Origin of the sequence: Oricola nitratireducens, from assembly GCF_014904745.1 — a bacterium.
GTDB lineage: Bacteria > Pseudomonadota > Alphaproteobacteria > Rhizobiales > Rhizobiaceae > Oricola > Oricola nitratireducens.
Window position 1 is genome coordinate 114,672 of the sequence record NZ_JACZCS010000010.1, and the last position, 55,257, is coordinate 169,928.

Annotated in this window: 49 protein-coding genes (1 of these 49 cut by a window edge); 21 read left to right on the top strand and 28 right to left on the bottom strand. The window is 64.1% G+C overall.

Going from position 1 to position 55,257, the window contains the following annotated elements; all coding sequences use genetic code 11:
* Nucleotides 1-789, top strand: the 3' portion of a protein-coding gene (locus IG169_RS07065) for a putative bifunctional diguanylate cyclase/phosphodiesterase (protein WP_193175473.1). Its footprint begins 633 nt before the window's first position; only the last 789 of its 1,422 coding nucleotides appear in the window; its start codon lies off the left edge, out of view; its stop codon occupies nucleotides 787-789.
* Here the strand turns inward: IG169_RS07065 and galE are convergent.
* Nucleotides 749-1,756: a UDP-glucose 4-epimerase GalE gene (gene galE / locus IG169_RS07070; protein ID WP_193175474.1), complete on the bottom strand. Its 1,008-nt coding sequence runs from the start codon at nucleotides 1,754-1,756 to the stop codon at nucleotides 749-751. The two genes, IG169_RS07065 and galE, sit on opposite strands and share 41 nt — an antisense overlap.
* 113 nt (nucleotides 1,757-1,869) lie before the next feature.
* Here galE and alc point away from each other — a divergent pair, with 113 nt between their 5' ends.
* A complete protein-coding gene (alc, locus tag IG169_RS07075) occupies nucleotides 1,870-2,886 on the top strand; it encodes an allantoicase (RefSeq protein WP_193175475.1) in 1,017 nt (338 codons plus the stop codon).
* Nucleotides 2,887-2,915: 29 nt separating this feature from the next.
* Here the strand turns inward: alc and IG169_RS07080 are convergent, their stop codons facing one another.
* Together IG169_RS07080 and mscL are read right to left on the bottom strand one after the other, a co-directional pair.
* Nucleotides 2,916-4,106, bottom strand: a complete 1,191-nt coding sequence (locus IG169_RS07080) for a pyridoxal phosphate-dependent aminotransferase (protein ID WP_193175476.1) — start codon at nucleotides 4,104-4,106, stop codon at nucleotides 2,916-2,918.
* 77 nt (nucleotides 4,107-4,183) lie between these two features.
* Nucleotides 4,184-4,597, bottom strand: a complete 414-nt coding sequence (mscL, locus tag IG169_RS07085; protein ID WP_193175477.1) for a large conductance mechanosensitive channel protein MscL — start codon at nucleotides 4,595-4,597, stop codon at nucleotides 4,184-4,186.
* A 174-nt stretch (nucleotides 4,598-4,771) separates the two neighbouring features.
* Between mscL and IG169_RS07090 the strand changes: the two genes are divergently transcribed.
* Complete coding sequence (locus IG169_RS07090) at nucleotides 4,772-8,278, top strand: PAS domain-containing hybrid sensor histidine kinase/response regulator (protein WP_193175478.1); 3,507 nt, start codon at nucleotides 4,772-4,774, stop codon at nucleotides 8,276-8,278.
* A gap of 20 nt (nucleotides 8,279-8,298) precedes the next feature.
* Here IG169_RS07090 and IG169_RS07095 read toward each other — a convergent pair whose 3' ends face one another.
* Together IG169_RS07095 and IG169_RS07100 are read right to left on the bottom strand one after the other, a co-directional pair.
* Nucleotides 8,299-8,967: a response regulator transcription factor gene (locus IG169_RS07095; RefSeq protein ID WP_193175479.1), complete on the bottom strand. Its 669-nt coding sequence runs from the start codon at nucleotides 8,965-8,967 to the stop codon at nucleotides 8,299-8,301.
* 91 nt (nucleotides 8,968-9,058) lie between these two features.
* Entirely contained in the window at nucleotides 9,059-9,376 is a 318-nt protein-coding gene (locus IG169_RS07100; protein WP_193175480.1) for a DUF1475 family protein, read from the bottom strand.
* A gap of 131 nt (nucleotides 9,377-9,507) precedes the next feature.
* Here IG169_RS07100 and IG169_RS07105 point away from each other — a divergent pair, with 131 nt between their 5' ends.
* Nucleotides 9,508-10,497 carry an alpha/beta hydrolase gene (locus IG169_RS07105; RefSeq protein WP_193175481.1) on the top strand — a complete coding sequence of 330 codons (990 nt, stop codon included), beginning with the start codon at nucleotides 9,508-9,510 and terminating at the stop codon, nucleotides 10,495-10,497.
* On the opposite strand, the gene IG169_RS07110 is transcribed toward IG169_RS07105, so the two are convergent.
* From IG169_RS07110 to IG169_RS07120, 3 genes are all read right to left on the bottom strand, one after another.
* Nucleotides 10,487-10,981, bottom strand: coding sequence for a lytic transglycosylase domain-containing protein (locus tag IG169_RS07110; RefSeq protein ID WP_246717198.1), 495 nt, complete (start codon nucleotides 10,979-10,981; stop codon nucleotides 10,487-10,489). The genes IG169_RS07105 and IG169_RS07110 overlap by 11 nt on opposite strands.
* 120 nt (nucleotides 10,982-11,101) lie before the next feature.
* Nucleotides 11,102-11,869, bottom strand: coding sequence for an N-acetylmuramoyl-L-alanine amidase (locus tag IG169_RS07115; protein WP_193175483.1), 768 nt, complete (start codon nucleotides 11,867-11,869; stop codon nucleotides 11,102-11,104).
* Nucleotides 11,866-12,639 (bottom strand): J domain-containing protein, encoded by a 774-nt coding sequence (locus tag IG169_RS07120; RefSeq protein ID WP_193175484.1) that lies wholly within the window; start codon nucleotides 12,637-12,639, stop codon nucleotides 11,866-11,868. The genes IG169_RS07115 and IG169_RS07120 overlap by 4 nt, the downstream gene beginning before the upstream one ends.
* Nucleotides 12,640-12,748: 109 nt before the next feature.
* Between IG169_RS07120 and IG169_RS07125 the strand changes: the two genes are divergently transcribed.
* From IG169_RS07125 to IG169_RS07155, 7 genes are all read left to right on the top strand, one after another.
* Nucleotides 12,749-13,633 carry a DMT family transporter gene (locus IG169_RS07125; protein ID WP_193175485.1) on the top strand — a complete coding sequence of 295 codons (885 nt, stop codon included), beginning with the start codon at nucleotides 12,749-12,751 and terminating at the stop codon, nucleotides 13,631-13,633.
* A gap of 7 nt (nucleotides 13,634-13,640) precedes the next feature.
* The gene (locus IG169_RS07130; protein WP_193175486.1) at nucleotides 13,641-14,318 is read left to right on the top strand and encodes a YdcF family protein; all 678 of its coding nucleotides are present in this window, start codon (nucleotides 13,641-13,643) and stop codon (nucleotides 14,316-14,318) included.
* A gap of 84 nt (nucleotides 14,319-14,402) precedes the next feature.
* The gene (locus IG169_RS07135; RefSeq protein ID WP_193175487.1) at nucleotides 14,403-18,041 is read left to right on the top strand and encodes a hydantoinase B/oxoprolinase family protein; all 3,639 of its coding nucleotides are present in this window, start codon (nucleotides 14,403-14,405) and stop codon (nucleotides 18,039-18,041) included.
* A gap of 78 nt (nucleotides 18,042-18,119) precedes the next feature.
* Nucleotides 18,120-18,584 carry a DMP19 family protein gene (locus IG169_RS07140; RefSeq protein WP_193175488.1) on the top strand — a complete coding sequence of 155 codons (465 nt, stop codon included), beginning with the start codon at nucleotides 18,120-18,122 and terminating at the stop codon, nucleotides 18,582-18,584.
* A 56-nt stretch (nucleotides 18,585-18,640) separates the two neighbouring features.
* Nucleotides 18,641-19,318, top strand: coding sequence for a hypothetical protein (locus tag IG169_RS07145; RefSeq protein WP_193175489.1), 678 nt, complete (start codon nucleotides 18,641-18,643; stop codon nucleotides 19,316-19,318).
* 138 nt (nucleotides 19,319-19,456) lie between these two features.
* Nucleotides 19,457-21,748, top strand: coding sequence for an ATP-binding cassette domain-containing protein (locus IG169_RS07150; RefSeq protein WP_193175490.1), 2,292 nt, complete (start codon nucleotides 19,457-19,459; stop codon nucleotides 21,746-21,748).
* Between the two features lie 144 nt (nucleotides 21,749-21,892).
* Nucleotides 21,893-22,393, top strand: coding sequence for a lytic transglycosylase domain-containing protein (locus IG169_RS07155; protein ID WP_193175491.1), 501 nt, complete (start codon nucleotides 21,893-21,895; stop codon nucleotides 22,391-22,393).
* A 3-nt stretch (nucleotides 22,394-22,396) separates the two neighbouring features.
* On the opposite strand, the gene IG169_RS07160 is transcribed toward IG169_RS07155, so the two are convergent.
* On the bottom strand, nucleotides 22,397-23,773 hold the full coding sequence (locus IG169_RS07160) for a serine hydrolase domain-containing protein (protein WP_246717199.1): 1,377 nt from the start codon (nucleotides 23,771-23,773) through the stop codon (nucleotides 22,397-22,399).
* Nucleotides 23,774-23,975: 202 nt separating this feature from the next.
* On the opposite strand from IG169_RS07160, the gene IG169_RS07165 reads away from it, so the two are divergent.
* Together IG169_RS07165 and IG169_RS07170 are read left to right on the top strand one after the other, a co-directional pair.
* Nucleotides 23,976-24,770 (top strand): GH25 family lysozyme, encoded by a 795-nt coding sequence (locus tag IG169_RS07165; protein WP_193175493.1) that lies wholly within the window; start codon nucleotides 23,976-23,978, stop codon nucleotides 24,768-24,770.
* A 40-nt stretch (nucleotides 24,771-24,810) separates the two neighbouring features.
* Entirely contained in the window at nucleotides 24,811-25,995 is a 1,185-nt protein-coding gene (locus IG169_RS07170) for a lytic murein transglycosylase (RefSeq protein ID WP_193175494.1), read from the top strand.
* On the opposite strand, the gene IG169_RS07175 is transcribed toward IG169_RS07170, so the two are convergent.
* The 5 genes from IG169_RS07175 to IG169_RS07195 all read right to left on the bottom strand — a co-directional run bounded on the left by IG169_RS07175 (nucleotide 25,972) and on the right by IG169_RS07195 (nucleotide 31,129).
* Entirely contained in the window at nucleotides 25,972-26,421 is a 450-nt protein-coding gene (locus tag IG169_RS07175; RefSeq protein WP_193175495.1) for a DMT family transporter, read from the bottom strand. The genes IG169_RS07170 and IG169_RS07175 overlap by 24 nt on opposite strands.
* A gap of 94 nt (nucleotides 26,422-26,515) precedes the next feature.
* The gene (locus tag IG169_RS07180; RefSeq protein WP_193175496.1) at nucleotides 26,516-28,282 is read right to left on the bottom strand and encodes a bifunctional helix-turn-helix transcriptional regulator/alpha/beta hydrolase; all 1,767 of its coding nucleotides are present in this window, start codon (nucleotides 28,280-28,282) and stop codon (nucleotides 26,516-26,518) included.
* A gap of 111 nt (nucleotides 28,283-28,393) precedes the next feature.
* Nucleotides 28,394-28,639: a hypothetical protein gene (locus IG169_RS07185; protein ID WP_193175497.1), complete on the bottom strand. Its 246-nt coding sequence runs from the start codon at nucleotides 28,637-28,639 to the stop codon at nucleotides 28,394-28,396.
* 85 nt (nucleotides 28,640-28,724) lie between these two features.
* The gene (locus tag IG169_RS07190) at nucleotides 28,725-29,906 is read right to left on the bottom strand and encodes an MFS transporter (RefSeq protein ID WP_210325904.1); all 1,182 of its coding nucleotides are present in this window, start codon (nucleotides 29,904-29,906) and stop codon (nucleotides 28,725-28,727) included.
* A gap of 2 nt (nucleotides 29,907-29,908) precedes the next feature.
* Nucleotides 29,909-31,129: an alanine racemase gene (locus IG169_RS07195; RefSeq protein ID WP_193175498.1), complete on the bottom strand. Its 1,221-nt coding sequence runs from the start codon at nucleotides 31,127-31,129 to the stop codon at nucleotides 29,909-29,911.
* 77 nt (nucleotides 31,130-31,206) lie between these two features.
* Here IG169_RS07195 and IG169_RS07200 point away from each other — a divergent pair, with 77 nt between their 5' ends.
* Nucleotides 31,207-32,451: an amidase gene (locus IG169_RS07200; protein ID WP_193175499.1), complete on the top strand. Its 1,245-nt coding sequence runs from the start codon at nucleotides 31,207-31,209 to the stop codon at nucleotides 32,449-32,451.
* Between the two features lie 433 nt (nucleotides 32,452-32,884).
* Here IG169_RS07200 and metF read toward each other — a convergent pair whose 3' ends face one another.
* Together metF and IG169_RS07210 are read right to left on the bottom strand one after the other, a co-directional pair.
* Nucleotides 32,885-33,802 carry a methylenetetrahydrofolate reductase [NAD(P)H] gene (gene metF / locus IG169_RS07205; protein WP_193175500.1) on the bottom strand — a complete coding sequence of 306 codons (918 nt, stop codon included), beginning with the start codon at nucleotides 33,800-33,802 and terminating at the stop codon, nucleotides 32,885-32,887.
* A complete protein-coding gene (locus IG169_RS07210; protein ID WP_193175501.1) occupies nucleotides 33,799-34,818 on the bottom strand; it encodes an ArsR/SmtB family transcription factor in 1,020 nt (339 codons plus the stop codon). The genes metF and IG169_RS07210 overlap by 4 nt, the downstream gene beginning before the upstream one ends.
* A gap of 79 nt (nucleotides 34,819-34,897) precedes the next feature.
* Here IG169_RS07210 and IG169_RS07215 point away from each other — a divergent pair, with 79 nt between their 5' ends.
* Entirely contained in the window at nucleotides 34,898-35,236 is a 339-nt protein-coding gene (locus IG169_RS07215; RefSeq protein ID WP_193175502.1) for a DUF2293 domain-containing protein, read from the top strand.
* On the opposite strand, the gene IG169_RS07220 is transcribed toward IG169_RS07215, so the two are convergent.
* Together IG169_RS07220 and IG169_RS07225 are read right to left on the bottom strand one after the other, a co-directional pair.
* The gene (locus IG169_RS07220; protein WP_193175503.1) at nucleotides 35,227-35,817 is read right to left on the bottom strand and encodes an MOSC domain-containing protein; all 591 of its coding nucleotides are present in this window, start codon (nucleotides 35,815-35,817) and stop codon (nucleotides 35,227-35,229) included. The genes IG169_RS07215 and IG169_RS07220 overlap by 10 nt on opposite strands.
* Before the next feature lie 22 nt (nucleotides 35,818-35,839).
* Entirely contained in the window at nucleotides 35,840-36,520 is a 681-nt protein-coding gene (locus tag IG169_RS07225; protein WP_193175504.1) for an SDR family oxidoreductase, read from the bottom strand.
* Nucleotides 36,521-36,749: 229 nt separating this feature from the next.
* Between IG169_RS07225 and IG169_RS07230 the strand changes: the two genes are divergently transcribed.
* A complete protein-coding gene (locus IG169_RS07230; protein ID WP_193175505.1) occupies nucleotides 36,750-37,928 on the top strand; it encodes a hypothetical protein in 1,179 nt (392 codons plus the stop codon).
* A gap of 150 nt (nucleotides 37,929-38,078) precedes the next feature.
* Here the strand turns inward: IG169_RS07230 and IG169_RS07235 are convergent, their stop codons facing one another.
* Both IG169_RS07235 and aspS read right to left on the bottom strand, forming a co-directional pair.
* Nucleotides 38,079-38,714, bottom strand: coding sequence for a pyroglutamyl-peptidase I (locus IG169_RS07235; protein WP_193175506.1), 636 nt, complete (start codon nucleotides 38,712-38,714; stop codon nucleotides 38,079-38,081).
* Nucleotides 38,715-38,742: 28 nt separating this feature from the next.
* Complete coding sequence (gene aspS / locus IG169_RS07240) at nucleotides 38,743-40,530, bottom strand: aspartate--tRNA ligase (RefSeq protein WP_193175507.1); 1,788 nt, start codon at nucleotides 40,528-40,530, stop codon at nucleotides 38,743-38,745.
* Between the two features lie 211 nt (nucleotides 40,531-40,741).
* On the opposite strand from aspS, the gene IG169_RS07245 reads away from it, so the two are divergent.
* Together IG169_RS07245 and rnd are read left to right on the top strand one after the other, a co-directional pair.
* Nucleotides 40,742-42,028, top strand: a complete 1,287-nt coding sequence (locus IG169_RS07245) for an MFS transporter (protein WP_193175508.1) — start codon at nucleotides 40,742-40,744, stop codon at nucleotides 42,026-42,028.
* Nucleotides 42,025-43,179, top strand: a complete 1,155-nt coding sequence (gene rnd, locus IG169_RS07250; RefSeq protein WP_193175509.1) for a ribonuclease D — start codon at nucleotides 42,025-42,027, stop codon at nucleotides 43,177-43,179. The genes IG169_RS07245 and rnd overlap by 4 nt, the downstream gene beginning before the upstream one ends.
* Nucleotides 43,180-43,183: 4 nt before the next feature.
* Here rnd and IG169_RS07255 read toward each other — a convergent pair whose 3' ends face one another.
* The 5 genes from IG169_RS07255 to IG169_RS07275 all read right to left on the bottom strand — a co-directional run bounded on the left by IG169_RS07255 (nucleotide 43,184) and on the right by IG169_RS07275 (nucleotide 49,470).
* Nucleotides 43,184-44,704 carry a Ppx/GppA family phosphatase gene (locus IG169_RS07255; RefSeq protein WP_193175510.1) on the bottom strand — a complete coding sequence of 507 codons (1,521 nt, stop codon included), beginning with the start codon at nucleotides 44,702-44,704 and terminating at the stop codon, nucleotides 43,184-43,186.
* Nucleotides 44,705-44,733: 29 nt separating this feature from the next.
* Complete coding sequence (locus IG169_RS07260) at nucleotides 44,734-46,905, bottom strand: RNA degradosome polyphosphate kinase (RefSeq protein ID WP_246717211.1); 2,172 nt, start codon at nucleotides 46,903-46,905, stop codon at nucleotides 44,734-44,736.
* A gap of 125 nt (nucleotides 46,906-47,030) precedes the next feature.
* A complete protein-coding gene (locus IG169_RS07265) occupies nucleotides 47,031-47,729 on the bottom strand; it encodes an HdaA/DnaA family protein (RefSeq protein ID WP_193175512.1) in 699 nt (232 codons plus the stop codon).
* Nucleotides 47,730-47,765: 36 nt separating this feature from the next.
* Nucleotides 47,766-48,884, bottom strand: coding sequence for an AI-2E family transporter (locus IG169_RS07270; protein WP_193175513.1), 1,119 nt, complete (start codon nucleotides 48,882-48,884; stop codon nucleotides 47,766-47,768).
* A 1-nt stretch (nucleotide 48,885) separates the two neighbouring features.
* Nucleotides 48,886-49,470, bottom strand: a complete 585-nt coding sequence (locus IG169_RS07275; RefSeq protein ID WP_193175514.1) for a CDP-alcohol phosphatidyltransferase family protein — start codon at nucleotides 49,468-49,470, stop codon at nucleotides 48,886-48,888.
* 142 nt (nucleotides 49,471-49,612) lie between these two features.
* On the opposite strand from IG169_RS07275, the gene purM reads away from it, so the two are divergent.
* Both purM and purN read left to right on the top strand, forming a co-directional pair.
* A complete protein-coding gene (purM, locus tag IG169_RS07280) occupies nucleotides 49,613-50,695 on the top strand; it encodes a phosphoribosylformylglycinamidine cyclo-ligase (RefSeq protein ID WP_193175515.1) in 1,083 nt (360 codons plus the stop codon).
* On the top strand, nucleotides 50,692-51,276 hold the full coding sequence (gene purN / locus IG169_RS07285; protein WP_193175516.1) for a phosphoribosylglycinamide formyltransferase: 585 nt from the start codon (nucleotides 50,692-50,694) through the stop codon (nucleotides 51,274-51,276). The genes purM and purN overlap by 4 nt, the downstream gene beginning before the upstream one ends.
* A 29-nt stretch (nucleotides 51,277-51,305) precedes the next feature.
* Here purN and IG169_RS07290 read toward each other — a convergent pair whose 3' ends face one another.
* The 3 genes from IG169_RS07290 to IG169_RS07300 all read right to left on the bottom strand — a co-directional run bounded on the left by IG169_RS07290 (nucleotide 51,306) and on the right by IG169_RS07300 (nucleotide 54,621).
* On the bottom strand, nucleotides 51,306-51,959 hold the full coding sequence (locus tag IG169_RS07290; RefSeq protein WP_193175517.1) for a cytochrome b/b6 domain-containing protein: 654 nt from the start codon (nucleotides 51,957-51,959) through the stop codon (nucleotides 51,306-51,308).
* Nucleotides 51,959-53,599 carry a tetrathionate reductase family octaheme c-type cytochrome gene (locus tag IG169_RS07295; RefSeq protein WP_193175518.1) on the bottom strand — a complete coding sequence of 547 codons (1,641 nt, stop codon included), beginning with the start codon at nucleotides 53,597-53,599 and terminating at the stop codon, nucleotides 51,959-51,961. The genes IG169_RS07290 and IG169_RS07295 overlap by 1 nt, the downstream gene beginning before the upstream one ends.
* 119 nt (nucleotides 53,600-53,718) lie before the next feature.
* Nucleotides 53,719-54,621, bottom strand: a complete 903-nt coding sequence (locus IG169_RS07300; RefSeq protein ID WP_193175519.1) for a hydrogen peroxide-inducible genes activator — start codon at nucleotides 54,619-54,621, stop codon at nucleotides 53,719-53,721.
* Nucleotides 54,622-54,735: 114 nt separating this feature from the next.
* Between IG169_RS07300 and IG169_RS07305 the strand changes: the two genes are divergently transcribed.
* Nucleotides 54,736-55,257: peroxiredoxin (locus IG169_RS07305; RefSeq protein ID WP_193175520.1), on the top strand; the 522-nt coding region annotated here is incomplete at its 3' end.

Genomic DNA, 55,257 nt, shown 5'->3' on the forward strand with positions numbered 1-55,257 from the left:
CGCAAGGCGATCGCGGCCGAGGAGGTCGAGCCGCATTTCCAGCCGATCGTCGAGATCGACACGGGCATCATCACCGGCTTCGAATGCCTTGCCCGCTGGACCGACGCCGAACTCGGCGAAATCTCTCCCGGGGTCTTCATCCCGCTTGCCGAACAGGCCGGCTTCATCGATTCCCTGACCAAACTTCTTTTCGTCAAGGCGATCGAATGCGCCAAGGAATGGCCGGAGCACATCTTCCTGTCGTTCAACCTGTCCTCCGTCCAGCTGATGGACCCGACCACGGGCCTCGCGGTGATGGCGATGCTGAGCAAGACGGAGTTCGATCCGCGCCGCATCGAGATCGAGATCACCGAGACCGCGATGATGTCGGATCCGGAGACCGCCGAGCGGATCATCGACGAGATGCGCGCCATCGGCATCCGGGTGCTGCTGGACGACTTCGGCACCGGACAGTCGAGCCTCGGGCGGTTGCGCGACTTCACCTTCGACAAGCTCAAGATCGACCGCTCCTTCATCGCCGCGCTTGGCGAGGGCGCGCAGCCGGAACATATCGTCAGGGCGATCCTGAACATGTGCGAGGCGCTGGATCTGGGCGTCATCGCCGAAGGCATCGAGACGGCCGAACAGGCGAAAATGCTGGTTCAGCTCGGCTGCACCACAGGCCAAGGCTACTATTTCGGCCGGCCGGCGGACAAGGACAAGACGCTCGCCTATTTCAACGACAGCGAGGTCGCCGCGGACGGGACGCTTACGTGCCGGGTGACGTCGCCAGGCTGTTGCGCCGGCTGAGGCTCTCTTCCCAGGCAAGCGCCGAGGACACGATTTCCACCAGATCGTCATGCGCCGGTTCCCAGCCGAAGGCGCTGCGCGCCGTGTCGGCATTGGCGACGATGGCGACGGCATCGCCGGCACGGCGCGCGCCGTAGCGAACGGGCAGCGGCTTGCCGGTCACCCGCTGGACGCAATCGAGCACCTCAAGCACCGAATAGCCGCGGCCATAGCCGCAATTGGCGATGATGCTGTCGGCGCCGGCGCGAAGCCGCCTGAGGGCGAGCAGATGGGCGTTCACGAGATCGGTGACGTGGATGTAGTCGCGGATGCAGGTGCCGTCGGGCGTCGGATAGTCGGTTCCGAATACCTCGATGCCGGCGCGCTTTCCGAGCGCCGCCTCGCAGGCGACCTTGATCAGATGCGTCGCTCCCCTGGTCGACTGGCCGGTGCGGCCCTTTGGATCGGCTCCGGCGACATTGAAGTAGCGCAGCGCGGTAAAGCGTAAATCATGCGCCTTGGCGACATCGGCCAGGATGATCTCGGTCATCAGCTTGGACATGCCGTAAGGCGAATCCGGATTTCTCGGCTGGTCTTCGGTCACCGGTTCGTCGCCGACCGAGCCGTAGACGGCCGCCGTCGAGGAGAAGATGAAATTGCGCACGCCGGTCTCGACCGCGGCCTCGATGAGCGTACGCGAATTGGACGTGTTGTTGCCGTAGTAGGACAGCGGATCGGCGACCGATTCCGGCACCACGATCGAGCCGGCAAAATGGATGATGGCGTCGACGCCGTTGTCGCGGATGATCCCGGTGACGAACTCCTTGTCGGCGATGTCGCCGACGCAAAGTTTCGCTTCCGGCGCGACGGCCCATTCGAACCCGGTCGACAGCCGGTCGATCACGACGACGTCCTCGCCGGCGTCGAGCAACGCCCAGACCATGTGACTGCCGATGTAACCCGCACCGCCGGTGACCAGAACCGCCATTGCCGCGCACTCCTTCTATGCGTGCATCGCGAGCCGTGATAATGGCTCGCATCGGGCAGCCGGGCCTCTGACCGACTGCCGCGCGAAAACTAATTGCCAAGGCTTAACACTCAATGGATATCTCGCCGGCTTCAACCCCCGAATTCGCCACTCGCTATCCCAATCTCGCATCCGCCGGGCTCGGCGCACGGATCGTTTCCGTCACCGACGACTTCTTCGCCGAGGCGCCGCGCATGCTCGCCGACGACGACGCGGTGTTCATCGCGGATAAATACGACGAAAACGGCAAGTGGATGGACGGATGGGAATCGCGGCGCAAGCGCGGTCCCGGACACGATCACGCGGTCATCGCGCTCGCCGCGCCGGCGGTCATCCACGGATTCGACATCGACACCAGCCATTTCACCGGCAACTACCCGCCGGCTTGCTCGATCGAGGCCTGCAACATGCCGTCCGGCAGCGAACCCGATGCCGACACGTCATGGCAGCTGATCGTGCCGATGACGCCGCTCGGGCCGAACAGCCACCATTTCGTCGCGCATGAAGACGCCAGCGTCTGGACGCATCTGCGCCTGAACATCTTTCCGGACGGCGGCGTCGCGCGGTTGCGCGTCTACGGGCTGGCGCAGCCTTCGGAACACGCCGCCGGCGAGGACTTCGACCTCGCCTCGCTGATCAACGGCGCGCGCATCGTCGGCTTCTCGGACGCCCACTACGGCAATTACCACCGCCTGCTGACCCCGACCGTTCCGAAGGACATGGGCGACGGCTGGGAAACGCGCCGGCGGCGCGAACCGGGCAACGACTGGATCATCATCGCGCTCGCCGCGCCGGGCCATGTCGAGCGGGTCATCGTCGACACGGCCTATTACAAGGGCAATTTCCCCGAAAGCTGCTCGATCGACGCCGCTTTCCTGCCGGACGCGCTCGCCGCCGGGCCGGACGCCGACGCGATGCTGGTGACGGCGTCGATGTTCTGGGAGCCGCTGATGGGACGCCAGCCGCTTCACGCCGACCGCGTGCACGAGTTCACCGACATTCCTGCGCACGGGCCGGTGACGCATGTGCGGCTCAACATCCATCCCGATGGCGGCGTCAGCCGTTTCAAGCTGTTCGGGCGCAAGGCCTGAGGCAAACCCGTCCGGCGCGCGAACGGGGGTCAGTTCCGCGCGCCGATATGGCGTTCGAGCCGCTCGGCCGCGGCCGCGATATGGCCGAGGTCGCGATTGAAGCAGAGCCTGAAAAACCCCTCACCGGACGGACCGAAGGCGCTGCCCGGCGCGAGGCCGACACCGGTCTCGTCGACGAGGCGTTTCGCCGTCGCCATCGAATCCGTAACGCCGTCGATGGCGAAGAACAGATAGAACGCGCCCATCGGCGGTGCGACGCGGACGCGGCCGGTCGCCTGCAAACGCGACATGACCATGTCGAGGGCTTCGGCCGCGCGGGCGCGCTGGGTCGCGATGAAATCGTCGCCACTGTCGAGCGCCGCCGTCGCGCCGCGTTGCAGGAATTGCGGCACGCCCGATGTCGAATATTGCACCAGATTCTCGAACATCGGCATGAGCGCCGGCGGCGCCTTGATCCAGCCGACGCGCCAGCCGGTCATCGCCCAGTTCTTGGAAAAGGAATTGACGTAGAGGATGCGGTCGTCCGGCGCCTGGACGTCGAGGAAGGACGGCGCGCGATGCCCCTCGCCATACCAGAACAGCGCATAGATCTCGTCGGCGATGATCCAGATGCCGTGCTTGCGGGCGATGGCGAGAATGGCGGCCAGCGTCTCGCGCGTCGCCGCCCAGCCGGTCGGATTGGACGGCGTGTTGATGAGCAGCGCCCGCGTGCGCGGGGTGATGGCGGCTTCCAGCCTGGCGAGATCCAGCGTCCAGCCGGTTTCGTGGAAATCGAGACCAACCGGCACGGCCTTGCCGCCGGCGATTTCCAGCGCGGCCGCGAAGTTCGGCCAGGCGGGCGCAAGATAGATGCATTCGTCGCCGGCGCCGGCAACCGCCTGGAGCGACAGCTGGACCGCCTGCATGCCGGACCCGGTGACGACATAATCCTCAGGCCCGGTCTCGACACCGAAATGGCGGGTGAAATAGCGCGCCAGCGCCTCGCGAAGCGGCGGAATTCCCTGTTGATATGTGTAGAAGGTCTCGCCGCCGAGCAGCGCCTCGGCGGCCGGCCGGGCGATGAATTCGGGCGTCGCGAGATCGCCCTCGCCGACCCAGAGCGGTATCAGCCCGTCGCGGCCGCGGGCATGATCGACCAGAGCGACGATGCCGCTCGGCGGCGCGTTCACCGCTTCCTTGCGCAGGGCAAAACCTTCGAGCGATCCGGCGGTCTGATTCATGATGGTTCCCGGGTAGAGAGGACAGAGAAAAACCCCGGCGAAACGGCCGGGGTTTCTCAACGTTCCACGCGCTTGGCCTATTTTTTCAACAGATCGCGGATTTCGGTCAAAAGCGCAACATCGGCGGGCGGCGCCGGCGGCGCTTCGGGGGCCGGTTCTTCCTTGCGGCGCAGGCTGTTCACCGCCTTGACCATCAGGAAGATGATCCAGGCGAGGATCAGGAAATTGATGACCTGGGTGATGAAGCTGCCATAGGCGAGAACGGCGCCCTGCTCCCTGGCCGCATCCAGGGTGCTCGCGGTGACGCCCGAGGCGAGCGGGACGAAGAAGTTGGTGAAATCGAACCCGCCGAATATCGCGCCGACGACCGGCATGATGACATCGTCGGTCAATGATTTGACAATGCCGCCGAACGCCCCGCCAATGATCACGCCAACGGCAAGATCCATGACATTGCCCTTGGCAATAAATTCCTTGAATTCATTGAGCATGGAAATTCCTCCAACTTGCTCGTTGTCGACAGGACCAGCCCCGCATTTGACGCAGATGCGCGGGATATACCAAAGTCGCGATATTGTTAATTCACAATAAATCGCTTTAAACAGAGGGATGTCGGGAAGTGTGCGGCCGTCTTGCCTGAATGACGATGCCGCACTGGAGGATCAATGCAGGGCGGCCTGATCATCGTCGTCGCGCTGGGCTATCTGGCGATCCTGTTCGCTGTCGCCGCCTATGGCGACCGCAGATCGCGCGGTGGCGCGTCCACCGCGCCGCGGCCGAATATCTACGCGTTCAGCCTCGCCGTCTATTGTACTTCCTGGACCTTTTTCGGATCGGTCGGCGTCGCCTCGCAGAGCGGCTTCCAGTTCTTCACGATCTATCTCGGGCCGATCCTGGTCTTCACCTTCGGGTATCGCCTGATCGAGCGCATGGTGCGGCTGTCGAAGGCCGAAAAGATCACCTCAATCGCCGATTTTCTGGCCTCGCGCTACGGCAAGAATGCCTGGGTCGCGGCGCTTGCGGCGGTTATCGCCGTCATCGGAACCGTTCCCTATATCGCCCTGCAATTGAAGGCGATTTCCGATTCGGTCACGCTGATGGTCAGCCATTACGACGTGTTCCTGGCCTACCAGTCGTCCTTCCATGTCGATATCTCGCTTGTCGTCGCGCTGTTCCTCAGCGTCTTCGCGATCCTGTTCGGAACGCGCCACGCCGACGCGACGGAGCACCAGGACGGCCTGATCCTCGCCGTGGCGCTGGAATCGCTGGTCAAGATCGCGGTCTTCATGCTGGTCAGCGTCGCGACCGTGTTCTTCATGTTCGGGGGCGCCGGGCCGATCCTCGACGCCATCCAGAACAACGACCGGGTCGTTTCGGCGATCTCCGCGGGCAGCAACGGCACGACATGGCTGGTGATGACGCTGCTCAGCGCCGCCGCGATCCTCGCCCTGCCGCGCCAGTTCCACGTCACCGTGGTGGAAAACCGCGCCGATGTCGAACTGCGGCGCGCCAGGTGGCTGTTCCCGCTTTACCTGATCGTGATCAACCTCTTGGTGCTGCCGCTCGCCGTCTCGGGCATGCTCAATCTCGACCCGCATGTCGCGCCCGACAATTACGTGCTGGCGCTGCCGCTGGCGGCGGGCCACGAGTTCCTGGCGTTCCTGACCTTCACCGGCGGATTGTCGGCGGCGACCGCGATGGTGATCGTCGCATCGGTCGCGCTGGCGATCATGATCTCCAACGACCTCGTCATGCCGCTCTTGCTGTGGCGGTTCGGCAACCGCTTGCGCACCGCCGCCGGCGACTGGACCAGCGTCATCCTGAACATAAGGCGCGTGTCGATCTTCATCATGCTGATCGCGGCATTCGCCTATTACCGCGCCGCCGCCAACACGACGCAACTGGCCGCTATCGGCCTGCTGTCGTTCGCGGCCGTTGCGCAATTCGCGCCGGCCCTGATCCTCGGCATGTTCTGGCGCGGCGCCAATGCGCGCGGCGCAATCCTCGGCATGGGCGGCGGGTTCGTCGTGTGGGCCTACACGCTGCTGCTGCCGACGCTGCTCGGCCAGGACACGCCGTTCATCCAGAACGGCATTTTCGGCGTCGGCATGTTGAGGCCGCAGGCGCTGTTCGGCATCGAGGCCGAGCCGCTCAACCACGGCGTCTTCTGGAGCCTGCTCGTCAATGTCGTGCTGCTCGTCGCCGGATCGCTGTCGCGCGCGCAATCGCCGCTGGAGCGGCTGCAGGCGATCACCTTCGTGCCGCGCGACGCGCCGCAGGGCGTGAAGATCCGGCGGTTCCGCACGACGATCACCATCGACGACCTGAAGGGCACGCTGGGGCGCTATGTCGGCCAGGCGCGCACCGAGCGCGCCTTCGCCGCCTTCGAGGAGCGCGAGGGTCGCGCGCTCGACGGACGGCAGATGACCGACATCTCAGTAGTGCGCTACGCCGAGCAGATCCTGGCCAGCGCCGTCGGCTCGTCGTCGGCGCGGCTGGTGCTGTCGCTGCTGTTCGAAAAGGACGGCGCGTCGTCACGCGAGACCGTGCAGCTGCTCGACGATGCGTCGGAAGCGCTGCAGCAGAACCGCGACCTCCTGCAAATGGCGCTCAACCAGATGGATCAGGGCATCTCGGTGTTCGACAACAACCTTCGGCTGACCAACTGGAACACCCAGTTCCGCGCCCTGCTCAGCCTGCCGAGCGAGATGGGCCAGTTCGGCTTTCCGATCAAGATGATCATGGAGCGGCTGGTCGACGACAACCAGATCGACGAGGCGATGGCGTTCGAGGCCGTCGACAACATCACCTCGTTCAAGCGCGCCTGGCAGTTGCCGATGAAGCGCGGCGGGCGGATCCTGGAAATCCGCTCCAACCCGATGCCGGACGGCGGCATCGTCGTCACCTATACCGACATCACCGGCCGGGTCGAGGCCGACGAGGCGCTGCAGCGCGCCAAGGAAAGCCTGGAACACCGGGTCGCCGCGCGCACCGCCGAACTGATGAGCGTCAACCGCGAACTCGCCCGCGCGCAGGCGCTCGCAGAGGAGGCCAATCTCGGCAAGACCCGTTTCCTCGCGGCCGCCGGCCACGACATCTCGCAGCCGCTCAACGCCGCCCGGCTCTACACGTCCTCGCTGGTCGAGCGCACCGCCGCGAAAAGGACCAAGGACCGCGAGATCGCGCTGAAGATCGACTCCTCGCTGCAGGCGGTGGAGAGCATCATCGGCGCCGTTCTCGACATTTCGCGCCTCGACGCCGGCGCGATGACGCCGAGCCCGTCGGTGTTCTCGCTCGGCGACCTGCTGGCGCAGGTGAAGACCGACTTCCAGCCGCTCGCCGACGAGAAGGGTCTGGAATTCGTCGTCGTGCCGTCGTCCACCGTGGTGGAATCGGACCGCAATCTGTTGCGCCGCCTGATCCAGAACCTGGTTTCCAACGCGCTGAAATACACCAGGAGCGGCAAGGTTCTGGTCGGGGTCCGGCGCGACGGCGACGACGCGCTGATCTGCGTCTGCGATACCGGGATCGGCATCGCGTCGAAGAAGGCAAAGGCGGTGTTCCGCGAGTTCGAACGCCTGTCGGAGGGCGCGCGCATCGCCAGCGGGCTCGGCCTCGGCCTTTCCATCGTCGACCGCATCTCGCGGGTGCTCAACCTGTCGATCGAGATGACGTCGAAGCTCGAAAAAGGCACGATCTTTTCGGTGCGCATCAAGCGTTCGCCGGCCGTCCTGATCGCCAAGCCGGCGCGGATCAGCAAGGCATCGGCGGCGCGCCAGATGCTCGCCGGCATGACCGTCGCCTGCATCGACAACGACGAAACGATCCTGTCCGGCATGACGGTGCTGCTGGAGGGCTGGGGCGCGAAGGTGATCGCGGCGCCGACACAATCGGAACTGATGAAGCGCATCGCCGATTCGGGAACCGTGCCGAACGTCATCATCGCCGACTATCACCTCGACGACGAAAACGGCCTCGACGTCATCGCGGCCATCAGGGCACGGCTCGATCCGGAGATGGACGCGATCCTGATCACCGCGGACCGGTCGGCGGAACTGCGCGACGCCGCCGCCAATGCCGACATCCAGCTTCTCAACAAGCCCCTGAAACCGGCGGCACTGCGCGCGCTGCTGGCAAGCGTCTCGCCCGACAGGGTGGTGGCTGCGGAATAGAGCTCAAAAGCCCGGACAGATCAGTCCTGATCCTCGCGCAGCATGTCGGCGCCGATTTTCGACAGCAGGATCACCGCCTGGGTGCGGCTGTCGACATTGAGCTTCTGCAGCACGGCGGAGACATGCGCCTTGATGGTCGCCTCGGAGACGCCGAGTTCATAGGCGATCTGCTTGTTCAGAAGACCCTCGGCCAGCATGCCGAGCACGCGCGCCTGCTGCGGCGTCAGCGTGCGCAGACGGCGGATCAGTTCGCCGATCTCCGGATCGTGCTCACTGCCGAGATTCATGTCATCGGGCAGCGCGATCTCGCCGGCAAGCACGTCGGCGACGCCCTTGCGGATCGCGTCCGTGCGCGCGGATTTGGAAATGAAGCCGGACGCGCCGAGCTCGATCGAGCGGCGCACCGTCGACACGTCATCCGTGCCCGAAATGACGATCACCGGCACGGAGGGATAGGCGGCGCGCACCGAAACCAGTGCCGAAAGGCCGCTGGAGCCGGGCATGGACAGGTCGAGCAGAACGAGATCGGTGTCGGCGTCGGCGGCGAGCGCCGCCATGGCCGAACCGAAGTCCTCCGCCTCGCTGACGACCGGCGGTTCGAAGTCGTCGCCGAGCGGAATGCTGATGGCGGACTTGATCGCGTCCCTGAACAAGGGATGGTCGTCCGCTACCAGTATGTGTACCGCCATCGCCGCACTCCCCCGAATCGTCCGCGCGCCACATCTTCTACTTTAGGCGATTATGACGGGGCCAGGGCACATGCTGTCAAGGCGATGGCTCTCATCTTGCCCCGCCGCCGGCCAGATTGCGGTTCATATGCGCCGGAAAACGGACAACGAACCAGATTGCCGTCCAGATATTGCCGAGAAAGGGAATCGGCGCAATCCACAGCGCCGCGCGCCAGTTTCGTTCGAACGCCGCGATGACGAGCGACGAGAGCAGAAAGCCGAAATAGAGATCGGCGAGCGTCACGATGCCCCAGGGATCGCTCGTCAGAAAGCGCCCCGCCGCCCGGAAGTCGCCGGCGAAAACCGCCCATGCGACGAGGGCCGCCAGGGCCAACCCGGCAAGGACAAGGATGGCGCGCAGCAGGGTCATGGAAATCTCCGTGGGTTGCTTGCCGCCGCGCCGATCCGGCGTTGGCGCGAGCCTCTCCCGCGTGATACGCCGGTTTCGCCCGACTCGATCACAACGCCCGCAGAAGAATTTTGGCCGACAGGGGAATTTCGATGGCATATCCCGGCAACCCGCAATGGCCCGGCGCGGAGGTTTTCTCCGAAGAGGCGATCGCTCCGGAAGTGCGTGAGCACAACGCCGCGATCCTGGACCGGCTGACGAAGGCGCCCGACATCTGGCGGTTCTCGCTGCCCGACATCCGCACCGCGCGCGCGGCCGGACGCGGGTCGTTTCCGACCTGCCCGCCCGACCCTCATGCCGAAATCTACATGGCCGATGGGCCGGGCCACGACATTCCGCTGCGCGTCCTGCATCCGCGAACGCGCAAGGCGCGCGGCACCTATCTGCACATTCATGGCGGCGGCTGGGTGATGGGCACGCCGTCGGAAAACGACGACCGGATGCGCCGGCTGGCGGAGAATACGGGCCTCGTCACCGTCTCGGTCGACTATCGGCTGGCGCCCGAACACCCCTACCCCGCGGCGGCCGACGATTGCGAGGCGGCCGCGCTGTGGCTGATCTCGTCGATGGGCCACGACATTCCGCGGCAGTTCCTCGCGATCGGCGGCGAATCCGCGGGCGCGCATCTTTCAGCGGTGACGCTGTTACGCCTGCGCGACCGGCACGGCTTGTGGCCGTTCCACGCGGCCAATCTCGTCGCCGGATGCTACGACCTCGGCGGCAGTCCGAGCGTGCGCAACTGGGGCAGCGACAAGCTGATCCTGTCGACGCGCGACGTGTTCAAGTTCACCGAAAATTTCCTGCGCCGTGACGAGGACACCCGCGATCCGGACGTCTCGCCGCTCTATGCCCGTCTCGACCGGATGCCGCCGGCGCTGTTTTCCTGCGGCACAAGGGACCTCCTGATCGACGACACGCTGATGATGGCGCAGCGCTGGCATGCCGCCGGCAACGGCGTCGAACTCGGGATCTATCCCGGCGGATGCCACGTCTTCCAGGGCTTCCCGACGGCGCAGGCCGAGGAAAGCCTTGCCCAGATGGACGCTTTCCTCAATGCGATGATCGACGAGATTAATCGATGAGCTCGGCGACCTTGTCGCAATAGGCCCTGGAAACCGGGTTCATGCGCTTGGCGCCGTGGCCGGCATTGTATTTCAGGATCGTTCCGCAGGTCGTCCCGCCGGCGAGCTTGTAGGCGCCGCCGAGATACCGCATGCCGTATTCGATGTTGGTTTCCGGATCGTAGAGGCCCTTGGCCGATCCACGGTATCCGACGCCGCGCGCCGTGGCGAGCTTCAGCTGCATCAGCCCGATTTCGCCCGCCGACCCGCGCGCGTCGGCGCGGTACTTGCTTTCCGTGAAGATCACGGCATGCGCGAGTTCGACCGGAACGCCGTATTCGGCGGCGTATTTCCTGACGATCCTGTTGTAGGGTTTTTCCGTATTCTTTCCGGTCTCGGCCGTGTTGTAGGCCATCGGCTTGATGCCGGAGGATGAGGTGGTCTGGCAACCGGCGGCAGCCAGCGACAAAAGCACGATCGTGCCCATGACGGTGTATTTCGACATTGTGGTCCGTTTTGAATGTTTCGGATGGCCGCGCTGATTCGTGCGAAAAAGTGGCAGGGGTCCGGCAATCCGCATCACTCTTTGTGAGCAGGTGCAACATTTCTGTTATTTGCAATGTCTTCAGGCGTATGCGGGCAGTGTCGAAAGCAGCCTGTGAAGTGTCGCAATCGACGAGGCGTCGGCGACGCCGTCGACGCGCGCCGGACGGAAATGGCGCTGGAAAGCGGCAATGCCGGCAGCCGTCGCCGCATCGAACTCGCCGGTGACCTGGAGACCGTAGCCGTAGAGCGCGAGCATGGATTGCAGCGCCTCGACCGGCTGGCCCCGGTCGCCGAGCGAGAAGAAGCGCCCGCCGCCGAGCGGTTCCGGATCGACCCAGTGGCCGACGCCTTCGGCGGCCAGTCCGGCCCAGGGGAACAGTTCTCCCGGATCGCGCTTGCGCCCCGGCGCGACATCGGAATGGGCAAGTACGCGTTCCGGCACGATCGCATGGCGCGCGACGATGCCGCGCGACAGCGCGATCACGGCCTCGATCTGGCGATCCGGAAAGGGCGGCAGGCCGAATTCGTGGCCGCCATTGACGATCTCGATGCCGATCGAGCGCGAATTGATGTCGGTCTCGCCCTTCCACCGGCTGCGACCGGCATGCCAGGCACGCATCGCTTCCGGCACCATCTGTACGATGCGGCCATCCTCATGGACGATATAGTGGCAGGAAACCTCGCTTTGCGGGGCGCAGAGCCAGTCCTCGGCGGCGGGCCCGCTTTCCATGCCGGTATAGTGCAGCAGCAGGATATCGGCCGGCTTGCCGTCGCGCCGTTCGCCGAAATTCGGCGAGACGCGGATTTCGGCGCCGTCGTGATCGGGCGCGAAACTCACGTCGCTCATCCGCGCTTCGAGCCCTGTTTCGGCGCGGTTGCGGACGGCGAACCGGTTTCCATTTCACCCGGAGCCGCCTTGAGCCCCGGCTCGATCACCTCCCAGGCGTCGTTGATCGCGGCGATGCGGTCGTTGGCGATCTTGACGAATTCCTCCGGCAGGCCGCGGGCCATCAACTGGTCGGGATGGTTCTCGCGCACGAGCTGCAGGTAGCGGCGGCGCGCATCGGCGTGGGAGACGCCGCGCTCGAGCCCGAGGATGCGCCAGGGATCGCGATGTCCCCTGTCGACATGGCGCGCGGTGACGCGCTCGAACTCGTTGCCAGATATCCCGAATATCCCGGCGACATCGGTCAGGAAATCGAGCTCCTTGCGGTGGATCACGCCGTCGGCCTTGGCGATGTGAAACAGCCCGTCCAGGACATCGATCAGCAGCGGGCAATCGGGCGCGCCGGTGCCGCACAACCCGGCGACCTGATGCGCGTAGGCGCGGTAACCAGCGACATCCTGTTTCGCCAGGTTGTAGAGGCTGGCGACGCGCCTGGCGTCATCGGCGGGAATCTCGAATATCTCCCGGAACGCGTCGACCTCGTCATTGGTGACGATCCCGTCGGCCTTCGCCATCTTGGCCGAAAGGGCGATCATGGCGATCGAGAAAGCAACGCGCCGGCGCGTCGCCGGATCGCCGGCAAAGACCGTGCGCACGGTCTCGACGACGCCCGAGAACGCGGTGGTCGCCTTCGCGGTAACGAAATCGGATATGCGGACCCAGATCGACATGGACTTTCCATAATGGATCGGATTTCGATTTGTAAGAGCGGTTGCGCAGGGAGCCGTTGCCGTGCAACGTCGGCGCCTGCTTTCCAAATTCCCCCCATTCTAGCGCAAAATGTCTCCTTCGAACCGCAATATTCCGCTCGGCTACGCGCTCGGCTTTGTCGGCGTCGTCATTTTCGGCGGCACGCTGCCCGCGACCGTGCTGGCGCTCGCATCGTTCGATCCGCTGTTCATCGCCAGTTCGCGGGCCTCCGTGGCGGCGATTCTCGCGGCGGTCGTGCTCGCTGTGCGCGGCCGGCGACTGGCGCGGAGCGACTATGCGAGCGTCTTCGGCGCGGGCCTGATGGTCACATTCGGTTTTCCCGCCTTCTCGTCGCTGGCGATGCAGAGCGTGAGTGCGAGCCATGGCGGCGTCGTGCTGGGCATCCTGCCGCTGGCGACGGCCGTCTTTTCCGCGCTGATCACCGGCGAACGTCCGGGAAAGGCGTTCTGGGCGTGGTCGGTCGCCGGCGCGGCGCTGGTGATCTGGTTCGTGACCGGGCGCGACGATGGCGGCCGGTTCGGCGTCGCGACAGGCGATTTCTGGCTGTTTGCCGCGGCCCTTTCGGCGGCGGTCGGCTATGTGATCATGGGCCGGCTGTCCGGCCGGATGCCGGGATGGGAAGCGATCTGCTGGGTTCTCGTCGCGACCGCGCCGATCAACTTCGTGCTGACAGCCTTTCTCTGGCAAGACCGTTATCTTCATCCCGCCCCGATCTCGGCAGTGGCGCTCGGCTATCACGCGCTGTTTTCGATGTTTCTCGGCTTTTTCGCCTGGAATGCCGGGCTGGCGATCGGCGGGATCGCGCGCGTCGGCCAGGTGCAATTGCTGCAGATCTTCGTGACGGTGGCGCTTTCGGCGGTGCTGCTCGGCGAAGCGGTGACCGCGCGCACGATCCTTTTTGCCGTCGCCGTCGCGGCGACCGTCTGGTTCGGCAGGCGGGCGCGGATCTCGTGAGAACGCCATGAGCGCACCTCCCGAAGCGAATGCCGAGGATCTCCGCGCGGCGGAAGTGTTGTGGGACTATCACTGCATCTACGAACCGCCGCGCCAGGCCGATGCAATCGTCGGCCTGGGCAGCTACGACCTGCGCGTCGCGGACTGGTGCGCCGACCTTTACGAATCCGGCTTTGCGCCCGTAATCCTGTTCACCGGCGCGGCGGGAAACTGGACCGCCGGTCTCTATGCCGGGAGCGAGGCGGCGGCATTCCGGGACCGGGCGCTGGAGCGCGCCGTTCCGCGGGGCGCGATCCTGCTTGAGGAACGGGCGACAAATATCGGTGAGAACTTGCGTTTTTCGTCCGCGTCTCTTCCTTTCGCCCGGACCGTGATCCTCGTGACGAAACCGCAAACGCAGCGCCGCGTTCTCGCGACGGCCGAGCGGCAGTGGCGAAAGGTCGAGGCGATCGTCACCGCGCCGCTGCACGGATTTATCGACCAGCCGACGCCGCATCATTCGATGGAAGACCTGATCTGCGAGATGGTCGGCGACGTGTGGAGGATCAAGACCTATCCGACGCTCGGCTACCAGAGCGAACAGCCCCTGCCCGCCGATGTGAAGGACGCATTCGATTATCTCGTTGCGCGCGGCTTCACGCGCCACCTGCCCGCCGGTTACGAAGAGGACCTGCCCTCCGGGTGATGACAGGTGCGGTCCGGCGAGCGCCGAGGGTTGCCCCTGCCCGATTTCTCCGTCACAAAACCGGCTCACACCGAGGAGTTTTTCATGACCGACAGATGGGATTTCTGGATCGACCGCGGCGGCACCTTCACCGACGTTCTGGGCGTTGACCCGGCGGGCAAGATCCATCCCTACAAGCTGCTGTCGGAAAACCCGGAGGCCTATCGCGACGCCGCCGTTCAGGGCATCCGCGACCTGCTCGGCGTGCCGAAGGGCCAGCCGGTGCCGACGGTCAGGATCGGCACGGTGCGGATGGGCACGACGGTCGCCACCAACGCGCTGCTGGAGCGCAAGGGCGACCGCACGCTGCTGCTGATCACCAGGGGGTTCCGCGACGCGCTGCGCATCGCCTACCAGGCGCGGCCGGACATCTTCGCCAAGGAAATCATCCTGCCCGAGCAGCTTTACGAGCGGGTGATCGAGGTGCCCGAGCGGGTGCTCGCCGACGGCACGGTGGAGGTCCCGGTCGACCTCGCCGCCGTCGAGACCGACATACGCGAGGCCTATGACAAGGGCATCCGGGCCGTCGCGATCGCCTTCATGCATGCCTGGGCGTGGCCCGAACACGAGCTGGCGGCCGAGGAAATGGCCGGGATGATCGGCTTCACCCAGATCTCGGTGAGCCACAAGGTTTCGCCGCTCGCCAAGCTGGTCGGGCGCGGCGACACGACGGTGGTCGACGCCTATCTGTCGCCGATCCTGCGCCGCTATGTCGACCAGGTCGCCAGCGAACTGGGCGTCTCGGACGCGCCGGGCGGCACGCGGCTGCAATTCATGATGTCGTCGGGCGGACTGACGGCGGCCGATTTGTTCCAGGGCAAGGACGCGATCCTGTCCGGTCCGGCGGGCGGCGTCGTCGGCATGGTGGAGACCGCAAAGGCCGAGGGCTTTTCCGACGTGATCGGCTTCGACATGGGCGGCACGTCGACCGACGTCGCGCATTATGCCGGTTCTTACGAGCGCGCCTTCGACACGGAGGTCGCGGGCGTGCGCATCCGCGCGCCGATGATGCGCATCCACACGGTCGCCGCCGGCGGTGGCTCGGTCCTGCACTACGACGCCGGGCGCTTCCAGGTCGGGCCGGATTCGGCCGGCGCCAATCCCGGCCCCGCCGCCTACCGGCGCGGCGGCCCGCTGACGGTGACCGACGCCAACGTGATGACCGGCAAGCTCGACCCGGTGCATTTCCCGGCGATTTTCGGCCCCAACCAGGACGAGCCGCTGGACGCCGAGATCGTGCGCGAAAAATTCCGCGAGCTGGCCGACCGGGTCGGCGACGGGCGCACGCCGGAGGAAGTCGCCGAGGGCTTCATCACCATCGCGGTCGAAAACATGGCCAACGCGATCAAGAAGATTTCCGTACAGCGCGGCTACGACGTGACCGGCTATGCGCTCAACTGCTTCGGCGGCGCCGGCGGCCAGCATGCCTGCCTCGTCGCCGATGCGCTCGGCATGAAGGCGGTGCTGATTCATCCCTATTCCGGGCTGCTGTCGGCCTATGGCATCGGCCTGTCGAAGACCTATGCCTCGCGCCAGCACGCGCTGGTGGAAGCGCTCGGGGAGGACAGCCGCGAGGCGATTGACGGGTTGATCGCCGATCTCGAGGCCGAGGCCGTCGACGAGCTGACCGGACAGGGCATTGCGGCGGACGGGATCGCCACGCAGCCGGTGCTGCATCTGCGCTATGACGGCACCGACACGACGATCGAGATCCGCTATGACGGCAAGGACCTCGACCGGGCGGCGAAGGATTTCGAGGCCGCGCATATGGCGCAGTTCGGCTTCACCGACCCGTCGCGCAAGCTGATCGTGGAAGCCGTCGGCGTCGAGGCGTCGGAGAGAATTCCCGAGCATTTCGAGAGCGGCAGCGACACCGGGCCCGACCGGCGCGACCGCGATGCCGAGACCACCCAGCGCATCTTCACCGGCGGGGAACACCAGGACGCCGGGCTCTATCTGCGCACGAAATCGGCGCCCTCTCCCCTGGTTCCGGGCGACCGCGTGCGCGGCCCGGCGATCATCGTCGAGGACAACCAGACGATCGTCGTCGAACCCGGCTGGCAGGCCGAGGTTAGCGGCCACAACCAGATCCTGATGACGCGCCACGTCGCCAAGGCGCGGGTCGCGCCGATCGGCACCGAAGCCGACCCGGTGATGCTGGAGGTGTTCAACAATCTGTTCATGTCGATCGCCGAACAGATGGGCGTGACGCTGCAGAACACCGCCTCTTCGGTGAACATCAAGGAGAGGCTCGACTTCTCCTGCGCGGTCTTCGACCATACCGGCGCGCTGGTCGCCAACGCGCCGCACATGCCGGTGCATCTGGGATCGATGGACCGCTCGGTGGAATCGATCATCCGCCAGAACCCGACCATGAAGCCCGGCGACGTCTATGCGCTGAACGCGCCCTACAATGGCGGCACGCATCTGCCCGATATCACCGTGGTGACGCCGGTCTTCGATGAGGCGGGCAAGGAGATCCTGTTCTTCGTCGCCTCGCGCGGCCACCACGCCGATATCGGCGGCATGGCGCCGGGATCGGCGACGCCGCGCGCCACCCATGTCGACGAGGAAGGCGTGCTGATCGACAATTTCAAGCTGGTCGAGAACGGACGCCTGCGCGACAAGGCGTTCATCGAGCTTCTGACCGACCATCCCTGGCCGGCGCGCAATCCGAGCCAAAACCTTGCCGACATGCGCGCCCAGATCGCCGCCAACGAAAAGGGCGTCGCGGAATTGCGCAAGATGGTCGCCCATTTCACCCTGCCCGTCGTGCAGGCCTATATGGAGCATGTGCAGGACAATGCCGAGGAAAGCGTGCGCCGCGTCATCGACGCGCTGTCGGACTGCGCGGCCGACTATCCGACCGACAACGGCCAGACGATCAAAGTGAAGATCACCGTCGACAAGACAAGGCGCGAGGCGACGGTCGATTTCACCGGCACCTCGGCGATGGAAAAGAACAATTTCAACGCGCCCGAGCCGGTGGCGCGCGCCGCGGTGCTGTATGTGTTCCGGCTGATGGTCGAGGCGAATATCCCGATGAATGCCGGGTGCCTGCGCCCGATCAACATCGTCATCCCGGACGGCTGCATGCTGAAACCGAGCTACCCGGCCGCCGTCGTCGCCGGCAACACCGAGACGAGCCAGCACGTGACCAACTGCCTGCTCTACGCGCTCGACGCGCTGGCGCATGCGCAGGGCACGATGAACAACCTCACCTACGGCAATGCCCGCTACCAGAATTACGAGACGATCTGCTCCGGCTCTCCGGCCGGCCGGATGAACTCGGGCCGCGGCTTTGCCGGCGCGTCCGGGGTCCACACCCACATGACGAACACGCGCATGACAGATCCGGAAATCCTCGAAATGCGCTATCCGATCGTGGTCGAGGAATTCTCGATCCGGCAAGGCTCCGGCGGCAAGGGCAAGTTTGATGGCGGCGACGGGACGCGGCGGATGCTGCGCTTCATGGAAGACATGGAATGCGCGATCCTGTCGGGCCATCGCACGATCCCGCCGAAGGGGCTCGACGGCGGCGGCGACGGCGAATGCGGCAAGACCGAGATCCGCCGCCTCGACGGAACGCTGGAAAAGCTGAAACATTGCGACCAGACCAGCGTGAAGGCGGGCGAAGCGGTGATCGTCACCACGCCGACGCCGGGGGGATATCAGGCGGAGTAGACCTCAAAACAAGAGAGATTGCATTTTCTCTTCATATCCCGTATAGGTTGCATATGTGACTTATACGCGGAGGCCGACATGTTAATTCGGCTGTTTTTTGCGGTTCTCGCGAGTTTCTCGCCAACTCGAATGGAATCGGCTCAAGAATGGAACGCCTTTCTCGACAGGATCTATTTGGTGCCGCTCGAAGAAGTCGAACCGCGCGATCGCAGTCCGTATCTGGCGTTCTTCTATTTCTCCGAAGTCTACAATGGCGGTCATCTCCAGTACTTCCTCAATAAAACGTACCTCCCGTGGGAAGAGACGGCCGACGCTATCGCTGCGATGGGAGCAATCGACCATGCAGAAATCCTGCGCGAGGCGATCCAGCGTTGGCGAAGCCAGTCGCGTGTGCGGCCAGAAAGCGCGGAGGAATATGTCGAGGGAGCGCTGGAAGCCGAATTCGACGATCTCGATGGGGCGATGTACGATCTCTATCCACCCTTGGAGGAATACGTAGAGAAGGCTGTGGTGCGCGCGGCGAAAGAGCGAGAAAATCGCTAAGCAAATCCCGACTGCTGATGTGGCCCTCCAGAAGGCATACCGCGAGTGTCCTGCACATGAATGCGCCCGGCAAAACAAACGTCAATGCCCTCGCCGCCGCCCTGCTCGACCGGCACGGGACGACCTATGCCGGCGAACTCGGGATCGACCTCGCCGCAAACACGCCGCCGGTCCTGTTCCGCTGGCTGTGCGCGTCGCTGCTGATGAGCGCGCGCATCTCGTCACCGATCGCGCTGAAGGCTGCGCGGGCGCTATCCGGCGCCGGCTGGACCACGGCGCGGAAGATGGCCGGGAGCACATGGGAAGAGCGGGTGAGCGTGCTCAACCGATCGGGTTACGCGCGCTACGACGAAAGCACCGCGCGCATGCTCGGCGACACGGTGCAATTGCTCATCGACGAGTATGGCGGCGACCTGCGCAATTTGCGCGAAAAGGCCGGCCGGGAACCGCAGCAAGAACGGCGATTGCTCATGGCGTTCAAAGGCATCGGCGACGTTGGCGCGGACATCTTCTTTCGCGAGGTTCAGGCCGCGTGGAAGGAACTCTATCCCTTTGCCGACCGGAAAGCGCTTGCCGCCGCATCGAAACTCGGCCTGCCCGACACGGCGAACGGGCTTGCGTCCCTCGTCGCACAGGAGGATTTTCCGCGCCTTGTCGCCGCGCTGGTGCGCACCGAACTGGCGAAGGACCATGACGCGGTGCGCGCAAGCAATGCCGAACTCGGGCCGGCGTGAGGTTCCATCCGCCGGCGCTGTTCCGCCGACCGTGCGCCCGGATCCCCAAAATCTTGACATGCATCAAGACCCTCAGGTTAAAAGCGCAGTACAAATAGGGAACAAACTTTCATTTGAACACCAGAGGATACTGCCCGAATGCCGGAAAACGCGCGCCATCCAGCATCCCAGAGCGGCGATGTGAAAAAGCAAATTCGTGTCAAAGGAGCCCGGGTTCACAACCTAAAGAACATCGATGTCGATATCCCGAAGCACAAGGTTGTCGTCTTCACCGGCGTGTCGGGTTCAGGCAAATCATCGCTGGTCTTCGACACAGTCTACACCGAGGCGCAGCGGCAACTGATCGAAACGTTCAGTGCATTCGCACGACGGCGCCTGCCGAAACTGTCGCGGCCCGATATCGACGAGATCGAGAACATCGCTACAGCGATCGTCATCGACCAGAAAAAGATGGGCGCCAACATGCGCAGCACGGTGGGCACGGCCACCGAAGTTTCCACCTATATGCGTCTGCTTTATTCCCGTGTTGGCGAGCCGCAGATTGGCCCGTCACACTTTTTCGGCTTCAACCATCCGGAAGGCATGTGCCCAGCATGCCGCGGCCTGGGGCGGCGAATTGCTATTGATGCGGAACGCCTGATCGACATGGACAAGTCCCTGCGCGAGGGCGCGATCGGCCATCCGGATTACAAGGTCGGTGGCTGGAACTGGCGCGAGATGATGACGTTCGACTTATTCGACAATGACTTGCCCCTGAGGGACTTCTCCGAGGCCGATTTGCAGCGGCTGCTGTATGTCAAAAGCATCCCGGTGGAAAAGAAGCATGGTGCGGGAACCTATGCCAAGAGCTTCGAAGGCATCATCCGGAAACTGGAGCGTGTCTACCTTGGCAAATCCGATGCAAATCTGAGCAAGGACAGGCAAGCCGCGTATGACAAATATTTCACCATGTCGGACTGCGCCGCCTGCGGCGGCTCGCGACTGAACGAGCGTGCGCGGTCGGTGCTTGTCGGGGCCAAGTCGATCGACCAGCTTGGCGCAATGGAACTGACCGAGTTGATATCATTCCTCAAGGGCATCAGTGCCGATTTGGCTCGTCCGATCACCAACAAGATGTGCGAGACCCTGACCCATTTGATCGACATTGGCGTCGGTTACCTGACCCTGAACCGCGAAGTCGGCACCCTGTCGGGCGGCGAATCCCAGCGGGTCAAGATGGCGCGCCAGCTACAATGTGATCTGGTTGATTTGCTTTATATCATGGATGAGCCTTCCGTCGGGCTGCACCCGCATGACATCTCGCGCCTGATCACCTTGCTATTCGACCTGAAAGGTCGCGGCAACAGCGTGCTGGTGGTGGAACACGATCCCGACATCATCCGCAGGGCCGAATGGATCATCGATATCGGGCCCGAGGCCGGTGTCAACGGCGGCACCCTCGTCTATGCCGGCCCGCCGGAAGGAATTAAAGCATCGGGCAGCGTGACCGGCGCATATCTGGCGCATCATCCGACCTTGTCGCAGCGACACCGCACGGCCACAGGGCACTACGAAATCCGCAATGCCAAGGCCAATAACCTCAAGGATGTCAGCGTGGACATTCCGAAAGGTGTGCTGACCTGTGTCACCGGAGTCGCCGGCAGCGGCAAAAGCAGCCTGATCAACGAGGTCTTCGTTAAAGCGCACCCCGAAGCGATCGTGATCGATCAATCGCCGGTGGCGCGCAGCATTCGATCCACACCGGCGACTTACACGGGCATGTTCGATCATATCCGCAGGGATCTGGCCAAGGCGACGGGCAGCGATCCGGCGCTATTCAGCTACAATTCGAAGGGTGCCTGTCCGAAGTGCAAGGGCAACGGATTCGTCAAGGTCGAGATGAGCTTTCTCGATGACGTGTCGATTACGTGCGATGAATGCGACGGCCAGAAATACCGCGACGAGGTGCTTGCCCTGTCGATGCGCGGCAAGAATATCTTCGAGATCCTGGAGATGAGCGTGACAGCGGCGCTCGACTATTTCGAAAACGATCAGGTCCTGAACCGGCTGCGGCTTCTTGAGGATGTCGGGCTGGGCTATCTGAAAATTGGCCAGCCGCTGTCGACGCTGTCGGGCGGCGAAGCGCAGCGGATCAAGCTGGCGTCCGAGTTGCACAAGAAAGGTGCGCTTTATGTGCTCGACGAACCGACGACCGGATTACACATGGCCGACATCGCGCGGTTCGCGAAAATCATCCAGAAGCTCGTCGACAATCACAACACGGTCGTCGTGATCGAACACAATCTGGATATCATCCGGCAGGCGGACTGGATCATCGACATGGGGCCGGAAGGTGGCAGCAAGGGCGGAGAGGTCTTGTTCGGGGGACCTCCCCGGAAACTGGCCGGGTGCAAGCGCAGTGTCACAGGACGCTATCTGCGGGACGATTGATCGGGCCCCACGGCGCGTAACGCGCGACCGAATAATTATCCGGGGCCCTGTCCGAGCACTGCCCAATTCCGCCGTTTTTGCCCGAGAAAAGCCCGAAAGCCGGTATAACCGCCGGATGACAGACAATCATTGGCACGAGCGGTCATGCGCAGCATTCGAACTGTTTCCGCCCTTTTCGGCGCCTTCGCCCTTGCGGGCGTTTCCGGCTGCACGACCAGCGGCGGGAGCGATACCACGGCCTTTGGGCCGGTGCAGGAAGCACCGGCGGACACGGCTGCCGCCGAGGCGCAGGACCCGATGGACGCGCTGATCTCGCGCTATTCAGACGAATACGACGTGCCCGAAAACCTGGTGCACCGGGTGGTCAAGCGCGAGAGCACCTATAATCCGCAGGCAAAGAATGGCGGCCATTACGGACTGATGCAGATCAAGCCGGAAACGGCGCGCACGATGGGCTATTCGGGCTCGGCGACCGGCCTGTACGACGCCGAGACGAACCTCAAATACGGCGTCAAATATCTGCGCGGCGCGTGGCTTCTCGCTGACGGCAGCGAGGACCGCGCCGTCCGGCTCTATTCCTCGGGCTATTACTACGAGGCCAAGCGGCGCGGCATGCTGGAGGAAACCGGCCTGCGCGCCGACTGACCGCTATTCGTCGAGCGCCGCAATCACCGCCTGCACGAGGTTTTCGACCTTGTAGCCTTCCCGCGACGGGGTCAGGCCGAGGCGGACGACGACCAGGTTTTCCGACGGAACGATCGACACCGACTGGCCGTCATGGCCTTCCATGAAGAAGGCGTCGGCCGGCAATTCGGCTTTCGGGCCCGGCATGTCGGTATTCGGCGGGCTCAGCCAGACATGGCCGCGGCCATAGACGCCGTGCGAGGCGGGATGGGGTTCGGCCATCCAGTCGACGTAACCGACCGGCAACAGCGAACGGCCTTCCCACACGCCGCGCTGGGCCAGGAAATGGCCGAACCGCGCCCAGTCATGCGCGGTCGCGTACATGTAGGACGAGCCGACGAAGGTGTCGCGCGCATCGGCTTCCAGCACCGCCGAATGCATGCCGAGCGGACCGAACAGGGCCTTGCGGGGATATGCCAGCGCCTCGGCGGGATCGGCGAAAGTGTTCTCCCAGACACGCGAGAGCATGACCGTCGTACCGGAGGAGTAGTTGAAAACCTTGCCGATGCTCTCCCCCGTCGGGTCCGCGAGCGGGTTGGAGGCGGCGAAGGACGCCATGTCGGGCTCGAGATAGAGCATGCGCGTGACGTCGGAGACGGAGCCGTATCCCTCGTTCCAGACGAGGTCGCTCGCCATGCCGAGCATGTCGGCGAGCGCGATGTCCGCGCGCTTGTCGGTCCATTCGGGGAGAAGCTTCGTGCGGTCGCGCTCAAGAGCGCCTTCGCGGATCCGCCTTCCAATGATGGCGGAGGTCACGGACTTGGTCATCGACCAGCCGAGAAGCCGGGTTCCGGCATCGAATCCGTCACCATAGCGTTCGGCGACGATCCTGCCGTCCCTGACGACAACGATCGCCCGCATGCCGGGACCGGCCAGCGCCGGATCGTTCAGCGCGGCATCGAGTTCCTCGTTGGTGACCGGCACGACGTCTTCTCCGGCGGGCCAGAGCCCCTCACCCGGCGCGACGACTTCTTCCGGCTTCGGCGTCGGCTGGGCACGGACGGCATCGATGTCGCCATCGGGCACGGTCGCGCAGCCGAGGCCCTCGCGATAGACCGCGACGCCCTTGCCGAACAGGCCGAACAGGCCGGCGCGCACAACGCCGGTCGCGCGGTCGACGGAGACATTCATGTAGCGCAGCAGCCAGTGTCCCGGCGCCTGGACATCGACCCGGAGCACTTCCCGCGGATCGCGAGCCGTCAGGAAGGCGTTGGAGCAGACGATCTTCGCGGAATATCCCGACCCGACCCGGATCAGGTCCGGCGGCGCGACATAGAGCCATACGGCAAGGCCGATCACCGCAGCCACAACAAGCACCAGAAGCACCTTCAACGCACGCATGACGCTCCTCCCTGTCTTCCACGTCAGGTTGCGAGCTAGGCGCGCGGCGGAGCCGGCGTCAACCGTTTCGCCCGCCGGCATGCGAAATGTCGCAGGAACCAGCCATCGAAGCGTCACAATTGATCACGATTTGTCACGCCGATAACATCGCGTTAAAACATATTCGCGTTAGGTATTCGTGGGGCAACAAGGGGACGAATCAGTGCTTTCGCACGTCTTTCGAATATTTATCCTCCTTTGCGCGGTCGCCGTCGCGGGCTGCACAAATGTCTCCTACGACTTTACGGAATCGGTGCTGCCGCTGGCCGCTCCGCGGTTTGCCGACAGCGACCCGGTCGACAGGTTCGAGGGCGGCGCGCCGCATGGCTATTCCGTGCACGGTATCGACGTGTCCAAATACCAGGGCCCCATCGACTGGAAGGCGGCAAGACGCTCCGGCGTGACCTTCGCCTATGTCAAGGCCACCGAGGGCGGCGACCGCGTCGACGACCGGTTCCAGGACTACTGGCGCAGCGCGAAAGCCGCCGGCATGCATCGCGGCGCCTATCATTTCTACTATTTCTGCCGCCCGGCGATCGAGCAGGCGCGCTGGTTCATCCGCAACGTCCCGCGCGAGGCGGGCGCGCTGCCGCCGGCGCTCGACATGGAGTGGAACCCGGCTTCGCCGACCTGCAAGGACCGTCCGTCGCCCGAAAAGGTGCGCTCGGAGATGAAAATATTCCTCGATACGCTGGAGCGCCACTACGGCACCCGTCCGGTGATCTACACGACCCCGGATTTCTACGAGGACAACATCGCCGGCCATTTCAGGGGCGAGACTTTCTGGCTGCGCACCGTCAAGGCGCATCCGCGGGTCGCCTATCCCGGCCGCAACTGGGTGTTCTGGCAATATACCGGGACCGGCGTCGTTCCCGGCGTTCCCGGCGACACCGACATCAACGTCTTCGCGGGCAGCAAATCCGACTGGCAGGAATGGATTTCCGCCAACCGGGTCTGACCGCCATCTTTCCCCAATTCGCCGGAGGAGCATTCAGACCATGAAGACCCATGCCCGCATCGCCATGGCCATCGTCGCGCTTGGCGCAACCGCCCTGCCCGCAGCGGTGCAGGCAAATGCGCCGTGCGGCGGCGATTTTTCGGCATGGCGCAAGGGCATGGTCGCGGAAGCGCGCGCGGCCGGCATCGGCGAGAAAGGCTTGCAGGCGCTCGCCTCGGGACAGATCGACCCGAGCGTGCTGAGGCGCGACCGCGCGCAGGGCGTCTTCACGCTCGATTTCGTGACCTTCGCCCGGCGGCTGATCTCGCAGAACCGCATGGATATTGGCCGCTCGAAACTGAAGACATATGCCGCCACCTTCAAGCGCGCGAAGGCCGAATACGGCGTGGCGCCGGAGGTGATTACCGCCTTCTGGGGGCTGGAGACCGATTTCGGCGGCTACCAGGGCGATTTCAACACGCTGAACGCGATCACGACGCTGGCGCATGACTGCCGCCGACCCGAACTCTTCCGGCCGCAATTGCTGGCGCTCGCCCGGCTGATCGATCTCGGCGTCGTGCCGCGCGACATCACCGGCGCCTGGGCGGGCGAGATCGGACAGGTGCAGGTGCTGCCGGAGGACTATCTGACGAAGGGCCGCGACGGCGACGGCGACGGGCGAATCTCGCTAAAGACGTCCGCCCCCGACGCGATCATGACGGCGGCCAATTTCCTGCAGTCGCTCGGCTGGCGGGCGAACGAACCGTGGCTGATCGAGGTGAGCGTGCCGGCCGAAATGGACTGGTACGATTCCGGCATTCACAGGGAACTGCCGGCTTCGGAATGGCAGAAGCGCGGCGTGCGGGCCCGCAACGGCTCGCTGCCGGCCAGCGACGGCGTCCACCTGCTCTTGCCGATGGGACGCAAGGGCCCCGCCTTCCTCGCCTATCCGAATTTCCGCGTCTTCCTCGAATGGAACCAGTCGCTGACCTATGTCACGACGGCGGCCTATTTCGCCACGCGGCTCGGCGGCGCGCCGATCTTCGATCCGGGCAATCCGGAGCCCGGCCTCGACCAGCCGCAGACGAAGGCGCTGCAGAAGAAGCTGGCCGCAAAGGGCTACGATGTCGGCAAGATCGACGGCATTCTCGGCGCGGGCACGCGCGACGCGGTGCGCAGCGAGCAGAAACGGCTCGGCCTGCCCGCCGACGGCTGGCCGACGTCACGCCTTCTTAACGCCCTTTGATGCCGAGGCGCGGCATGGGGCATTGAGCCGCGCCTCGGCAAGCACCTTCCCGGCCGGCGCATTCACCATAGCGCGGGCGGCACTCGATGTAGCGCTCCGCCCGTCGCGGACGGACAGAAGCGCAATTCCGGCGAATACGAGGAAGACCGCGAAAAGATCGCGCACTCCGTACCGCTCTTCGAGCAGGAATATCGCGCAGACCAGCGTCAGAACGAATTCCAGCGCGAGGATGATGATGAAAGTCCGCGCCATTTCGGCGGTCTTCATCGCCTCGATTTCAAACACCGCGGCGAGCAACAATGCGCCGCCGCAGGCTGGCAGAACCAGCAACAGGGACTGACCGCCCCAGTATTTCATCACAAATGTCGCCACCATATAGAAAGCGGCGGAAATAAAGGCACAGGCGAGCGTCATACCGCCAAGCATAAGATGTCTCCGAGTGCCCCTGCCGAAAATAGGACGAGAACAAACAGCCCGGCATCACCCAACGGGGTGATGGACATCGTTTCGTGTACGGGACTCAGTCGAGGAAGGTTTCCGCCAAATCGAGAATCCGCGGCCAGTCCTTGAAAAAGATGAGTTGACCGGCGTTCGAATCCTCGTGGAAGACGATGTTCGGAAACTCGATCCGCATCTCGCCGATCGTCTCCATCGGCATCTGCGGATCCTGGTGGCCCTGCCATATGTGGATCGGGACATCGCAGGCACGGACGATATCCCGCCAGTCGGACTGCTGGATGATCGTCTCGTTGGCAAAGGAATCATGCGCGGAATGCCAGTCGGAAAGACAGACTTCGGAACCGTGCACCATGGCTTCCATGACCTCCGGATCCTCGAATGTCTGGACGTCGGCGGGCGATGCGCCATAGACCGCGTGCACGAAGCCGCGCTTGCCGATACGGCGAGCCAGCGAAAAACCCGCCTTGACCATGAAAGGCAGCATGGCCGGCGCATATCGGGCATTGGCCATGATGAAGCGGTGCCATTTATGCATCCGTTCGTACTGAGCGCGCTTGAAAAGCGGCAGGCCGGCACTGCAGTTTATGATCGCCGCCAGCCGGCCCGGATGCATCCGGACGAGATGATAGGCGAAGAAGGAGTCATTGGAGAGCGCGATTACCGGGCAGCGCTCTATGCCATAGTGATCGAGCAATGCGACGATATCAGACACGACCGCCGTGACGAGGTGCGCGCGGTCACGGACCTGGCTGGAGTGTCCAAAGCCGGGCCTTATGGGCACGATGACCTTGAGGCCGCGCCGCTCTGCCGCTTCCTCGGCGGACGCAGGCCAACGGATCAGCCCGTAATCCTGCGGGAAATAAAGCACCGGCCGGCCGGCCTCATCGCCTATGACGATATGATCGGCCCTCCGCCCGTCGGGGCGCTGCATCGAGCGAAACGGCCGGTGGCGAAGCGGGGCACCGCCGCGCAGTGTCTTCAACGATGCCTTGCGCTCGGTGACAGCAACGACATCCATCAGGCCAAGCGTGACACGCACCAGCTCAGCCTGCGCGCGCGTCTCGGTCTTGGCGAGGATCGAGCGGATCTGGCTCTTGACGGTTTCGCGCGACCGGCCGCGCATGGCCGCGATCTCGGCGATGCCGGCGCCTTCGACAAGGGCGCGCAGCACCTCGACCTCGGCCTCGGTGAGCCCGAAAGCCTCGCGAACCGTGGCCGAAAGCCCGTCAGGCCACGCCATCTCGCTGGTGACCGCCAGGACCTGGGCTTCGTCACCGACTTCCTGCTCGATCGGCGTCAGGCGCACCACGATCGGCCGGCCCGTCGTCGTCAACCGGAACCGCGCAAAGGAGCTTCCCCTCGCCTGCGGATCGGAGACGCGAGCCACCTCCCGCTTCAGGTGGGCAGCATCGTCGGAGTCGATCGGAAGCGAGGATAAGGGCTGCCCCGGAAACGTCTCGAAGACCGATTCCGCCGCCACGTTCACTGCGCTGACGACGCCTGCCCCGGATACGGTGAATGCCGCTGTCCGCTCGAACGAGGAGACGATGTTTTCCAGAATCTTGTCCGGCGAATGCCGGTCGAGATGGTCGAGTACCGAGGTGGCGCGCGCCATGTGGCTTTCCAGCTCGGCATCGCGCATCAACAGTTGCTGGTCTTCGCCAGGCATGCCCTTCAGGCCGCGCGCCGGCCCGAGCCGGTCTTCCCATATGTCGAGCAGGTCCTCGTAGCGCTCCGGATCGATGGCGACCTGATAAATACGGTCTATTATTTCAAGCTTGTCGCTCTGTTCGACGCCTTTGGCCGCTCTTTCCGGGCTATACTCCATACGACGAACTTCTCTCGCGCCTATACGACATGCTTCTCTACGGAAGTTGCGGTGGATTTTATCAAAAAGTCAAATCCGACAGCCGGCGCGAGACGCGATTTCGCACAATTTTCACATGCGGTCGAAATCGTCCTTGTTGGTCGGCATCAGCATCACCGCCGTTGCGAGATAGGCGAACCCGAAGGTGATGCCAAAGGTCAGGGCCAACATGGCGACCGCGGCGACCTTGTGCTGCGTGTGCTCGATCAGCACGCCAAGATTGCCTATGTTGAAATGCACCACGCCGGCCGCAACCAGCCAGCCAATGGCGATACCGGTCAAGCTGTTGATCAAGACGAAGCGAACGAGTTTCGGCATGGCGGAAATCCTGCATCTGACACGCGCAAATCTATGACTTCACCGGCTGCCTTCAATGGGACAAGTTGAAGCGTTTTGGCAGTTCCTAATCCATCGCCTTCAGACGCATCATGGCAACGATGCCGAATGCCGGGCCGAGGGCGAGAACGGCAAGCACCGCCGGCCAGCCCCACCAGGCGGCGAACATCGGCGTCACCTGGACCGTGACGAAGGTCAACGCAAAACCGAGCGCGGTCTGCAGTGTCATGAGACTACCTGCCTGGTCGGGAGGCGCATTGTCGGCGACGAGAGCGGAAAACTGCGCCGAATCCGGGCTGATCGAGGCGCCCCAGAGCAAGACGATCGCAAAGGTGATCCAGACCGGCCCGCCGAAGGTCAGCGCCGTCAGGACGGCACAGGTACCGCTCACCGCCATGGCATAGAGCGCGACATCCGCCTTGCCGATCCGGTCGGCGCTCTTGCCGGCAAGGACGCTCATGACTGCGCCGGACGCGATGGCGCAGAAGGCGGTGATCGAGGCGAGTCGGACGGCGTCGTTTTCGGCGAGGCTGGCGCGATAGGAGACGGCGGAGGCGACCGCGACCCACGCCCACATGGAATAGAGTTCCCACATGTGACCGAGATAGCCCGCATAAGCGAGACGCACGCGCCGGTTGGTCCAGGCCGTCAACACGACGCGAGGATCGAAACGTACCGCCTGGGCGTGGTGGGGACCGAGCGACACGATCTGGCTGATCAGCCCGCCGGCAACCGCCGCGGCCGATGCAAGCGTCACCGTGAAGCGCCAGTCGCCGGTTCCGGTTAGCGCGAATATGTGCGGCAAGGCCGAGCCGAGGATCAGCGAGCCGACGAGCGCGCCGACGAGGAACCCCCTGTCGCGCTGGCCCCAGCCGACCGCGATCTTCATCCCGACCGGGTAGACCCCGGCCAGCAAGGCGCCGGTCAGAAATCGCGCCAGGATGGCGGCCCCGCTTCCGGGCACCGAGACGAGCAGCGTCAGGTTGACCGCGCCGGCAAGGATCGCGGCAGAACCCAGGACGCGGCGCGGATCGAAGCGGTCGGGGACACCGAGTACGGCGGAGACGAGCGCGCCGGCGACGAAACCCGCCTGAACGCCGCTCGAAAGCGCGGCCTGCCGGAACGGCGACATGGCGCTCTCCGCCAGCATGCCCGGAAGGATCGCGGCCGACACGAACCACAGCGACATGGCGAAGCATTCCGCAACCAGCAGAACGGCCAGCGAGAGGCCCTTGCCCGGCGCACTCACATTCAGTCCGCCATGGTTTCGAGACTGGCGAAGCTTTCCGGCGCGTCTCCGGCGTCGAACGGCTCGTCGATCTCGACGAAGGTATCGGGATAGAAGCCGTTGAAGCGGGTCCTCAACGCCATCGAATAGGCGCCGATATGGCCGATCTCGATCCAGTCGCCGGTATCGACGGTTTCCGGAAGGTAGAAAGGCCGGGTCAGGATATCGACGGAATCGCAGGTCGCGCCGCAGACCTTGAACGGCACGATATTGGAAGGATCGCCGTTGCGGCGGCGAATGTTGGGATCGGGAATGAAGCGGGCGGGCAGCGTGATCTTGCCGGTCCAGGAGTCCGACAGGGAGGCCCAGATCCCGTCATTGATGTAGAGCCGCCTGCCCTTGCGCAGGAGCACGCGCACGATCAGCGAAAAGGCGCGCGCGACGATCACCCGGCCGGGCTCGGCGACCAGCGGCAGATCGGAAAAGCCCCATTCGTCGATCGCCGCCGTCAACCTGCCCATGAGATAATCCAGCGGCGGCGGCGCGGGCGCGTTGCTCTTCGGATCGTGGCGGTATTCGGCCGGAAAGCCGCCGCCGACATCGAGACCGGCGAGTGGCACGCCTGCCCGGTTGCGTACCCAGTCGGCGGAGGCGAGCGCCTTTTCGTAGGTTTCGGTCTCCTCGACCTGACTGCCGACATGAAAGCAGATGCCGGTCTTGAAGCCGATCCCGTGCAGGCGCTGCAGCAGTTCCACCGCATGGCCGGGCGCGGCGCCGAATTTCTTCGACAGTTCGTAGGCCGCATGCCCCTTGGTGGCGAGGCGCACGAAGACCGTCATCGAGGTGTGGTCAATATCGAGCGCGCGGGCGATGCGCAGGATCTTGGCGATCTCGTCCTCGTGATCGACGACCAGCGTGCGGATGCCGAATCTTTCCAGTGCGAGCCTGATGTCCGACTGCGCCTTGACCGGATGCATGTAGAGGAGTTCCGCGTCGGGCGAGAGCGCTCGCACCGTCTCGATCTCGGCGGGCGACGCAACGTCGAAGGCGTCGATCCCGGCTTCGAGAAGTGTGCGAATCACCAGCGGCTCGCCATTGGTCTTGACCGCGTAGGCGGTCCGTCCGGGGAACAACGTCTTGAATTTTTTCGCGTCCTCGCGAAGCACATGCGGACGGAAGCAGTAGACCGGAACGTCCGGCCGCAGTTTCAGGGCCGCATCGCGTGCCGTGGCAAATCGTTCCATGGAAAGAACTCCCTGATTCCTTTCGCCGGGCCGTTACTTGTGGTTAGAGCAGAGATCATCAAGCCGCGCAAAGGGGGATGCCGGTGCTGTCCGTTTCGAAGATCCTTGCCGATATCGCTGCCGGAGCCGACACGCCGGAGGCGGCCGTCGCCCGCAGCCGGGCACTGATCGCGCAAAAGGACGGCGCGCTGCACGCCTTTGCGGCGCTTTGCCCGGACGATGCCGCGGTGACGACCCAAGGCCCGCTGGCCGGTATCGCGGTCGGGGTGAAGGACATTTTCGACACGTTCGACATGCCGACCGGCTACGGCTCGCCCGTCTATGAAGGTTACCGACCGGCATCGGACGCGCCGATCGTCGCCATGGCGCGGGCGCGCGGCGCGCATGTGATCGGCAAGACGGCAACGACGGAACTCGCCTTCCTGCAACCGGCGACAACCGTCAATCCGCACGATCCGGCGCATACGCCGGGCGGCTCCTCGTCGGGATCGGCGGCGGCGATCGCGGCCGGCATGATCCCGGCGGCCGTCGGAACGCAAACCGGCGGCTCGGTCATCCGCCCGGCCGCGTTTTGCGGCATCGCCGGCTTCAAGCCGAGTTTCCGGCTGTTTCCGAGCACGGGCATGAAGACCTTCTCCTGGTCGTTGGACACGACCGGGTTCTTCGCCGCCAGCGCGCAGGACGTGGCGCTGTTCGCCGCGCTGTTGTCGCGGCGCGACCTCACCGCAGATCCGCTGGAAACAGCGCCGCGCATCGGCCTCTATCGCACCGCCGTGTGGAACGAGGCATCCGCCGAGATGCGGGCCGCGGTCGAAAATGCCGCCGCGATCGCCGCGCGCGCCGGCGCGACCGTGACCGAACTGGACGAACCCGCCGACCTTTCGCGCGGCCGCGACATCCACGCCATGATCCAGAATTACGAGGCTGCGATCTCGCTTGGCGACGATCTCGCGCGCCACCGCGATGCGCTGAGCCCGGTTCTGCGCAACGCGCTGGAGGAAGGCGCCGGCATTTCCCCGCCGGACTATGACGCGGCGCGCCGCATCGCGCGGCATGCCCGCAAGGCCGCGACAGGACTGTTCGACACCGTCGACGTGCTGCTGACGCCCTCGGCGCCGGGGGCCGCGCCGCGCGACCTCGGCCAGACCGGTTCCGCTCTCTTCAACAAGCTATGGACGCTGACGGGCAATCCCTGCGTCAACGTGCCGGGACTTGCCGACGCCGCGGGCATGCCGCTCGGCGTGCAGGTCGTCGGCCGGTTCGGCCGCGACAAGCTGGCATTGCGCGTTGCGCATTGGCTGGAGGGCCGGATTGCTGCCTGATTTGTGCCATCTTTCGGAGCCCCGCCCCTCGCAAGAGAACCGGCAACTAATTTTTTTCACAGGATTAACAAACGAAAAAACGCAGGCAGGCGGCACGTTTGGCGCGCTGCGCTCTCAAATCGATTCAATTCATTCTGCAATGCAGCATCGATTCTTCTTGTACGTTCGTATGAGACGCATAGATTCGAAGACTTCACAGCAAGGAGGCTTGCTATGGGACTGACACGGTCTTTCAACCTTATGATGGTCTGCGCTGCGTTCGTATTTCTAGGCGCCCTAGTATTCGGAGTCCTGCCCTGAGCAGGGTCCGGTCGCGGCGATAGCGCCGCCCCCCTGAAAATGTGAAAAACCCGGGCCGTTTTTCAGACGGCCCGGGCTTTAGTGTGATTTTTCAGGAACTTGTTTTCAAGGACTTGTTTTCAAAGGCTTGCGGTCAGGCCGCGTGCAACTCGCCGGCACTGTCACCGCGAATGCCGATCAGCCTGCAGATCGCAAAGACCAGATCGGGGCGGTTCATCGTATAGAAATGGAAGTCGTTGACGCCACGGTCGACGAGGTCGAACACCTGTTCGGCGGCGACAGCCGCGGCGACCAGAGCATGGGTGTGCGGATCGTTTTCCAGCCCCTCGAAACGGTCAGACAGCCAGTCCGGGATGTTGGTGCCGCATTTCGACGCGAAATTGCGGATCGACCCGAAATTGTGGATCGGCGCGATCCCGGGGACGATCGGGATATAGATTCCGGCCCGGCGCACGCGCTCCACGAAACGCTCATAGATGTCGTTGTCGAAGAAAAACTGGGTGATCGCACGGGTGGCGCCATTGTCGACCTTGCGTTTCAGCATGTCGATGTCGGTGGCGAAATCCGGGCTTTCGGGATGCCGCTCCGGATAGGCGGCGACGGAAATGTCGAAATCGCCGAATGCCTTCAGCCCGGCGACGAGATGCGCCGCATTCTGGTAGCCGTCGGGATGCGGCTGGTAGCGCGAGCCGACGCCGCCGGCGGGATCGCCGCGCAGGGCGACGAAACGGCGGATGCCCATCGACGCGAAATCGCGCACGACGGCATCGACCTCATCGCGCGTCGCATCAACGCAGGTGATGTGGGCCGCCGCCGGCGTGTTGCCGGTATCGATGACCGCCTCGAGCGTCTTTCTGGTTGTGTCGCGCGTCGAGCCGCCCGCGCCGTAGGTGACGGAGACGAAGTCGGGATTGAGCGGGCTCAACCGGCTGATCGTGTCGGCCAGCGTCGCTTCCATCTGCGGAGTCTTCGGCGGAAAGAATTCGAAGGACACGCGGACATCCTGGCCGGAACCGCGATTGCTTGTGACTGATTTCACAAAATTCCTCATGCCACATACTCCAAGGGCGACTGGGTTGACTGTTCTTCTTCGGCGATTTCGATGCGCGGGTCGCTGGCGACCCAGATTTTCACCGTCAGCGGGCCGCCATCGACCTTGCCCGCGGCAAGCGCCTTCGACGGTCCGGGCGTCAGTTCGGCAGCGGTGAACCAGCCCTCGATATCCGCATCGAAAAATCCGAGACGCTGATGGGCATGCTCGTCACGCAGGAAATCCAGATCGTGAGGCGCGAAATCGACGATCACCAGCCGCCCGCCGGGACGCAGCGCGCGCGCCGCCTGGCGGATGGCGGCCGCCGGGTCGTCGAGATAATGCAGCACCTGATGGATCGTGACGAGATCGAAGCCGTTGCGCACGATCGGCAGGTTGTAGACGTCGCCGAGGCGCACTTCAGCGTTGCGCACGCCGGCGGCATCGAGATTGGCGCGCGCGACATTCAGCATGTCGCGGTTGGAATCGATGCCGATGCCGTATTGATAAATATCGGAGAAGACCTCCAGCAGCCGACCGGTGCCGGTGCCGAGATCGAGCATGTAGCGGACCGGCTTGTCGCCGACGAGCGCCACCAGCGCATCCTCGACCTGCTTGTCGGCCACATGGTGCGAGCGAATCTCGTCCCAGCTGGCCGCGTTCTTGGTAAAGTAGGACGATGCCCTGTCGCGCCGCTTCGCCTTGACCTCGGTGAGACGTTCGGCATCGCGCCGGATGGTTTCGTCACCGCTGTCGATGCGGCTCAGGAGTTCCTGCACGAGAACGTCGCTCGCCGCATCGCGGCTGAGGCGGAACAGCGCCCATGACCCTTCCTGCTGGCGCTTGATCAGGCGGGAATCGAGCATCAGCTTCAAATGCCGGGACACGCGCGGCTGGGACTGGCCGAGAATGCCGGTCAGCTCGGAAACCGTCAGATCGCCGTCGGCAAGCAGTTTCAGGATACGCAGCCGGGTCGGCTCGGCTATTGTCTTCAGGACGTCGACAATCGTATCGAGATGGAAACCGGACGTGCTCATGCTCTCTCCGCAAAAGATATAAAGATATGTTTATGTCATTTCCGGATTAAGCGCAAGTTACCCGCGGGCGAAAAAAGCGATGGCGACCAAAAGACAGACGGAGATGGCGAAGGCGCTCAGGGCGCTGGCGCCGATGATTCCGTTCAACGAGGCCGAGGAAATCAAGCAACTCGCCTCGCAGCGTCACCTGCGCGCCCTGCCCGTCTCCGTGGCGATCTGGCTGTCGCTGGTCGCGCATGTGCGCCACGTCCACACCGATTACGACCAGTTGCTCGCCGAGGGCTACGACCGCGACGCGGCGCGTCATTTCGTGATGGACGACATCAATTCCGTGCTGACGCGCTGGCAGGCGACGCGACTGCTCGACGGGGTGGAAACCGAACCAGGCCTGCCCGACCCGGTCGAGGATCAGGGATAGATCCACTGCTCCGGCAGGCGCGCCTCGACCTTCGCGCCCATCGCGATGCTTCCGGGCTTTTCCACCCAGGCCAGCAAGCCGCGGCGGCGCTTGGCGGCCGGCACGAAGGACAGCGCGAGACCGGCATCGTCGGGGCGACCGACATGGCGGGCGATGGACGCGCCGGAGATCCTGCAAGGCCCGTTCTGGAAATCGACCTTCAGCGTCGCGCCGCCCTCGAAGAAGAGCAGCGTCGCCGCCGGCAGCATCGACAGCATCGGGATGCCGGAAAGCGTGATGTTGCCGCCGATCCATTCCGGCTCGATGGTATCGATACCCATTTGCGCGGCGGCTTCGGCGAGTTCGTCGCGCGAAAGTAGCGTGATCTGCCGCTCGTTGCGCATCTCGGTGCCACGCGGATACCACGGTTCGCGGCTGCCGGACTTGCGCGTCAGGCCGGAGTGCAGGTCGCCGGGGATGCCCTCATAGGCGAGCACCAGTTCGCCGGCCGGCTGCGTGACGAATTCGTCGCCGGAGGCCATGAACAGACCGTCGACGGTGCCGGTCAGCTTTTTCGAGGGAATGATATTCGGAATCGTCATGGCAGCCTCGCGATGGATATCGTCACCAGGGAATGGTCGAACCGTCGTAATCCACGAAAGTTCCGGTATCGGCAAGAGTCGTTGCCTCCACGATTCGCAGGATACCGGCCGCGCTTTCCTGCACCGAAATATCGGCTTGCGATCCGCCCATGTCGGTGCGCACCCAGCCGGGATGCACCAGGCGCACCGCGATGCCCTCGCCCTCGAGATCGACCGCCAGGCCCTGCATCACCTTGTTGACGGCCGCTTTCGACGCCCGGTAGGCGATGCGGTCGGACTTCATGTAGGACAATCGCCCCATCGCCGACGAGATCGTGAGAATGCGGGGATTTGCGGACCGGCGCAGATGCGGAAGGAATGCCTGGGCGACCCGCAAAGGCGCGATCGTATTTACGGCGAGGGTTTCGGCGAATCCGGCGAAATCCATGTCCAGCGTGGACTGACGGTCCGGACCGATGATGCCCGCATTGTTGATCAGGATATCGATGGCGCCGGGACATGCGGCCGCGGCCGCGCTGACCGCCTCGGTGTCGGTGACGTCGAAGACGCAGGCCCTGAACCGCTCGGGAAATTGCCGCTGCAGCCGATCGGCGGCTTCCCCGTCGCGGACGGACCCGGCAACATCCCAGCCGAGCCCGATCGCCTGACGCACCAGTTCGGCCCCAATGCCCCGGCCGCAACCGGTCACGAAAAGAGAAGTCAAGGCTTCCTCCCTGTTCAGCAGAATTCAAAGACGACGACTTGCGTTCGATGCCTAACGCGCGCATCCAGTCGCGTCCAGCGGAAGCGCGGCGCGTGCGAAAAGGCTTCGTAAGGCAAAACCGGACGAATATCCGCCCGGGTCTTGCCATTACGATGTGCACGTTGTCACACTGACCGCCACCGCAGCGGCGTAAAACGCCCCTGCCCCGATTTTCAGGAAAGGCCCGTTCATGAACCTTCGTCACCACGCATACAAGGCAACTGCCGCCGTCGCGATCGTTTTCGCGCTCAGTCCGCATGCGTTCGCCGCAGTCGACGCAAATGCCGTGTTCGACGCGCTTGTCCGCCAGATGAGCGCGCAGGGATTCGAAATGACCTCGGATTCCGTCGAGGCGCAGGGCAACGACATCGTCATCTCCAATCTGAAGGTCACGGTGCCCAACGGCAATGACGGTTTCCAGATGGAAAAACTGCTGCTCGAGGACGTCGAGGAGGCAGCGCATGGCGCCTATATCATCGGCCGCATCGCGGCTCCTTCCTTCTCGAGTTCTCGCGAGGGGACGTCGTTCAAATTCGAAGGCGCGACCGTTGAAGGTTATTATCTCGCCGGACCGGACGAGCCCGATCCGATCGCCGCCGCCGGCGTCTACCGCGCGCTCAATATCGGTGCGATCGATATCAGCCAGAACGGCAACACGATCTTCGCGCTGGACGGCATCACGTCGACCATGAGCCCGTACGAACCGGGCGCGACGCTCGACATCGCAGGCAAGGTCAACGACTTCTTCATCGATTTCTCGAAGATGCCCGACCACAAGATCCAGGCCACGATGACGCAGGTCGGCTATCCGCAATTGCGCGGCCGCATCAACGGCAGCGGCACCTGGAACACCGACAGCGGCGACCTCAAGGTCCAGCAGGCCGTCGAACTCGACGATGCGGCGAAGCTGAACATCAACTTCGACATCGGCGGTTACAGCGCGGAACTGATCGCCGCCCTGAAGGAACTGCAAAAGAACATGGAAGGCCAGAGCGACGAGGCCGTCGGCTTCGCCATGCTCGGACTGACGCAACAGATCGAGGTCGGAAAGATCTCGATCGAACTGGTCGACGATTCGGCAACGGGACGCATTCTCGACTATGTCGCGAAACAGCAGGGCACCAATCGCGAGGCCGTCATCGCGCAGGCCAAGGGCTTCCTGCCCTTCGCTCTCGCGCAACTGCAAAACGACGCCTTTGCCGCCAAGACGGCGGCGGCGGTCGGCGCCTTCCTCAGCAATCCGAAGACGCTCAGCATCGTCGCGGCACCGGCGAACCCGGTTCCCGTCGCGCAGATCATGGCAGCCGGCATGAGCGCGCCCGGTTCGGTGGTCGACATGCTCGGCGTCTCGGTCACGGCGGACGAGTAGGCGTCCTCTTCGTCCCGTTTTCGAGCCCGGCGGAGCGATCCGCCGGGCTCCGGACGTTTCATCGTTTCCCGGAAACGCCAAACCGCCCTATCCGTCTGTTTTCACGCAATTCCGGACGGAAAACCGCTTCACACTTTTCCTGGAATTGCTCTAATCGTCGCGGAAGTTCCGGACGCAGGTTTCCAGGATGATTTCCGCGCCGTGTACGAGCGCGCCGAAATCCATCGCGGTATCGGCCACCGCGGCACCGGGCAGGCGCACCGGGCCGACATGGACAAAGCCGCTCATCGCGGCGCCGAGGCCGCGGCAGAGACCGGCCGCGGAATGATAGAAGACGTAGTTGCAGAGATAGCCGCCGGCGTCCTCCGACCATTCGACGGCCAATCCGCGCGATCGCAACGCGTCGGCCATGCCGGTAAGCGGCAGGGTCGACGGGGCATGGCCCGCATCCGGCCGGATCACGGTCCTTTCCGGCTGGCGGCCCGCATTGTCGGGAATGCGCGCGGCGATCTCGTTTCGGGCAAGCGTCTCGAAACGGAACCCCGACGCCTCCTCGGCAAGGCCGAAATGCACGGCGACATGCGGATCGAAGCCGTCCACGGCCTGCTCCAGCGCCGGTATCGTCGCGCCGTAATCGACCGGCAGGACGGCGAAGCGGAATTCCACCGCTTCGCCCGCCAACGGCGGATTGGCCTCGAAATGGCGAATGAGATGCTCGGTCGGATTGACCGGCGCGCCCGGAAAGGGCGTGAAGCCGGTGACGAGGAAGCGAACAGGCGTTGTCATGACGACCCCGTCTCCGCTTCCCGTCCGATCAGTCCTTGGCCGGCGGAACCGACCGCAGATGCAGTTCGCGCAACTGAGCGGGCGATGCCGGCGCCGGCGCGCCCATCAGGAGGTCGGCGGCCTGCTGGTTCATCGGGAACAGCGTCACCTCGCGCAGGTTCTTCGCGCCGACGAGCAGCATGACGATGCGGTCGACGCCGGCCGCCATGCCGCCATGCGGCGGCGCGCCGTAATGGAAGGCGCGGAAGAGCCCGCCGAAGCGCTCCTCGACCGTCTTGGCGTCGAGCCCGACGATGCCGAAGGCCTTGACCATCACTTCCGGCAGATGGTTGCGGATGCCGCCCGAGGCGATCTCGAAGCCGTTGCAGACGAGGTCGTACTGCCAGGCCTTGATGTTGAGCGGGTCCTCGTTCTCAAGCGCGCCGAGGCCGCCGCGCGGCATGGTGAAGGGGTTGTGGCCGAAATCGACCTTCTTTTCCTCCTCGTCCCATTCGTAGAACGGGAAGTCGACAATCCAGGCCAGTTCGAAGCGATCACGGTCGATCAAATCGAGATCCTCGCCGACGCGCGTGCGCGCATCGCCGGCAAAGGACGCGAATTTCTTCGGATCGCCGGCCGCGAAGAAGCAGGCGTCGCCGGGCTTGAGGCCGAGCTGCAGGCGGATCGCCTCGGTGCGCTCCTCGCCGATATTCTTGGCGATCGGGCCGGCACCTTCGACGCGGTCATTGTCCTCGCGCCAGAAGATGTAGCCAAGACCGGGCTGGCCCTCGCCTTGCGCCCAGGAGTTCATGCGGTCGCAGAAGGCGCGGCTGCCGCCCTTCGGCGCCGGAATCGCCCAGACTGCGCCGCGCGGATCGTTGGCGAGAATGTTGGCGAAGACCTTGAAGCCGGAATCGCGGAAATGCTCGGACACATCCTCCATGATGATCGGGTTGCGCAGGTCCGGCTTGTCGGTGCCGTATTTCAGGATCGCGTCGTCATAGGCGATGCGCGGAAACTCCCGCGTGACGGGCTTGCCACCGGCGAATTCCTCGAAGATCGAGCGCATCACCGGCTCCATCGCCTCGAAGACGTCGTCCTGTTCGACAAAGCTCATTTCCAGGTCGAGCTGGTAGAACTCGCCGGGCAGCCGGTCGGCGCGCGGGTCCTCGTCGCGGAAACAGGGCGCGATCTGGAAATAGCGGTCGAAGCCGGAGACCATCAGCAGCTGCTTGTATTGCTGCGGCGCCTGCGGCAGGGCGTAGAACTCGCCGGGATGGATGCGCGACGGCACCAGGAAGTCGCGCGCGCCTTCCGGCGACGATGCCGTCAGGATCGGCGTCTGGAACTCGGTGAAACCGGCCGCGGCCATGCGGCGGCGCATCGACGAGATCACGTTGGTGCGCGTCATGATGTTCTTGTGAAGCGTCTCGCGGCGCAGGTCGAGGAAGCGGTAGGTCAGGCGGATATCCTCGGGATAGTCCGGCTCGCCGAAAACCGGCAGCGGCAGCTCGCGGGCTTCCGACAGGATTTCCATCTCGCGCGCGAAGATCTCGATCTCGCCGGTGGGCAGATTCGGGTTCACGGTATCGCCGGTCCGCGGCTTGACCTCGCCGTCGATGCGGATGACCCATTCGCCGCGCACCTTTTCCGCCGTCTTGAAGCAGGGAGAATCGGGATCGGCGACGACCTGGGTCAGTCCGAAATGATCGCGCAGGTCGATGAACAGCAAGCCGCCGTGGTCGCGCACGCGGTGGACCCAGCCGGAAAGCCGGACAGTCGAGCCTGCGTCCGTTTTGCGGAGGGCTCCGCATGTGTGGCTGCGGTAACGATGCATTGGTATTCGCCTTTGTCAGCTTGGCGCGGCGGGCGCGCCGCATTGTCGTGGTGCGGGAAATCGCGCGGAAAAGCGCACGGGCGGCATGATTTGTCAAGGCAAGCGGCGGCCGAGGTCCGCCCGGCGCGCCCCGATGTCGCAAATGCCGCTATCGCCCTGCCGCGACCGGCGGCATAGTGGATGGAATCATCCCTGTTCCACCCCGAGTTTCATGCCCTCCATCCGTCCCCTCGTGCCGCTTCTGATCGCCGCCGGCATCCTGCTTGCCGGAAACGGGGTGCAGGGCACGCTGATCGCCGTGCGCGGCGCAGAGGAAGGCTTCTCGGCGGGCCTGATCGGACTGATGGGCACGGCCTATTTCGGCGGCTTTCTGCTCGGCTGCCTCTATATCGCGCGAATCCTGCGCAATGTCGGCCATATCCGCACTTTCTCGGCGCTCGCCGCCCTCGCCTCGGCCGTCTCGCTGATCCTGGTGCTGGTTCCCGACGGCACGGTCTGGCTGGCGGTGCGCTTCATCAGCGGGTTCTGCTTTTCGGGCCTGTTCACGACGACCGAGAGCTGGCTCAATTCCGGTGTCAGCAACGAGAACCGCGGCCGCGTGCTGTCGGTCTATCGCATTATCGACATCGCGGCGGTGACCGGTTCGCAATATCTGATCCCGGCGGTCGGCTCGGGCGGCTTCGCCATCTTCGCCATCGTTTCGATGATGATCTCGCTGTCGCTGGTGCCGGTGTCGCTTGCCGACCGCTCCAGCCCGAAAGCGCCCGAGGACATCAAGCTCGACCTCGCCGGCGTCTGGCGGATTTCGCCGATCGCGGCCATCGGCTGTATCGCGATCGGCATCACCAACAGTTCCTTCCGCATGATCGGCCCGATTTACGTGCAGGAGACCGGCTTCGGCATCGCCGAAGTCGCCACCTTCATGAGCGCGGGAATCGTCGGCGGCATCGTCCTGCAATATCCGCTCGGCTGGCTGTCCGACCGCTGGGACCGGCGGCATGTGCTGATGCTGTCGACATCGGGCGCCGTCATCTCGGCGCTGGCGATCTCGTCGTTCGCCGGCAATTCGCTGGCGCTCAATCTCGCCGGTGTGCTTGCCTTCGGCGCCTTCGCCATGCCGCTCTATTCGCTGTCGGCGGCGCATGCCAACGACCATGCGGTAAAAGGCAACTATGTGCAGGTCGCCGCCGGGCTGATGCTGTTCTACTCGGTCGGCGCCATGGCGGGCCCGCCCGCCGCCGCCACCCTGATGGAGATGTTCGGACCGCGGGCGCTGTTCGTCTTCATCAGCGTGGTGCACGCATCGCTTTTCGTGGCGACCGCGTGGCGGCTGCACATGCGCGCGCCCGTCCCGGCTGAAAGGCGCGGCCGGTTCACCGTCCTGCTCAGGACATCGCCGGTCATCGCGCGCCTGGCACGCGCCGGACAGACCCGCAAACAGGGCAGCGGGAAACAATCGACAAACCATGGCGACGCCGCTAAAGACCTGACCTCATGAAGCTTATTGATTCAACGGAAGAGCTTTCCGCTACCTGTGCGCGCCTCGCGCATCACCCGTTCATCACCATCGACACCGAATTTATCCGGGAGACGACGTTCTGGCCGGTGCTCTGCCTCGTCCAGGTGGCGAGCGCGGACGAAGCGGTGATGATCGATCCTCTCGCCAAGGGCCTCGACCTTTCGCCGCTGTTCGAACTTCTCGCGGACACGAACGTGCTCAAGGTGTTCCACGCCGCGCGCCAGGACATCGAGATCTTCTTCAACCTGACCGGCGCCGTGCCGGAACCGATCTTCGACACCCAGGTCGCCGCGATGGTCTGCGGCTTCGGCGACGCGATCGCCTATGACCAGCTCGTCAAGCGCATCTCCGGCGCCCATATCGACAAGTCGTCGCGGTTCACCGACTGGCGCGCGCGGCCGCTCAGCGAGCGCCAGCTTTCCTACGCGCTCGCCGACGTGACGCATCTGCGCGACGTCTATGTCGACCTGGCGGAACGGCTGAAGAGCGAGAACCGCGAACACTGGGTGAGCGAGGAAATGGGCGTTCTGACCGCGCCGGGAACCTACGACCTCAAGCCGGAAGACGCCTGGCAGCGGCTGAAACTCAGGGTGCGCAAGCCGATCGAATTGCAGATCCTGAAAAACATCGCCGCCTGGCGCGAAACGGAGGCGCGCTCGCGCAACCAGCCGCGCCGCCGCATCCTCAAGGACGACGCGATCTACGAAATCGCCCAGCAGCAGCCGCAGACGCCGGAGGCACTGGCGCGGCTGCGCTCGCTCAACAAGGGCATCGAGCGCTCGTCGATGGCCGCGCCGCTGATCAAGGCCGTGACCGACGCCCTGGAGATCGACAAGCACGACTTGCCGCCCATTCCGCGCCCGCCGGCCTCGCCCGAAGGCACCAGCGCCGCGGTCGACCTGTTGCGTGTGCTGCTGAAGCTCACCGCGGAGGAACAAGGCGTCGCGCAGAAGATCATCGCGACGACCGACGACCTCGAACAGATCGCCATCCATGGCGAGGCGGCCGATGTCGGCGCGCTCAAGGGCTGGCGCAAGGAAGTGTTCGGCGACAAGGCGCTGCGCACGGTCAACGGCGAACTCGCCATCCGCTTCGACCAGCGAAAACTGTCGGTTATCGACGTCGGTTGAGCGGTTACCGCTCGACGACCAGATTGATCTCGCGGCTGACCGTCTTCGACAGCTGGTTGATGCGCCCGAGCGGACGGTTGCCGTACAATTCCGCGAGACGGCGCGGCAGGACCAGCTCTATCGCGCCACCGTCCTTCTCGCGCCAGACGATGTCGCCGATCACGCCCGGCATGGCAGCAGAGAACAGATAGGCGACCCGGAAGAACGCGCCGAGATAGCGGCTGCGCTCCCATATGCGGTCGGAGGTGATCTTGCGGATTTCCGGCGCAAAAGTCCCGGATTTCAAACCGTCATGGCGGAAATAGTTCGCAAGCGCGATATAGGCGCGGCCCGGATGGTCGACCTGGGTGAAGGATCCGTAGGCGATCACGTTCAGCGCCTGGTCGCCGCGGTAATCGGGATGGGCGCGCCATGAAATATCGGCCAGCCGGCACGCGGCCTCGCGGTAACGCGCCTCGTCCTCGGTCTCGTCGATCCCGAACGCCTTGAAGGCCCTGCCTGTCCAGGCCGCCAGCTCGCGCGCATGGCGCGGCGAACGCGAGCGCAGCACCGACAATTCCTCAGACGCCTCGATCAGCGCGTCGCGCTTGCGGGTCTTGTCGTCGAGCAGGCCGTAGAGATAGCCCTCGCGCACGCCGGCCGACGAAAAGATCACCTTGGCCGGCTTCATGGCCCGGATCAGTTCGGCCAGGACGATCGCGCCGTAGGGCAGAAGCGAACGCCGCGAACGCGACACGTCGTCGATGCCAGGCAGTTTCTCGACATTGTTGCGGCCGACCTTGGTCAGAAAACCGACCGAGCCCGGCGCATCCATTTCGTAGTGGTGGGTGACATGGAGCGGATAACCGGTCGAAGCCATGTGCAGCTTGGCGAGGTTTCGCCATGTGCCGCCGACGGCATAGAAATTGCGTCCCTTGCCGTGTTTCAGGAACCCGGCCGTCTTCAGATCGTCGCGCGCGATCAGCGCCGCCTTTTCCAGATCGCCGCCGGCGCGTTCCGACAGGCGGATGACGCCTATCGGCAGGGTCATGCCGTCGCCGATATCGTCGCCTTTCATGTCGACGATCTCGAGGCTGCCGCCGCCGAGATCGCCCATGACACCGTCGATGTCGCGGAAGGCGGACTGGACGCCATAGGCCGAATAAAGCGCCTCCTCGCGGCCGCTGAGCACAGTGATTCCCTGGCCAAGAATTCGCTCGGCCTCCTCGATGAAGGCCGGGCCGTTGCCGGCCTCGCGGGCGGCAGCCGTCGCGAGGATAACCAGTTTCTCGACCTTGGCCTGGCCGGCGAGAGCGCGGAAGCGGCGCAGCGCGCCGAGCGCGTTACTGACCGCGTCCTCGTTCATGTTGCCGGTCTCGGCAATGCCGCGGCCGAGCCCGCACTGGACCTTTTCGTTGAAGAGCATGGAGGGCGCACGCACGAGGCCCTCATAGATCACCAGGCGAACGGAGTTCGAACCGATATCGACAACGGCAATCGGATGCCTGTTTCGCAGGCGTCCCTGGGCGTCTTCGGTGTCAATCAAATGTCAGTTCCACAACCGGGTCGCGTTGGTCAGACTTCCTTGTTCTCTGCCCTTTTTTTGTGGGCGATCAAACGGGGTGCGGAAGATTTCAACGACTTTCCGCGCCCGGACAGGCTCGGATTGGTCATGAAATATTTCTGGGCGTCGAAGGGCTGCTCGTCTTTCGCCCGCGTCATCCGCCGCGAACGCCCGTCGGCCAGGAGTTCGAAGCTCTGCTGATTGTCGAGCAGGTTGGCAAGCATGATCTGGCCCAGCACCTGTTCGTGCACGGTCGGATTGGTCAGCGGCACGAGCGTTTCGACGCGGCGGTCGAGATTGCGCGGCATCAGGTCGGCCGAGCCGATATAGACGATGGCCTCGTCGCTCGGCAGGCCGTGGCCGTTGCCGAAACAATAGATGCGGCTGTGCTCCAGGAAGCGGCCGATGATCGACTTGACGCGGATATTCTCCGACAGGCCCGGCACCTGCGGGCGCAGGCAGCAGATACCGCGCACGACCATGTCGATCTGGACGCCGGCGGCGCTCGCGTCATAGAGCGCGTCGATGATCTGCGCGTCGACGAGCGAGTTCATCTTGAACCAGATTTCGGCCGGGCGCCCGGCCCTTGCGTGAGCGATCTCGTCGGCGATGTGCTTGAGGATGCGATTGCGCATGAAGCGCGGCGAGACAGCGAGCTGCATGTCGGAGCCGGGATCGGCATAGCCGGTGATGAAATTGAAGACCTGTGCCACGTCATGCGCGATCACCGGATTGCAGGTGAAGAAGGACAGGTCGGTGTAAATCTTGGCGGTGACCGAATGGTAGTTGCCGGTGCCGAGATGGACGTAGTTGCGCAGCTTGCCATCCTCGCGGCGTACGATCAGCGACATCTTCGCATGCGTCTTCATCTCGAAGAAGCCGTAGACGACCTGCACGCCGGCGCGTTCGAGGTCGCGCGCCCAGCGGATATTGGCTTCCTCGTCGAAGCGCGCCTTCAGCTCGATCAGCGCGGTGACGGACTTGCCGGCCTCGGCGGCGTCGATCAGCGCCCTTATGATCGGGCTGTCCTTGGAAGTGCGGTAGAGCGTCTGCTTGACGGCAAGGACGTTCGGATCCTGCGCGGCCTGGCGCAGGAACTGCACGACGACGTCGAAGGACTCGTAGGGATGGTGGACGATAATGTCCTTTTCCGTGATTGCCGCGAAACAATCACCATTGTGCTCGCGGATGCGTTCGGGGAAGCGTGCCTGATAGGGTTCGAATTTCAGGTCATTGCGGTCGACCGAGACGATCTCGGAGACGGTGTTAAGGGCGAGGAAACCGGGCTGGATGCTGACACGCGATTCCGGCACCTCCAGTTCATGCGCCACGAATTCGCGCAGGTCATGCGGCATTTCGTGGTCGAACTCGATGCGGACCACCTGGCCGCGCCGGCGCCGCTTCAGCGCGGTTTCGAACAGCCGCACAAGATCCTCGGCCTCTTCCTCGACCTCGATGTCGCTGTCGCGGATGATACGGAAGGTGCCCTTCCCCTTCACCTCGTAGCCCGGATAGAGCTTCGAGATGTAAAGCCCGATGATGTCCTCAAGGCTGATGAAGCGGAATTTCGAGCCTTCCGTCGGGATCGAGACGAAACGGTCGAGCGCGACGGGAAAGCGCAACAGCGCGTTCATCTGGGCGCGCGACGCGCGGTTGACGAGTTCGAGCGCGATCGAGAAGCCGAGATTGGGGATGAACGGAAACGGATGCGCCGGGTCGATCGACAGCGGCGTCAGCACGGGGAAGATCGTCTGCAGGAAGTGGTCCTCGAGCCAAGCGAGATCGGCGTCGGCGAGCTGCTCGCTGCGCACGATTTCGACGCCCTCGGCTTCCAATTCCTCCTGCAATTCGGCGAGCACAACCTGCTGTTCGGTCTGCAGTTTGCCGGCCTCATCGAGGATGGAGTCAAGCTGTTCCTGTGGCGTCAGGCCGTCATTGGAACGCTCGGTGATGCCTTCGCGGACCTGGCCGGCAAGGCCGGCAACCCGGACCATGAAGAATTCATCGAGATTGTCGGCCGAGATCGACAGGAAGCGCAGCCGCTCCAGAAGCGGATGCTGGGTGTTGCGGGCCTCGTCGAGGACGCGCCAGTTGAACTGCAGCCAGGAGAATTCCCGGTTCACGAAACGCGCCACGTCGTTGCGCATGTCGTCGGCAATCTCGCGCGCGGTTCCGGTTGTCATCGTTCCTGGAAGAATGGCGTCGTTCATGGCGCGTTCAACGTTCCTGTCTGGCGTCTGCGATGCGTTTTTATCTGCGTAATCGCAAATTGGTACCGTTCCATGACACCGCCGAATGCCGGCCGTGCCTAGAAATCGAATTCGTTCTGGTTGTTATCGTACTCGCGAACGAAGGCGGCCGCAAAGGCGCGCGTGATCTTCGCCTTGCGCGCAAGCGACGCTTTGTCGAGCCGTTCGACAATCGCCCGGGCGCTGGCGAGCGAACGCTCGATGCGGCCGGCGATATAGCTGATGACCGAAGCATCGACCGCGATCTGGCGGTCGGCGAAGAGCTTGGTCATGACGCCTACCAGCAATTCGTCGTCCGGTTCGGCGATCTCGACCGTCGTCGCCGCCTGGATGCGAGAGCGCAGATCCGGCGTTTCCACCCGCCAGGCGCCCGGCCAGTGCGCCGATGTCATCAACAGGCTGCCGCCATTGGCGCGCACCGCGTTCATGATGTGGAACAGTGCATTTTCGTCGAAGCCGCCAGGCTCGACACCGTCGAGCAGCAGCGCCTTGCCGGCTTGCGCAGCATCGAGATCGTCCGCCGACAGCTTGTTCGGGTCGCAGGCGCGGGCATCGGCGAGGTCACGCCAGATCGTCGCCAGATGCGTCTTGCCGGATCCGGGTGGACCGGCAAGGACGACGGCGGGTCCCGGCCAGTTCGGCCAGCTTTCGATCAACAACACGGCCTCGCGGTTCGAGCGCGTGACGATCAGGTCGTCGCGCGACATCGATCCCGACAAGCCGATGTCGAGAAGAAGCTGGGAATCAGTATCGGTCATGGCGCAAACGAAAAACTTGGCACTGCGTTCAACCGGTCAGTCTTCGGCGGAGGCGCTTTCGCCGGCCTCCGATTTGCCGACATAAAGGTCGGAGTCGAGGTATCGTTCAAGTGCGAAACGCACCAGGACACCGACGGCGGCGGCGGCCGGAACGGCAACCAGAAGGCCGGTAAATCCGAACAGGCTGCCGAATGCGAACAGCGCGAACATCAGCCAGACCGGATGCAGGCCGACGCTGTCTCCAACGAGTTTCGGCTGCAGGATATTACCCTCGATTGCCTGGCCGACAAGGAAGACGCCCAAAACGACGACAATCATGGGCCAGTCCGGCCAGAACTGCACCAGCGCCACGCCGACCGACAGAACGAGGCCGACCGTGGAGCCGACATAGGGAATAAAACTGATCAGCCCGGCAAAGAGGCCGATGAGAAGGCCGAAATTCAGCCCGGCGATCGTCAGCCCGAGGGCATAGTAGACACCGAGAATGAGGCAGACCGTTCCCTGCCCGCGCACGAATCCGGCAATCGCCTTGTTGATCTCGCGGCCGAGTTCGCGAATGTTTTCGACGTGATCGCGCGGCACCCAGCTATCGACTCTGGCGACCATCTTGTCCCAGTCGAGCAGCATGTAGAACGCGACCACCGGCGTGATGACGAGCAGTCCGGCCACGTTGATGATCGCCATGCCCGACGACCAGATGCCCTGGAACAGCGTCGTCAGGAAGCCGGCGCCCTGCTTGAGCAGTTCATCGACGCTGCTCTGCAGGTTCTGCGGATCGATACCGATATATTTCGCGAACCAGCCGGTCTCCAGGCTGAGATTGGCGAGCATGCCCTGCAACTGCGAGACATAGCTCGGCAAGTGCTTCAGGAAATCGGATGCCTGCGATGCCAGCAGCGGCACGATCACCGCCAGCGCGATGACGAACAGCACGATGAAGGCAAGCAGGATGACGATCGTGGCGGCGAAGCGCGACAGGCGCCGCCGCTCCAGGAAATCGGCGACCGGATCCATGAAATAGGCGAGCGCGAGGCCGGCCAGGAACGGCAGCAGGATGGTCCGGAAGACGAAAATGAAGACGATGAACACGGCGGCCGCGGCGAGCCAGAAGATCGCCTGGCGCTTCAGATGGGCGGTTGAAATATGTTCGCTCATTTCATCCCCTTCCGTCTTCCACCCGGCGGACGGTCTGCGCCATGAGGCGGCCGTAGGCGGCGGCCGACACCGCCGTCAGAAGGACGACCAGCCCGATCAGACCATACTCCAGCGCCGGAAGCGACCATTCGAAGGCGTGCGCGGCCAGGAGCCAGCAGGCAAGCAGGATCAGCACCGTCGTGTTGATCTTGGAGATCATCAGCGGCTGGATGGCCGCCGCGCTGCCCCGCGCCGCCATCATGCCGGCGCCGGCGACGATCGCCACATCGCGCGCCACGATCAGGACAAGCAGCCATACCGGCACGATATCCTGCGCGGCGAAGGCGGAGAATACCGCAATCGTCAGCCCCTTGTCGGCGAGCGGATCGAGAAAGGTGCCGAGCTGCGATTTCTGGTCGAAGTGCCGCGCGATATATCCGTCCACGCCGTCGGATGCGCCGGCGAGCGCGAACAGGACGAAAGCCTGCATCCATGCGCCGTGCAGCATAGCGTGGACTATGAACGGGATCGCCAGGATACGGGCGACCGTGATCGCGTTGGGAATGGTGAAATACACGCTGGCCATCGATTGCTGTTTGACCGTCATATAGAGATGCCTTGTGGCGGGCGCAAAAGCCTTTCTTGCAATGATGGCGAAATTGCTGTGACGGGATCGCGCTGCGCACTGGAAACAGCGCCGCCGCCATGCAATAGACGGCCCCAAACACCCACGTTTTTCGGACGCGACCATGGCGGACACACCGAACACCCAAGACGGACAGAACGGCCTCAGCTATCGCGACGCCGGCGTCGACATCGACGCGGGCAACGCGCTCGTCGAGGCGATCAAGCCGATGGTGAAATCGACCCGGCGTTCCGGCGCCGACGGCACGATCGGCGGGTTCGGCGGCTTGTTCGACCTGAAGGCCGCCGGCTATGACGACCCGATCCTCGTCGCCGCCAATGACGGCGTCGGCACCAAGCTGATGGTGGCCATCGAGGCGGACATCCACGACACCGTCGGCATCGACCTCGTCGCCATGTGCGTCAACGACCTGATCGTGCAAGGCGCGGAGCCGCTGCTGTTTCTCGACTATTTCGCGACCGGCAGGCTCGACGTCAAACAGGGCGCGGCAATCGTCTCCGGTATCGCTGAAGGCTGCCGCCAGGCAGGCTCGGCCCTGCTCGGCGGCGAGACGGCGGAAATGCCGGGGATGTATTCGGAAGGCGACTACGACCTCGCCGGCTTCGCCGTCGGCGCGGCCGAACGCGGGACGCTGCTGCCGCGCACCGATATCGCCGAAGGCGACGTCATTCTCGGCCTCGCGTCGTCCGGCATCCATTCCAACGGCTATTCGCTGGTGCGCCGCATCGTCGAGATGTCCGGGCTTTCCTACGGCGCGTCGGCGCCGTTCGACAAGGAGCGCACGCTCGGCGCGGCGCTGCTCGACCCGACCCGCATCTATGTGAAGCCGGTGCTGGCCGCGATCCGCGAGACCGGTGCGATCAAGGCGCTGGCGCATATCACCGGCGGCGGCTTTCCCGAAAACATCCCGCGCGTCCTGCCCGAGGGCATGGCGGCGGACATCGACCTGTCGGCGATCCACGTGCCGCATGTCTTCGCCTGGCTCGCCGCGCAGGGCGGTGTCGCGCGCGACGAGATGCTGCGCACCTTCAATTGCGGCGTCGGCATGATCGCAGTGGTCGCGCCGGAGGACAGCGAAGCCGTGGCCGACGTGCTGGAACGCGAGGGCGAAACCGTGACGCGCATCGGCGTCATGAAAGCACGCGACGGCGCGCGTGTGAGCTATCACGGGACGCTCGACCTTTGAGCGGCCGCAAGCGCGTCGCCGTGTTGATATCGGGCCGCGGCTCCAATATGGAAGCGCTGATCCGGGCGACGAAGGCACCGGACTATCCCGCCGAAATCGTCGGCGTCCTCTCCGACAAGCCCGACGCAAAGGGACTGGAAACGGCAACATCCGAAGGCATTCCGGCGTTTGCGATCCCGCGCTCGGATTATGCGTCGAAGCGCGAGCACGAGGCGGCAATCCAGGCGGCGCTCGACGAGCTCGGCGTCGAGATCGTCTGCCTCGCCGGTTTCATGCGGCTGCTGTCAGGCGAATTCCTCACGCCGTGGCAAGGCCGGATCATCAACATTCACCCGTCGCTGCTGCCCAAATACAAGGGCCTCGACACGCATACGCGGGCGATCGAAGCCGGCGACACGGTGCATGGCTGCTCGGTGCATCACGTCACCGCCGGCATGGATGACGGCCCGGTGATCTGCCAAGCGGAAGTGCCCGTGCTGCCCGGCGACACGCCGGACAGCCTTGCCGCCAAGGTGCTGACCGAAGAGCACCGCATCTATCCGCTGGCGCTGGCGAAGGTGGCCGAGACAATCGGCGGATAGCCGTTCCGCACCGGCGCGCAGCCGCCTTCTCACGACAACCGGCCGGGTTCGTCGGCTTTCAGATAGGCTTCCTCCTCCGGTGTCAGGTCGATCGTGTCGAAGCCGGTGATCATCGGCTTGACGTGCTGCACGAAGGACTCGCCGGCGGTCAGCAGATAGACATGGACGATGACGAAGGTCGCGATCAGATAGGCGACGAGCACATGCAGGTTCGCGACGATCTCCAGAAGCAATGTCGCATTGGGCTGTTGCTCCCAGAAATTATAGGTCAGATAGACAATCCCCGTCACCCAGATGGCGGGAAACAGGAACAGCTTCAGGGCCAGATAGGTCAGCGCCTGCAACGGATTGTGCTTGCGCCAATAGGCCTTGCGGTAGGGATGATGCGCGCCCTTGAAGATGTCGAAGGCATAGAAGCGCGCCACCTTGAACAGACCCTGTGTGGTCGGCATATAATGCCGCCAGGTGCCGGTGGTCAGATGCCAGAAGATCGCGAAGATCCACAGGACGACAAGCGCCAACGCGGCCGTCGTGTGCAACATCACGGCGGGGCCGAACGGTACCAGGCCGTGCAAGCCGTGCAGCCCCATGCCGGTGAACAGCAGCACAAGGATCAGCAGGACCTGCGACCAGTGCCAGAACCGTTCGAATGCCGGATAGATCTTGACGAGACGCTCAGTCATCACGCGTGCCCTCCCCGGCGCATTACGAGTCTCAAGACGGCATGCCCGATCACGCCCGCGATGGCGGCGAGCAGGATCGCCAGGCCGATCTTGTCGACCGGCCCGCCGGGATCGCGCCCCGGCATGTAGAAACCGGCGAGATTGGCCAGCCGTCCATCCTTCGCGTGACAGGATTCGCAATCAAGCGCCTGCTCCTTCGGCGCAACCATGTGGGTGATCGGCCAGTACATATGGGTGTCGACGAAATCGAACTCGCCGGAATAGGGTTCGCCGACGTAGTCCATCGCCGCCTTGATCGACTTCGACCAGTCGAAATTGGTCCAGAACGCGGTGTCGGTCTCCGGGCCGTAGACATGGTTGTAGACAAGATGGTTCAGCTGCTTGTCATAGGCCTGCCGGCCTTCCATGCGCTTGAACGGCCAGATGCGCGACTTGCCGTCGTCGGGCGAGCCGGAGATCCGGTTGATCTCGACCACCCTGGTCGGATCGATCGTCTGGTCGCCGGTCGTGTATTCGACCTGCCCGTTGAACCAGGCATAGAAGGGAACCACGTCCTCGCCCCACTCGAAATTGCCCTTGGTCGACAGATAAGTGTGCAGATGCTTGCCGTCGCTCTGGACGAATTCCTCTTCGCTGTAAGGCTTGCCGTCCTTCAGCTTGCCGGCCGTCGACCAGTCCCACACCGTCTTGGTGGCGACGCCGCCGCGGGCGAATTCGGGAATGTGGCAGGTCTGGCAGGCGACGCGATCGACGTGATCGTTGAGCTTCATGCCCATGAGCGACGCCGATTCGTGCGGCGCGGTGCCGTGGCAGGATTCGCAGGTCGCAACATCGCGGCGTTCGCCGGGTTTGCCGGTGCCGATCATGTCGTGGGCCGTGACGTTGTAACGGCTGCCCGCCCAGACATGCCGGTTGGTGACATGGCAGTCCGAGCAAACCATGTTTGCCCCGTCCTTCGACATATGCACGTCAACCGACTTGTCCGGATTATAGAGGACCGACGACAGGTCGCCGTGTTTCACGTTGTCGCCGCCGCCACCGTAGAAGTGGCACTGGCCGCAATTCTCCCGGCGCGGCAGGCCGACGCTTTGCGCGGCCATGGCGAGATCGACGGGCTTGGCCGGCGCGCCGGTGATCGTCTTGGCGCCGGCGGGAACCGGCGTCAGCGGCGGATTGCCGGCGGCGTTGTCCAGCTTGGAATAGGTCCCGGAGGTGTCGTGACAGACCAGGCAATCGACGGCGGATTGCGCCTTCGGCGGGCCGTCCGCCATCTTCTCCCAGCCATAGCCGGCGTGACAGCTCGTGCAGCGCGGCTCGTTCGAGGCGACATTGCCGCAAAACGCATTGATCACATGGCTCTTTCCCAGCTGCTGGCCGGTTGTCGGGTGCGTGTAGGTCCATGTCCAGTGGATCGAGCTCATCACCTGTTTCGCTGCTTCGGTATGGCAGGTCAGGCAGGCCTCGGTGACTTCGGGGCCGGAGGCGAAAGGCTTTTTCAGGATTTCAAAGGCCGAATGGTCGGCCGTGCTGCCCGACGCACCGGGCATGGCCGCTTCGTTCTGCGCCTGCGCGCAGGCCGGCGTCGCCGCCAGAAAAAGGATCGCCGCTGCAATCCCGCGCCAATTCCGCCTTCTCCGCATCCAACTTCCCTCTTGTTGAAAGCCGATGCCAGATTAGAAACGATTCCGCTCCAGAGATTTGATAAAGCTCAATTTCAGATATACTTTTTCGCGGCACACCTGCGGCACGTTGTCCCTTGTCACGACGGCAGGTCGTCGCGCGCGGCGCGAAAAACCTCGGCAAGTTGCGCGAACTCGTCTGCACGGGCCGACGTCTTTCGCCAGGCAAGCACGATACGGCGTGGGCAGGCTCCGACCAGCGGCGCCAACGCCAGCCGATTGCCGCGCGTCACGCCGGCGTCGATCGCCAGTTGCGGCAGCAGCGTGATTCCGAGCCCCTCGGCGACCATCGAGACCAGCGTCACAAGGCTGGTGGCGGCGAAGCTGTCATCCTGGGTCGCATGCGCCTCGGGAAAAGCCGACAGGGCGTGCCGCTGCAGACAATGGCCTTTTTCGAGCAACAGCAGTTTCTCTCCGCCGAGATCGCTGCCGGTGACCGCGTCGCGGTTCGCCAGCTTGTGGTCGAGCGGTGTGGCGAGCTGGTAATTGTCGTCGAACAGTTCCAGCGTTTCCAGCCCCTCGATGGCGAAGGGCAGCGCGATCAGGATCGCATCCAGCCGCCCGGCCTTCAGCCCGGCGATCAGCGATTCCGTCAGTTCCTCGCGAAAATAGAACCGCAGGTCGGGGAACGCCGCGCGCACCCTCGGCATGACCTTCGGCACCAGGAAGGGACCGACGGTGGGAATGGCGCCAAGCCGCAGGTCGCCGCGAAACGCACCGGAATGGCGCTTCGCCGCTTCGACGAGGTCGGAGGCGTCTGCCAGCAACTGACGTGCGCGATCCGCGATCTCGCCGCCGACGGGTGTCAGCAGCACCGACCGCTTGGAACGTTCGGCCAGCGACACGCCGAGGATCGCCTCCAGTTCCTTGATGCCGTTCGATAGCGTCGACTGGGTGACATGGCAGCTCTCCGCCGCATGGCCGAAATGCAGTTCGTCGGCCAGCGCGACCAGAAAACGCAGCTGTTGCAGGCTCGGCAGCATCGCACACCTATCATTCAATAATTCGATTATTGTGAGAAGAATAATTCGTTTCAAAAATCGTTCAAGGGAGACCATATCCGTTCTGCAACCAACGCAAGTTGAAGGAACGAAACAATGACTGACACCATCGAACTGAAAGGGCCGCGGCTCAACGAACCTGCTCCCGACTTCAAGGCACTGACCACCGACGGCGAAAAATCACTCGCCGATTACAAGGGCAAGTGGCTGATCCTGTTCTCGCACCCGGCCGATTTCACACCGGTCTGCACGACCGAGTTCATCGCCTTCGCCAAGCGCCAAGACGACTTCAAGGCCAAAGGCGTCGAGCTGCTCGGCCTGTCGATCGACAGCCACTATTCGCACATCGCGTGGGTGCTCTCGATCAAGGAGAAATTCGGCGTCGAAATCGGTTTCCCGATCATCGCGGACCTGAACATGAAGGTCGCCAATGCCTATGGCATGATCCAGCCCGGCGCCTCCGACACGGCCGCCGTGCGCGCCACCTTCATCATCGACCCGAACGGCGTGCTGCGTGCCATGGTCTACTACCCGATGAATGCGGGCCGGTCCGTCGATGAGATCCATCGCCTCGTCGTGGCGCTGCAGACTGCCGACGCCAACAAGTGCGCGATGCCG

Bases quoted from the DNA above. Each gene is read 5' to 3' on its own strand.
- galE (WP_193175474.1), bottom strand. From the start codon at position 1,756: ATGGCGGTTCTGGTCACCGGCGGTGCGGGTTACATCGGCAGTCACATG.
- alc (WP_193175475.1), top strand. From the start codon at position 1,870: ATGGATATCTCGCCGGCTTCAACCCCCGAATTCGCCACTCGCTATCCC.
- IG169_RS07080 (WP_193175476.1), bottom strand. From the start codon at position 4,106: ATGAATCAGACCGCCGGATCGCTCGAAGGTTTTGCCCTGCGCAAGGAA.
- mscL (WP_193175477.1), bottom strand. From the start codon at position 4,597: ATGCTCAATGAATTCAAGGAATTTATTGCCAAGGGCAATGTCATGGAT.
- IG169_RS07090 (WP_193175478.1), top strand. From the start codon at position 4,772: ATGCAGGGCGGCCTGATCATCGTCGTCGCGCTGGGCTATCTGGCGATC.
- IG169_RS07095 (WP_193175479.1), bottom strand. From the start codon at position 8,967: ATGGCGGTACACATACTGGTAGCGGACGACCATCCCTTGTTCAGGGAC.
- IG169_RS07100 (WP_193175480.1), bottom strand. From the start codon at position 9,376: ATGACCCTGCTGCGCGCCATCCTTGTCCTTGCCGGGTTGGCCCTGGCG.
- IG169_RS07105 (WP_193175481.1), top strand. From the start codon at position 9,508: ATGGCATATCCCGGCAACCCGCAATGGCCCGGCGCGGAGGTTTTCTCC.
- IG169_RS07110 (WP_246717198.1), bottom strand. From the start codon at position 10,981: ATGTCGAAATACACCGTCATGGGCACGATCGTGCTTTTGTCGCTGGCT.
- IG169_RS07115 (WP_193175483.1), bottom strand. From the start codon at position 11,869: ATGAGCGACGTGAGTTTCGCGCCCGATCACGACGGCGCCGAAATCCGC.
- IG169_RS07120 (WP_193175484.1), bottom strand. From the start codon at position 12,639: ATGTCGATCTGGGTCCGCATATCCGATTTCGTTACCGCGAAGGCGACC.
- IG169_RS07125 (WP_193175485.1), top strand. From the start codon at position 12,749: ATGTCTCCTTCGAACCGCAATATTCCGCTCGGCTACGCGCTCGGCTTT.
- IG169_RS07130 (WP_193175486.1), top strand. From the start codon at position 13,641: ATGAGCGCACCTCCCGAAGCGAATGCCGAGGATCTCCGCGCGGCGGAA.
- IG169_RS07135 (WP_193175487.1), top strand. From the start codon at position 14,403: ATGACCGACAGATGGGATTTCTGGATCGACCGCGGCGGCACCTTCACC.
- IG169_RS07140 (WP_193175488.1), top strand. From the start codon at position 18,120: ATGTTAATTCGGCTGTTTTTTGCGGTTCTCGCGAGTTTCTCGCCAACT.
- IG169_RS07145 (WP_193175489.1), top strand. From the start codon at position 18,641: ATGAATGCGCCCGGCAAAACAAACGTCAATGCCCTCGCCGCCGCCCTG.
- IG169_RS07150 (WP_193175490.1), top strand. From the start codon at position 19,457: ATGCCGGAAAACGCGCGCCATCCAGCATCCCAGAGCGGCGATGTGAAA.
- IG169_RS07155 (WP_193175491.1), top strand. From the start codon at position 21,893: ATGCGCAGCATTCGAACTGTTTCCGCCCTTTTCGGCGCCTTCGCCCTT.
- IG169_RS07160 (WP_246717199.1), bottom strand. From the start codon at position 23,773: ATGCGTGCGTTGAAGGTGCTTCTGGTGCTTGTTGTGGCTGCGGTGATC.
- IG169_RS07170 (WP_193175494.1), top strand. From the start codon at position 24,811: ATGAAGACCCATGCCCGCATCGCCATGGCCATCGTCGCGCTTGGCGCA.
- IG169_RS07175 (WP_193175495.1), bottom strand. From the start codon at position 26,421: ATGCTTGGCGGTATGACGCTCGCCTGTGCCTTTATTTCCGCCGCTTTC.
- IG169_RS07180 (WP_193175496.1), bottom strand. From the start codon at position 28,282: ATGGAGTATAGCCCGGAAAGAGCGGCCAAAGGCGTCGAACAGAGCGAC.
- IG169_RS07185 (WP_193175497.1), bottom strand. From the start codon at position 28,639: ATGCCGAAACTCGTTCGCTTCGTCTTGATCAACAGCTTGACCGGTATC.
- IG169_RS07195 (WP_193175498.1), bottom strand. From the start codon at position 31,129: ATGGAACGATTTGCCACGGCACGCGATGCGGCCCTGAAACTGCGGCCG.
- IG169_RS07200 (WP_193175499.1), top strand. From the start codon at position 31,207: ATGCCGGTGCTGTCCGTTTCGAAGATCCTTGCCGATATCGCTGCCGGA.
- metF (WP_193175500.1), bottom strand. From the start codon at position 33,802: ATGAGGAATTTTGTGAAATCAGTCACAAGCAATCGCGGTTCCGGCCAG.
- IG169_RS07210 (WP_193175501.1), bottom strand. From the start codon at position 34,818: ATGAGCACGTCCGGTTTCCATCTCGATACGATTGTCGACGTCCTGAAG.
- IG169_RS07215 (WP_193175502.1), top strand. From the start codon at position 34,898: ATGGCGACCAAAAGACAGACGGAGATGGCGAAGGCGCTCAGGGCGCTG.
- IG169_RS07220 (WP_193175503.1), bottom strand. From the start codon at position 35,817: ATGACGATTCCGAATATCATTCCCTCGAAAAAGCTGACCGGCACCGTC.
- IG169_RS07230 (WP_193175505.1), top strand. From the start codon at position 36,750: ATGAACCTTCGTCACCACGCATACAAGGCAACTGCCGCCGTCGCGATC.
- IG169_RS07235 (WP_193175506.1), bottom strand. From the start codon at position 38,714: ATGACAACGCCTGTTCGCTTCCTCGTCACCGGCTTCACGCCCTTTCCG.
- aspS (WP_193175507.1), bottom strand. From the start codon at position 40,530: ATGCATCGTTACCGCAGCCACACATGCGGAGCCCTCCGCAAAACGGAC.
- IG169_RS07245 (WP_193175508.1), top strand. From the start codon at position 40,742: ATGCCCTCCATCCGTCCCCTCGTGCCGCTTCTGATCGCCGCCGGCATC.
- rnd (WP_193175509.1), top strand. From the start codon at position 42,025: ATGAAGCTTATTGATTCAACGGAAGAGCTTTCCGCTACCTGTGCGCGC.
- IG169_RS07260 (WP_246717211.1), bottom strand. From the start codon at position 46,905: ATGACAACCGGAACCGCGCGCGAGATTGCCGACGACATGCGCAACGAC.
- IG169_RS07265 (WP_193175512.1), bottom strand. From the start codon at position 47,729: ATGACCGATACTGATTCCCAGCTTCTTCTCGACATCGGCTTGTCGGGA.
- IG169_RS07270 (WP_193175513.1), bottom strand. From the start codon at position 48,884: ATGAGCGAACATATTTCAACCGCCCATCTGAAGCGCCAGGCGATCTTC.
- IG169_RS07275 (WP_193175514.1), bottom strand. From the start codon at position 49,470: ATGACGGTCAAACAGCAATCGATGGCCAGCGTGTATTTCACCATTCCC.
- purM (WP_193175515.1), top strand. From the start codon at position 49,613: ATGGCGGACACACCGAACACCCAAGACGGACAGAACGGCCTCAGCTAT.
- IG169_RS07290 (WP_193175517.1), bottom strand. From the start codon at position 51,959: ATGACTGAGCGTCTCGTCAAGATCTATCCGGCATTCGAACGGTTCTGG.
- IG169_RS07295 (WP_193175518.1), bottom strand. From the start codon at position 53,599: ATGCGGAGAAGGCGGAATTGGCGCGGGATTGCAGCGGCGATCCTTTTT.
- IG169_RS07300 (WP_193175519.1), bottom strand. From the start codon at position 54,621: ATGCTGCCGAGCCTGCAACAGCTGCGTTTTCTGGTCGCGCTGGCCGAC.